The organism is Scytonema sp. NUACC21, from assembly GCF_054684315.1.
Genome location: NZ_BAAFZH010000102.1, coordinates 115,344 through 173,014 on the forward strand (window position 1 = coordinate 115,344; position 57,671 = coordinate 173,014).

41 protein-coding genes and 1 pseudogene (2 of these 42 cut by a window edge) are annotated in these 57,671 nt (G+C 41.1%); 22 read left to right on the top strand and 20 right to left on the bottom strand.

Going from position 1 to position 57,671, the window contains the following annotated elements; all coding sequences use genetic code 11:
• From ACYRY3_RS33930 to ACYRY3_RS33950, 5 genes are all read right to left on the bottom strand, one after another.
• Positions 1-1,788: the 5' portion of a TOMM precursor leader peptide-binding protein gene (locus ACYRY3_RS33930; protein ID WP_460206065.1), read on the bottom strand. The gene continues 498 nt to the left of window position 1, outside the view; the window shows 1,788 of its 2,286 coding nt (coding positions 1-1,788); it begins with the start codon at positions 1,786-1,788; its stop codon lies beyond the left edge, outside the window.
• 108 nt (positions 1,789-1,896) lie between these two features.
• The gene (locus ACYRY3_RS33935) at positions 1,897-2,277 is read right to left on the bottom strand and encodes a hypothetical protein (protein ID WP_460206066.1); all 381 of its coding nucleotides are present in this window, start codon (positions 2,275-2,277) and stop codon (positions 1,897-1,899) included.
• Positions 2,278-2,663: 386 nt separating this feature from the next.
• Positions 2,664-3,146, bottom strand: coding sequence for a hypothetical protein (locus ACYRY3_RS33940; RefSeq protein WP_460206067.1), 483 nt, complete (start codon positions 3,144-3,146; stop codon positions 2,664-2,666).
• Positions 3,147-3,764: 618 nt separating this feature from the next.
• The gene (locus ACYRY3_RS33945) at positions 3,765-6,038 is read right to left on the bottom strand and encodes an AAA-like domain-containing protein (protein WP_460206068.1); all 2,274 of its coding nucleotides are present in this window, start codon (positions 6,036-6,038) and stop codon (positions 3,765-3,767) included.
• Between the two features lie 502 nt (positions 6,039-6,540).
• Positions 6,541-7,917, bottom strand: a complete 1,377-nt coding sequence (locus ACYRY3_RS33950; RefSeq protein WP_460206069.1) for an AAA-like domain-containing protein — start codon at positions 7,915-7,917, stop codon at positions 6,541-6,543.
• Between the two features lie 1,269 nt (positions 7,918-9,186).
• Between ACYRY3_RS33950 and ACYRY3_RS33955 the strand changes: the two genes are divergently transcribed.
• The gene (locus ACYRY3_RS33955; RefSeq protein ID WP_460206070.1) at positions 9,187-10,347 is read left to right on the top strand and encodes a malic enzyme-like NAD(P)-binding protein; all 1,161 of its coding nucleotides are present in this window, start codon (positions 9,187-9,189) and stop codon (positions 10,345-10,347) included.
• 50 nt (positions 10,348-10,397) lie between these two features.
• On the opposite strand, the pseudogene ACYRY3_RS33960 reads toward ACYRY3_RS33955, so the two are convergent.
• Positions 10,398-11,096: pseudogene (locus ACYRY3_RS33960) on the bottom strand (basic amino acid ABC transporter substrate-binding protein); the annotation flags it as partial.
• Between the two features lie 331 nt (positions 11,097-11,427).
• Here ACYRY3_RS33960 and ACYRY3_RS33965 point away from each other — a divergent pair.
• Complete coding sequence (locus ACYRY3_RS33965; RefSeq protein WP_460206071.1) at positions 11,428-12,201, top strand: amino acid ABC transporter ATP-binding protein; 774 nt, start codon at positions 11,428-11,430, stop codon at positions 12,199-12,201.
• Between the two features lie 140 nt (positions 12,202-12,341).
• Here ACYRY3_RS33965 and lipB read toward each other — a convergent pair whose 3' ends face one another.
• A complete protein-coding gene (gene lipB / locus ACYRY3_RS33970; protein WP_460206072.1) occupies positions 12,342-13,001 on the bottom strand; it encodes a lipoyl(octanoyl) transferase LipB in 660 nt (219 codons plus the stop codon).
• 567 nt (positions 13,002-13,568) lie between these two features.
• Between lipB and hpf the strand changes: the two genes are divergently transcribed.
• Positions 13,569-14,225, top strand: a complete 657-nt coding sequence (gene hpf / locus ACYRY3_RS33975; RefSeq protein WP_460206073.1) for a ribosome hibernation-promoting factor, HPF/YfiA family — start codon at positions 13,569-13,571, stop codon at positions 14,223-14,225.
• A gap of 80 nt (positions 14,226-14,305) precedes the next feature.
• Here hpf and ACYRY3_RS33980 read toward each other — a convergent pair whose 3' ends face one another.
• Positions 14,306-14,764: a peroxiredoxin gene (locus ACYRY3_RS33980; protein WP_460206074.1), complete on the bottom strand. Its 459-nt coding sequence runs from the start codon at positions 14,762-14,764 to the stop codon at positions 14,306-14,308.
• A 123-nt stretch (positions 14,765-14,887) separates the two neighbouring features.
• On the opposite strand from ACYRY3_RS33980, the gene ACYRY3_RS33985 reads away from it, so the two are divergent.
• The gene (locus ACYRY3_RS33985; RefSeq protein ID WP_460206075.1) at positions 14,888-16,024 is read left to right on the top strand and encodes an acyltransferase family protein; all 1,137 of its coding nucleotides are present in this window, start codon (positions 14,888-14,890) and stop codon (positions 16,022-16,024) included.
• Between the two features lie 193 nt (positions 16,025-16,217).
• The gene (locus ACYRY3_RS33990) at positions 16,218-17,033 is read left to right on the top strand and encodes a DUF1838 domain-containing protein (protein WP_460206076.1); all 816 of its coding nucleotides are present in this window, start codon (positions 16,218-16,220) and stop codon (positions 17,031-17,033) included.
• On the opposite strand, the gene ACYRY3_RS33995 is transcribed toward ACYRY3_RS33990, so the two are convergent.
• Together ACYRY3_RS33995 and ACYRY3_RS34000 are read right to left on the bottom strand one after the other, a co-directional pair.
• Entirely contained in the window at positions 17,030-17,635 is a 606-nt protein-coding gene (locus ACYRY3_RS33995; protein ID WP_460206077.1) for a YdcF family protein, read from the bottom strand. The two genes, ACYRY3_RS33990 and ACYRY3_RS33995, sit on opposite strands and share 4 nt — an antisense overlap.
• 53 nt (positions 17,636-17,688) lie before the next feature.
• Positions 17,689-18,717: a VOC family protein gene (locus ACYRY3_RS34000; protein ID WP_460206157.1), complete on the bottom strand. Its 1,029-nt coding sequence runs from the start codon at positions 18,715-18,717 to the stop codon at positions 17,689-17,691.
• A 671-nt stretch (positions 18,718-19,388) separates the two neighbouring features.
• Between ACYRY3_RS34000 and ACYRY3_RS34005 the strand changes: the two genes are divergently transcribed.
• The 5 genes from ACYRY3_RS34005 (at position 19,389) to ACYRY3_RS34025 (ending at position 30,521) form a co-directional block, all read left to right on the top strand.
• The gene (locus tag ACYRY3_RS34005; RefSeq protein ID WP_460206078.1) at positions 19,389-21,776 is read left to right on the top strand and encodes a response regulator; all 2,388 of its coding nucleotides are present in this window, start codon (positions 19,389-19,391) and stop codon (positions 21,774-21,776) included.
• A gap of 117 nt (positions 21,777-21,893) precedes the next feature.
• Positions 21,894-24,365 carry a PAS domain S-box protein gene (locus ACYRY3_RS34010; protein WP_460206079.1) on the top strand — a complete coding sequence of 824 codons (2,472 nt, stop codon included), beginning with the start codon at positions 21,894-21,896 and terminating at the stop codon, positions 24,363-24,365.
• 129 nt (positions 24,366-24,494) lie between these two features.
• Positions 24,495-24,872, top strand: a complete 378-nt coding sequence (locus tag ACYRY3_RS34015; protein ID WP_460206080.1) for a response regulator — start codon at positions 24,495-24,497, stop codon at positions 24,870-24,872.
• 306 nt (positions 24,873-25,178) lie between these two features.
• Positions 25,179-28,487 carry a GAF domain-containing protein gene (locus ACYRY3_RS34020; RefSeq protein ID WP_460206081.1) on the top strand — a complete coding sequence of 1,103 codons (3,309 nt, stop codon included), beginning with the start codon at positions 25,179-25,181 and terminating at the stop codon, positions 28,485-28,487.
• Positions 28,488-29,324: 837 nt separating this feature from the next.
• A complete protein-coding gene (locus tag ACYRY3_RS34025) occupies positions 29,325-30,521 on the top strand; it encodes an acyl-CoA dehydrogenase family protein (RefSeq protein ID WP_460206082.1) in 1,197 nt (398 codons plus the stop codon).
• Positions 30,522-30,548: 27 nt separating this feature from the next.
• Here the strand turns inward: ACYRY3_RS34025 and ACYRY3_RS34030 are convergent, their stop codons facing one another.
• Entirely contained in the window at positions 30,549-30,749 is a 201-nt protein-coding gene (locus tag ACYRY3_RS34030; RefSeq protein WP_460206083.1) for a hypothetical protein, read from the bottom strand.
• 205 nt (positions 30,750-30,954) lie between these two features.
• Between ACYRY3_RS34030 and ACYRY3_RS34035 the strand changes: the two genes are divergently transcribed.
• On the top strand, positions 30,955-31,839 hold the full coding sequence (locus ACYRY3_RS34035; protein WP_460206084.1) for an alpha/beta fold hydrolase: 885 nt from the start codon (positions 30,955-30,957) through the stop codon (positions 31,837-31,839).
• A 63-nt stretch (positions 31,840-31,902) separates the two neighbouring features.
• Here the strand turns inward: ACYRY3_RS34035 and ACYRY3_RS34040 are convergent, their stop codons facing one another.
• A complete protein-coding gene (locus tag ACYRY3_RS34040; protein WP_460206085.1) occupies positions 31,903-32,163 on the bottom strand; it encodes a hypothetical protein in 261 nt (86 codons plus the stop codon).
• 225 nt (positions 32,164-32,388) lie between these two features.
• On the opposite strand from ACYRY3_RS34040, the gene ACYRY3_RS34045 reads away from it, so the two are divergent.
• Positions 32,389-32,904: a DUF411 domain-containing protein gene (locus ACYRY3_RS34045; protein WP_460206086.1), complete on the top strand. Its 516-nt coding sequence runs from the start codon at positions 32,389-32,391 to the stop codon at positions 32,902-32,904.
• A gap of 8 nt (positions 32,905-32,912) precedes the next feature.
• On the opposite strand, the gene ACYRY3_RS34050 is transcribed toward ACYRY3_RS34045, so the two are convergent.
• Positions 32,913-33,317: a hypothetical protein gene (locus ACYRY3_RS34050; protein WP_460206087.1), complete on the bottom strand. Its 405-nt coding sequence runs from the start codon at positions 33,315-33,317 to the stop codon at positions 32,913-32,915.
• Between the two features lie 442 nt (positions 33,318-33,759).
• Here ACYRY3_RS34050 and ACYRY3_RS34055 point away from each other — a divergent pair, with 442 nt between their 5' ends.
• Positions 33,760-34,911 carry a precorrin-8X methylmutase gene (locus tag ACYRY3_RS34055; protein WP_460206088.1) on the top strand — a complete coding sequence of 384 codons (1,152 nt, stop codon included), beginning with the start codon at positions 33,760-33,762 and terminating at the stop codon, positions 34,909-34,911.
• A gap of 3 nt (positions 34,912-34,914) precedes the next feature.
• Here the strand turns inward: ACYRY3_RS34055 and ACYRY3_RS34060 are convergent, their stop codons facing one another.
• The 3 genes from ACYRY3_RS34060 to ACYRY3_RS34070 all read right to left on the bottom strand — a co-directional run bounded on the left by ACYRY3_RS34060 (position 34,915) and on the right by ACYRY3_RS34070 (position 37,507).
• Complete coding sequence (locus tag ACYRY3_RS34060) at positions 34,915-35,346, bottom strand: hypothetical protein (protein WP_460206089.1); 432 nt, start codon at positions 35,344-35,346, stop codon at positions 34,915-34,917.
• 276 nt (positions 35,347-35,622) lie between these two features.
• Complete coding sequence (locus tag ACYRY3_RS34065) at positions 35,623-35,844, bottom strand: DUF4327 family protein (RefSeq protein WP_460206090.1); 222 nt, start codon at positions 35,842-35,844, stop codon at positions 35,623-35,625.
• Positions 35,845-36,007: 163 nt separating this feature from the next.
• The gene (locus ACYRY3_RS34070) at positions 36,008-37,507 is read right to left on the bottom strand and encodes a diguanylate cyclase domain-containing protein (RefSeq protein WP_460206091.1); all 1,500 of its coding nucleotides are present in this window, start codon (positions 37,505-37,507) and stop codon (positions 36,008-36,010) included.
• A gap of 1,094 nt (positions 37,508-38,601) precedes the next feature.
• Here ACYRY3_RS34070 and ACYRY3_RS34075 point away from each other — a divergent pair.
• From ACYRY3_RS34075 to ACYRY3_RS34100, 6 genes are all read left to right on the top strand, one after another.
• Positions 38,602-42,063, top strand: a complete 3,462-nt coding sequence (locus ACYRY3_RS34075; RefSeq protein ID WP_460206092.1) for an ATP-binding protein — start codon at positions 38,602-38,604, stop codon at positions 42,061-42,063.
• A gap of 73 nt (positions 42,064-42,136) precedes the next feature.
• Complete coding sequence (locus ACYRY3_RS34080) at positions 42,137-44,389, top strand: PAS domain S-box protein (protein WP_460206093.1); 2,253 nt, start codon at positions 42,137-42,139, stop codon at positions 44,387-44,389.
• Positions 44,389-46,017, top strand: coding sequence for a hybrid sensor histidine kinase/response regulator (locus ACYRY3_RS34085; protein ID WP_460206094.1), 1,629 nt, complete (start codon positions 44,389-44,391; stop codon positions 46,015-46,017). Before ACYRY3_RS34080 ends, ACYRY3_RS34085 begins: the two co-directional genes overlap by 1 nt.
• A 38-nt stretch (positions 46,018-46,055) precedes the next feature.
• Positions 46,056-46,256, top strand: a complete 201-nt coding sequence (locus ACYRY3_RS34090; protein WP_460206095.1) for a hypothetical protein — start codon at positions 46,056-46,058, stop codon at positions 46,254-46,256.
• A 45-nt stretch (positions 46,257-46,301) separates the two neighbouring features.
• Positions 46,302-46,460, top strand: coding sequence for a hypothetical protein (locus ACYRY3_RS34095; RefSeq protein ID WP_460206096.1), 159 nt, complete (start codon positions 46,302-46,304; stop codon positions 46,458-46,460).
• A 247-nt stretch (positions 46,461-46,707) separates the two neighbouring features.
• Entirely contained in the window at positions 46,708-49,761 is a 3,054-nt protein-coding gene (locus ACYRY3_RS34100; protein ID WP_460206097.1) for a PAS domain-containing hybrid sensor histidine kinase/response regulator, read from the top strand.
• A gap of 45 nt (positions 49,762-49,806) precedes the next feature.
• On the opposite strand, the gene ACYRY3_RS34105 is transcribed toward ACYRY3_RS34100, so the two are convergent.
• Both ACYRY3_RS34105 and ACYRY3_RS34110 read right to left on the bottom strand, forming a co-directional pair.
• Complete coding sequence (locus tag ACYRY3_RS34105; protein WP_460206098.1) at positions 49,807-50,754, bottom strand: glycosyltransferase family 2 protein; 948 nt, start codon at positions 50,752-50,754, stop codon at positions 49,807-49,809.
• Between the two features lie 17 nt (positions 50,755-50,771).
• Positions 50,772-51,791 carry an Npun_R2821/Npun_R2822 family protein gene (locus tag ACYRY3_RS34110; protein ID WP_460206099.1) on the bottom strand — a complete coding sequence of 340 codons (1,020 nt, stop codon included), beginning with the start codon at positions 51,789-51,791 and terminating at the stop codon, positions 50,772-50,774.
• A gap of 194 nt (positions 51,792-51,985) precedes the next feature.
• On the opposite strand from ACYRY3_RS34110, the gene ACYRY3_RS34115 reads away from it, so the two are divergent.
• Positions 51,986-53,200, top strand: a complete 1,215-nt coding sequence (locus ACYRY3_RS34115) for a glycosyltransferase family 4 protein (RefSeq protein WP_460206100.1) — start codon at positions 51,986-51,988, stop codon at positions 53,198-53,200.
• A 260-nt stretch (positions 53,201-53,460) separates the two neighbouring features.
• On the opposite strand, the gene ACYRY3_RS34120 is transcribed toward ACYRY3_RS34115, so the two are convergent.
• A complete protein-coding gene (locus ACYRY3_RS34120; protein WP_460206101.1) occupies positions 53,461-53,601 on the bottom strand; it encodes a hypothetical protein in 141 nt (46 codons plus the stop codon).
• 798 nt (positions 53,602-54,399) lie between these two features.
• Here ACYRY3_RS34120 and ACYRY3_RS34125 point away from each other — a divergent pair.
• The gene (locus tag ACYRY3_RS34125) at positions 54,400-56,838 is read left to right on the top strand and encodes a hypothetical protein (RefSeq protein WP_460206102.1); all 2,439 of its coding nucleotides are present in this window, start codon (positions 54,400-54,402) and stop codon (positions 56,836-56,838) included.
• A gap of 62 nt (positions 56,839-56,900) precedes the next feature.
• On the opposite strand, the gene ACYRY3_RS34130 is transcribed toward ACYRY3_RS34125, so the two are convergent.
• Positions 56,901-57,089: a hypothetical protein gene (locus tag ACYRY3_RS34130; RefSeq protein ID WP_460206103.1), complete on the bottom strand. Its 189-nt coding sequence runs from the start codon at positions 57,087-57,089 to the stop codon at positions 56,901-56,903.
• A 261-nt stretch (positions 57,090-57,350) separates the two neighbouring features.
• Between ACYRY3_RS34130 and thrC the strand changes: the two genes are divergently transcribed.
• Positions 57,351-57,671, top strand: the beginning of a protein-coding gene (gene thrC, locus ACYRY3_RS34135; protein WP_460206104.1) for a threonine synthase. The gene runs 771 nt beyond the window's last position; 321 of the gene's 1,092 nt are visible here — the first part of the coding sequence; its start codon is at positions 57,351-57,353; its stop codon lies beyond the right edge, outside the window.

Here is a 57,671-nt window from a genome sequence, read left to right on the forward strand (position 1 = left end):
TACCTCTCGATCTATTCGCCTGCTTATGGCGGCAAAAGCTGGTATGTTTAAATCGCTAGTAATATCCAGAACCCAAAGTTCGCGATGGAGAGTTTTGTAGTGATTCTCCAAAGCTTGAATATATGGATCGTCAAAACTATTTAAATCTACTCTTGGTCGCCTAACACGGTTATACCACCACAAAGCTACACAATCGCGCTCCACCAACTCCATAAAACCTTGCAGGATTGCCTCTTCTAATGTATTTCCAGCAGCACAGCCATTAGTGTCAGCCCAACAATCAGGTTTTGGAGGTCGGGGATAACCGTAATAGCAGTAAGCTGTTGGTAAATATTTGAATTCTCGATAGCTCAAAGACCAAACAGGCGTCCACTCAATTTCCCTTTCTTCATCAAAAGGTTCTGGAACTCTAAAAAAAAGGCTGGGGTACTGAGCATTCCATTCCTGACGATTTTTGTACTGCTCTTGGCTGAAATTCATACAAGCATTAGGATGAATTGCTGCATCTCCCATTTTTTGGTAACTGCCTTTGTAACGAATTTCGTTCCCTTGAAAAACTCCAGAGGATCTCTCAATTGCTTCGCAAAAAGCACTTGCCCTTGCTTGCTGTTCTGTCTTTCCTTTACCCGCACTTCTGCCCCCAATATTTTGACGTAAAGAGTCTAATGAGTAAAACATGGTGGCAAAATGATGTGTAGCAGCATAGGTATAGATTAAATTATTTGAGCTTTGAGATAAATGCCGTAAATCTCGAACAACTCCTGTAATCGGGCTAATGTGGTATTGATATTTGTTCAGTGTCTCTTCAGGAGAAACAAAACGATGTCCTCCGTCTGTCATGAAAGTTTTCTTTCGGTTTCCTAAAACAATGGGTAAAGGCTTTTGATACAGATCTGGCTCTCCACAACAAGGGCACTGGGGTCGTTTAACCATAAGATGATTTTGAGTTTGCAGCGATATCATATCGTGGGTTACTAAAACCCCTTCTAGCTGTTTGTTGTGTCCTTGAATAATCCATTTTGCAACTTCAGTGGCTGCCATACCTAGTGCCGTTTGCAATCCAGAGGAAATGATACAGGAAGATGGTACTAAAGGCGTTGAAATACCCTTGAGTTTTTGAATAAATGCTTCCACCGGTCGATTTGCACGCAAACGCTGAGCTAAGCACTCCCAACAACCCGTTTTTTCAGGATGAAATATTGGACCAATCCAAGCTATGGTTCCCACTGGTTTGACTAGCATCCAAGGGCGTCGTTCCTGTAAGGCTTGTTTATTAAATGTGTCCAAACCATCTTGAAGATAGTCATCGGTTAAGACTACTACTATGTCTCCCTCATCAGAGACTTGGATATTGAGCGATTCAAGAATAAAAATGAATTCTGTGGGAGCAATAGAACCGAAGGTTTTGATTGCAACTTTGGTGGTTTGTAATCGTTGGTTAGCCTCTTTTGGACTAACGTTCAAAGTTTCACAAAAGACGGCTAACGTAGATGACAAGGAGTTATCGCTTTCAACTATATAGCCCTGCTGTTCCATCTGCATAAGAGCGTAATAAACATTAGCACTAGTAGCGATAATCTCTTGAGTAGATGCTTGTTCTGGCAGCAAATGTGGGAGAATTTTGTCCACAATATCGTCAACACTGTGTTGACCATTTAGCAAAGGTATTAACAATTGATATAGACGACCTCTTAGCAAAAAAGAATTTCTCTCTGATATAAGAAATATGGTTTCTTGTTCAACAATTTCAACTTTAAAATTGTTCTTCAACTGCGGTTTATTGAGCATATTAATTTGCTTTTTATGTTATAACCCCCCGCTAAATAAAGTATTATAGCGGAGAATTTTTACATCAATGTAGATGTTTTTGCCAATCAATATAAGACGGAGAAAATTTCAGCACACACTGAGAGGAATATAAGGGGTAGTAGGGTACAAGGTATCGGGATCATTATTGTTAACCCATTCTTCTAACTGCTCATCTGTAACTTCAGTTGGTCGTGGAGGATAGGGTAAGATATATACTGCCTCACCCACATCTTCTGTAAGAATCCCTTTGTAGGAACTCCAGTCTACAACAACCTTTGTTGGACCGAAAAATCCTTCAAGATCGATACCGTACTTTTTCAAAAGCTCTTTTATCTCATCTGAGTTACGTCTAAAAATGACTCTCTTGATTTCCATCCCTTCTGGATCGTTTGACAACCATGATTTGGCAATAATTTGGGAGACTTTTTTCGATTGACTCTTGAATCCACCAATAATTTCATTGCTCATAACTTGATACCCTGATAAGCATTATGATAATAATGTCACCACAGAATAGATGTATTCACTACAGGTACATCTAATTAAAAATAAAGTTAAGGAATGCCACACATCGATAGAAAAATTTACTTCTTTAACATATTTCCTTTGTTAAGTAAGTTAAACCAAATAAATTTAATATACTCCAGAAACCCAGGGTTTCAAAGAACCGGGTTTTTGGAGTATATTCTAAGTTAAATTGTGTTTTCCTACTTACAAATAAAGATTCACTTTATAAAACAGTGAATTTTTATAAGAGAGATGATTCAGCATCAGTTCAATCATAGAAGCATAAATCATTGCCTCACTGAACATTAGGCAATGATTCATCACCTGCAAATCATCTTAAAAAGACTTTAGCATGCAGTTAAAGGAATATAGGGGTCATCGGGAAATTGTTTGTTGGGATCTGTATCGTTTACCCACCTTTCTAGTTGCTCATCTGTCACTTCAGCAGGTCGTGGAGGATAAGGGAATATATACCTGTTAGATCTATCAGATATTGCTCCTGGAGTTGTTGATTCTTTTAAAGTCCCAATAAAGGTATCCCAACTGACTTCAATATGTATCGAAACGCGGAAAAAACCTTCAAGATCGACACCATGGTTTTTCAACCAATTTTTTATTTCCTCAGAGTCGCCTCTCAAGACAACTCTTCTAAAATCTGCTCCTTCTGGATCGTTAGGTAGCCATGATTTAGCAATAAATTGGGAGAGCTTTTTATTTAGTATGACGATATCCTGTCTGTCAATGCTTTCTGCCCCTCGAGTGTTACCGAACTCTTCTGTTATTTGATTCACAAATTCATCGAACTTATCTTGGTAGATTCTTGCACTCATATTTTGATAACTCTATAAAAAGCTGTGCTAATTATCTCATATCACAAAAGAGAAAATAAAACTACGAAAGAATGATTGATTTGTTTTTGTCAATTTTCCTATCTAAATCTCTCTTTTAATTTTGGGCGATCGCCATGAATTAACTAACGGCGAAAACCATATAATTTGCCGAACGATTAAAACCTTAATAAAGCTATTCAGCCGTAGAATCTGTTAGACAAGCGGATATCTATAATTTTTACTCATACACTCACCCCATGCGCTGGAACGCACTATCTCCCAGTAGTCTAATTGGATATTGATTTAATTGAAAAGCTACTCATTAACAATACCATTTTTTACTGTATTACAGATATAAATTCCATGAAGTAATCACATTTTTTCATATTTTGTTAAATATAGTTTTTTTATGAGTATTCAAGATAGTTGCTCTAAAATTTTTTGCGTTCATTATGAGATTTTATATAGTAAGTCTAAGGAAAATATATAAGATTTATATGTTGACTCACTATTAAAATGCTGCAAGCATTCAGCGATTAGCAGATTGGCAATCCAACCCAGACGCGACATCTGATGTCTGGACATAGGAATTTGTATTTGATTTAAATGAGAACTGCGTTATTTACCTCTAGACTGAAAATACTCACGATATAACTGACAACTGGGAGTTGCTTTATTGTTATCCAACCTAATCAACCCCATACTATTGAGCTTATAAGCAACAACGGATTCTAACTGTACGGGTTCAGTAGCATTTATAACCGTATAAAGAGCGGATGCTAATTCCGGTTGTACTTCCAAAGTTGACCAATGACGCTGCAAGTGATGGTAATAGATGTTAGTAGGGGCGGACGCATTCTGTAGCAGTTCTGTCAAAGTTATATTTTGCTGACTGAGGTGATAAAGCGCTAAGTGTACAAGTGCTGGATGACCCCCAACTATGTCCATCAAAAGTTTTGCTTCCTCTCCATCTCTCCAACCCAGTCCATAGCGCTGCGCTAACTGCTGTACTTGGTCAAAACTAAAGCTTTTCAAGTGAATCGGTAGTCCAACATTAAACGGGGATTGATGAAGTTGCAGTGGAACGTACACTTCAGTAGAATGAACCACAATCAGACGCAGCTTTTGCCAAGTGGGTCGTCTTTTAGCTTCTTCGTGCCACGATCGCAACAGGGGTAAAAATTCTTTCGCCACTTGGGGATGCTCAAAAATTTGGTTGACTTCATCCAAAGCCAAAACAATGGGACGATCTATTTGTTCGAGCACATAATTTTGCAAGTAAGACGAACAACTCACTTTACTGCCAATGTCTTCATCCCAATAATCGTCTAATCTTGGCTCCAGGTGGAGTTGACGAGAAATATTGGCACACAGCCAGCGCAAGAACCGATTCAAATCACTCAAAATTGCAGAGTCAATTTGCTCTTCCAAGTTCAGGCTCACTGTACGGCAGTCCATGCAGTTGGCGTATTCTAAAATCCTTGAGAGCAGAGAGGTTTTACCCATTTCCATAGGAGCTTTAATCCGAATTAAGGCTCCTGGTTTAGCGATTTCTCTGCAAGCTTGTACCTCAACAACCGGGTTTTCAATATAGTAAGGAGAGTCTAAGGGGACGGAACCACTGGGATATGGAGGTGCTATCCCTGGGTTAAGAGTTATAGATTGGGCGAGAGCATGGTTTGCTGATAGCGATCGCATTTCTTCTTGCATCCCTCTAAAGTTAGAATTAGGAGGCATTTTTTGAGAACCTACCATGTCTTCCCACTCAATACGGATACTCTCCTGCAACCAAACTATTGACGGTTCGGCTGGATTTTGGCAAATAACGGGTAGCCAAGTGGCACAAGGGAAATCTTTCTCTAAAGCTTGCAATCTTTCTCGTGCGGAACGTACTGCTGTGTATAGGGATTTGCCACTGGAAAACTCCGCTATAAAATATCTTAAAAATTCTTGAGCGATCGCATCCGGCACAGGTTCCCGCATAACAATCACTTGCGGGATATTCAAATCTTCCAGCTGCTGCGCCAACCCCAAACCATCGCAAGAGTTAAAAATTGCTAGCTTCAACCCACGACTGATAGCTTGTTTGAGAGCATATTTCAGTTGTTCAAGAGAAACCTTATCTGTTTGATTTAATTGCAGAACCCCTTTTTCTTTACTCGAACTATGACCTGCAAAAAAAAGAATGTCCCAACCTTGTTGCCAAAGATGGTCATTCAAATCCCGTAGATTTGGCTCAAGTAAAAATTTAATTTCTGCTCGATGGGTTAATTTTTCTAAAAATGCCCGATCCTGACTAATATCAATTCCTTGCCCGTTCCCAAAAATTGCCAAAATTTTAATTTGGAATTTTCGGGTATTAACGGGTAACTTGTTTGAGTTTTTATACTCTACTGCACTTAATGCCAATTCCGCATGGGGGTAATCCTCAAAAAATTCCCACATATGCCAGGGAAGACGGCGCAGTATATTATCATTAGTTTCAATAATAAAGCGTATTTCCTCAGACGGTTTTAACTGCGTGCGGAGTTGTCGGTCGATTTTGCGAAACTCGCTTGAATCCAACCAGGCATTGATTTTTTGTGATAATTTCTGGGATAAATTGATGATGTCTACATCAGAAACATTCGTGATCCCCGCCTCTTCAATTTCAAAATTGTCGTCTGTTTCAACTGTTTCAACACCGAGACGCCACCCGCTCAGACGTTGATAGAAAGCGTAATAATGTAATTGCCAATTTCGATAGAGTTCAAAAATTTTTGGTGCAGCTGGTAAACTAGCAGTAATTTTCATCCTGTAGGAGTTGTTTGCTTCTCCAAGCTCTGCTGTGACAGCCGCAAAACCGTCATTTAGGTTTCCCTGACCCAAGCTTAAAACAACTAACCTACTCATAAGTCTTTAATAACGTAATGGTCAATTGTGAACCCAAGGAATCTCCTAATAATTTGCAACAAAGGGCTCTCCGTTTGCAAATGTCTTAACTGAATCGGTAAAAATCAAATTTACTTATGGGGACTGTGCTTTGTCATTTGTCCTTTCTCGTTTGATAGAGAAAAAGACTAATGACGGTCAACATAGTTATGTTTCATTTTGTCCGCCTACTTAACTGTTAAGAAATGCTGCTTCTAGCTTAGGAATGATATACAAACTAAAACTTCTTTTTCCATTTCACTCTTTTTCAAATATTATAACGAAGTTTCTTAACATTTTCTCCTAATTACTTAACATAAGAGATTGGAATAGCAATATAATCTCTTCTAAGGCTGTATTTAAAGAGGTCTTATCATTCTCTGAATTTTTGGTACTGATTTTACTCAAGCTAGAAGCACCTTATATTATACTAAATTTTTTCAGAATCAATAACAAGTCAACTATTATTTATCCCTGTTTTCCATCAATATTGGTCTATGTGAAAGGGAAACTTCGGCTGAAAATACTGCCGATACAACTCGCAACTGGGGATAGCCTGATTGTTATCTAACTTAATCAATCCCATACTACTGAGCTTATATGCTAATACGGGTTCTAATAATACGGGTTCGCTGGAATAAATGACCCTTTGAAAAGCAGATGTAAGTTCTGGTTGTACCTGCAAAGCTGCCCAATGGCGCTGCAAGTGGTTATAGTAAATTCCTCCGGAGATCGGAGCCTCTTTCAGTAGTCGTGTTAGAGTTATCTCCCCACGGCTAAGGTAATACAATGCTAAATGGATGAGTGCTGGATGTCCCCCAACCATGTCTATTAAGAGTTTTACTTCAAACTCATCCGCCCAATCAATTCCATAATGTTGAGCTAACTGCTGCACTTGATCGAGAGTAAAGTTCTTCAACTGAATGGGTAATCCCACGTTGAATGGGGACTGATAAAGCTGTAAGGGAACATACACTTCTGTGGAATGTACGACAATCAGACGCAGCTTTTGCCAGATAGGCTGTCTTTTAGCTTCCTCAAACCACGATCGCAACAGTGGCAAAAATTCTTTTGCCACTTGTGAATACTCAAAAATCTGATTCACCTCGTCTAGAGCTAAAATTATGGGAGAGTCGATTTGCTTGAGAACATGATTTCGCAAGTAGAGGGAGCAACTGATTTTACTGCCAATGTCGCAATCCCAGTAATCATCTAGTTTTGGTTCTATTTGCAGCTGTTGGGAGATATTAGCACACAGCCAGCGTAAAAATCGATTAAAATCGCTTAAAATTGCACAGTCAACTTGCTCCCCCAAGTTAAGGCTAACCGTGCGATAGCCAATATAATTGCCATGTTCGAGAATTCTCAGCAGCAGAGAAGTTTTACCCATTTCTCTTGGTGCTTTTATGCGAATTAAAGCTCCTGGTTTAGTGATTTCTGCAAAAACTTGCTCCTCAAGTGCAGAGTTTTTAATGTAATACGGGGAACCTAGGGGAACTGAGCCACTAGGAAAACAAGGGAATATTTCCTGCTTATTCTTAAAAGAAGACTCTGTAGAAATCTTTCTTGGTGCTGTTGTTATTGTTGGAAAAACGTGTTCAGTTGCATAGGACTCAAGCAGTGCCCGACAATTTTTTTTTGTAACACGTCTGCCAATGATATGAGATAGTTTTTGGCACAATCCCGGTGCTACAACATTAGTTAAGTACCCAGGACTATAGCCCCCTGCTTGAGCAATTTGGCTGTAAGTTTGATACTGCCAAATACCCCGCAGTATTAAAATTTCTGTGTAGTTCAGGGGGCGTTTTTCGGTTTCCAACAGCTTGCGATTCACAATTTGAAGTAGAGAATCGAGACTCATGGAGACTTAAGGGCTTTTTTCCTTCCTATAAGTTAATTTATGGTTCCTCTGGTTTTACGTGTCAAAGAATACCTATTATTCTCAAAAACTGCCTAGTTCAGTGAATCTCCCTAATTCTAAACTTTAGAAAATCCACTATCTGTATGGTAGAGCAACCACAAGCCATGATACCGCTTTCTCTGTTTGACCCAATTAAGTAGATAATTTTTTTCACATTGTCTATTACTACAGCTATAGATGTATGAGTTTTTTATGAGATTGACGATGTTTGTAAAGAATAGGGATTCTCGATTGACAAAATGAGATAAATATGCGCCAAATGTGGACGGGAAGAAACGGCTTTTCAAGAGGCAATCGCTAATTACCTAAGAACTTGAAAATTTTATGTTCAAATAATATTCTTCAGCAGTAGATAGGTCTTCCATGATTGTGTTTCGATGAGAACTTTATTGTTGAGAATATCTATAAAAGGTGAGGAATTCGTGAGAACCTAATAAATTTTTGAAACACAAACCCCTTGAAGTCACCGTTCAGTTAATGCACTTCATTTCCTGGTTCTACAGTAGGTAATACCGTTTCTATATGAAGATACATAGAAAGAACCCCTCCGCCTGTGGTACTTCCCCTTAATAAGGGGAGGTTAGGAGGGGTACAAATCGCGTGCTACTTTATAAAAAACTGGTATAAGTTCTAAAGAAAACCTACAAGCAGAGATAATTCTCTCAGGGAAGATGACAAAAGTTTTAGCTATTTTACAAGAAGGATTGAATTCTACAGAACACGCAGAATTGGTTCAACATTTGTCACAAAAGCGTTAATCGAATTGTTGGGTTGAGGAACGAAACCCAACCTACTATAAATCATCTTTAAAAGACAAAAATATCATAATGAAACTCGATTGCGGAGTGATGTACGGTCGGGCGATCGCTTCTAAAACGGAGTAAAATGCCTCTAGATCTCGCTTAATACACCATTTAGAGTGACGGTAAGGCAGGCAGATATGGTGATGAAGCGAAAAAATAATGAATATGACTAAAAATATCTTGTATACTTAGTAGTTGCTAAATTTTGACTTTTATACTAGGGTGGAACGGATTAATTTTGATAGGGTTGTGTATCATCAAACCCTTGTAGCGACGTTGGATGCAACATCTCTACAACCCACCAGAATTAATGCGACAAAGCACTAGATAATCTTCAATTTTGAGGTTTAACTAAATTTAACACCTCCCATTCAATCTGAAATTCAAACTTCCAAATCAACAAAGCATGGCAGAACTGACCCCCAATTCTAGTTTTAGTGTAACAATTCGTGTAGAAATTCCCAACCGCATCGGAATGTTAGCAACTGTAACCAAGGCGATCGCCACGAGTGGCGGGAACTTTGGTCAAATTGATTTAATCGAGCAAACAAGAGCTGTTTCGATTCGCGATATTACCGTTGATGCCGCCAGCACCGACCATGCCGAGACCATTGTGCAAGCGGTTAAAGCCTTACCAGATATCAAAGTGCTCAACGTCTACGACCGCACTTTTAATTTGCATCGTGGTGGAAAAATTCACATAGCCAGTAGAATTCCTCTCAAAAGCGTATCGGACTTGGCAATGGCTTACACCCCAGGAGTAGGGCGTATATGTACTGCTATTGCTCAAAATCCAGAAGAAGTTTACAACTTAACGATTAAAAAAAATACTGTAGCTATCGTTACCGATGGCAGTGCAGTTTTGGGATTGGGAAACCTAGGTCCTGCAGCTGCCTTACCAGTCATGGAAGGTAAAGCGATGCTATTTAAGGAATTTGCTGGGATTGACGCTTTCCCTATCTGCCTTGCGACTCAAGATACTGACAAAATTATTGAAGCTGTCAAAAACATTGCTCCAGTGTTTGGAGGTGTCAACTTAGAGGATATTGCAGCTCCTCGTTGTTTTGAAATTGAAGCAAAACTGAGACAGGAACTCGATATTCCTGTTTTCCATGACGATCAGCACGGTACAGCAATCGTCACTTTAGCAGCATTGTTTAATGCTTTAAAACTTGTCCATAAGTCACTCGCTGACGTTCACATCGTGATTAACGGTGCGGGAGCCGCCGGAGTAGCCTGTGCGCGGTTACTCCGCAAAGCAGGAGCAGAAAAAATCTGGATGTGCGACTCAAAAGGTATTCTTTCTAGCAATCGCACGGATCTGACAGAGGAAAAGCGTGAATTTGCTGTAAAAGCTCAAGGAACTTTGGCAGGTGCTTTGCAGGGCGCAGATGTTTTCATCGGTGTGAGTGCGCCAGGGATTTTGACACCAGAAATGGTGCGTTCAATGGCAAAAGACCCAATTGTGTTTGCAATGGCATTTGTCATTGGTCATTGGTCATTGGTCATTTGTCATTTGTTATTTGTTAGTGGTAAGGGTTTGGGTTATTTTTACCTTATGGGTTGAGCCTGAAACCCACGGATTGAAGCCGTGGGAGTGGCTTATGACTTAACATTAGGGGCGGTTTCTGGGAGTTGTGGAGGTTCTGCACCAAACCATTTTTTGTAGATTTGAGCGTAGGTGCCATCAGCAATGAGTTTTGCCAATGCAGTGTTGATAGCGTTAAGATTGGGAGAGTTTTTTGGCATGGCAATACCGTAAAATTCTTCAGTGAGAAGTTGCCCAACTACTTTAATACCTTTGATGTTGCCAGTCTTTATAGCTTCTAATGTAACAGGAGCATCGTTGACAACAGCATCGACATTTCCATTTGCCAGCTCTTGCAAGGCTAAAGGAGCAGAGTCAAATTCCCGCACTTGACTGCCAGAGATACTTTTGGCTTGTTTTGCTCCGGTTGTACCGATTTGGGCGGCAATTTTTTTGTTTTTTAGACTATCAAGGTTTGTTATTGTTGTGTTATCTTGACGAACTGCGATCGCTAAACCAGCTTTGAAGTAAGGTCGGGAGAAAGATACTGCTTGAGAGCGTTCTGGTGTGATGGTCATAGCACTGATAGCAGCATCAACAGTACTTGCCTGAAGTGCTGGAACGATGCCATCAAAGGGTAAACTTTGAAATTCTACGTTGAACCCACCGGCTTGTCCTACTGCTTTCATCAGGTCAATGTCAAAACCCACAAGGTTTCCTCCCGCGCCTTTCGATTCAAAGGGAGGAAAGCTGGGTTCTGTGGCTACTTTGATGGTTTTGCCTGCTGTAGTTGTTTGTCCTGTTTGTGATGCTGGGCTTGCTGTAGATTGAGAACTATTCTCTGAGGTTGTACTGCTCGTGTTGCTGCTGGAATTACCGCAAGCAGACACAATCAACGCTGTTCCAAAACCAGTTAAGAAATGCTTAATAAAACGCGAGCGTGTAAGTTTTGGCTCGAACATTGTTTTTTTCCAGGTCACTATATTGCAAACACAGATAATTTTTTTCAAACTTATGTTTTAAGGTACTACAAAAATGACCGCGCAATGGGCTGATTTTTGTCTTTTCTAAATACAGATTGTTCAGCTAGAATGAGTCATCGTGTAATATATATGGGAAATGGATAACCCCACCCCTGCAATTATTTTTGAAAATATAGAAAAGAGCTATGGTTCTCTAAAAGTGCTTAAGGGAATCACGGGTGAAGTTAATCGAGGAGAAGTTGTTGCAGTTATTGGTGCCTCTGGATGTGGTAAAAGCACTCTGTTACGGTGCTTCAATAAGTTGGAAAGCATTGATAGCGGACGTTTAATAGTTAACGGTATCGATGTATCACAACCTAGTTTCAACAACAAACAGCTACGACAATTACGGACACAAGTTGGCATGGTTTTTCAGCAGTTTAATCTGTTTCCACATTTAAGCGTGCTGGAAAACCTAACTCTCTCACCTCGTAAGGTATTGGGTAAATCTGCAAAAGAAAGTGCCCAACTTGCGGGGTTTTATCTAGAGAAGGTTGGACTTTTTGACAAAGCATCTGCTTATCCAGAACAGCTTTCAGGTGGACAGAAGCAACGGGTAGCCATTGCTCGCAGTTTATGCATGAATCCACAGATTATGCTATTTGATGAGCCAACGAGTGCCCTAGATCCAGAACTGGTGGGTGAGGTTTTGCAAGTCATGCAACAGCTAGCAACAGAGGGTATGACGATGGTGGTAGTCACTCATGAGATGCAATTCGCTCGTGAAGTGGCACATCGGGTGATGTTTCTGGATAAGGGTGTTGTCGTGGAAGAAGGTGCTGCTAACAAGATTCTCTCAAATCCTGAAAGCGATCGCTTGCGTACTTTTCTGAGTCGCTTAAGAGTTAGTGAGTCGGGAATCCGAACTTGACAGTTATCACTGGTTAGTAAGTAAGTGGGCGGGAATCAACAGAACTATGTTACAAAATGTTAATTTATCTAAAACCCTTACGAATGACCAATGACAAATGACTAAGGACGACCTTTACCAGTTACGTTTTTCTTACCGACCTACTTACTCATATTTATGATTTCAATATTAAAGACGTCTGCAAAGCTCTGAGTTATGTGAGTTCGTACTTCAGAACAAGTAATTTTGGGGAGCCATTGAGCTAAACTGCCCACAGGCTTATCGCCAATTCCACAGGGGACAATACGCTCAAATCCTGACAAATCGGGGCAAACATTTAATGCGAAACCGTGCATGGTAATCCAGCGGCTGACTTTAATGCCAATGGCAGCTATTTTGTGCCCTTCTAACCAGACTCCAGTTAAACCTGGGCTGCGTTCTCCTGGTAACCCGTAGACTCTTAGGGTGCGTATTAGCACTTCTTCTAGTTGCCGCAGGTACCAGTGAAGGTCTTTGTAATAATAGTGCAAATTTAAAATGGGATACCCAACGAGTTGACCGGGACAATGATATGTGACTTCACCACCTCTTTCAACTTTATGGATCTCATATTGGCTTTTGCTAGGGTCAAATTTCAGGAATTCTGGGTTGGCTCCTTGCCCCAAAGTATAAACGGGTGGATGTTCTAGCAATATTAGCACATCCTCCAGATTTTGGTCGTTAATGCGTTCTCTTTGAAGTGCATGCTGCCACCTAAGTGCATCTGTGTAACCCATCACTTTTTGGTTATATAACAAACATCGGCGGCGGTGCGAAGACATACTATGGATCACTTAAAAAATCAAGTACTACAAAGATAAGATGTATTTCATGTTACCAAGTCGGTAACAGAAATTGTCAAGCTATGCAAAGGATTTTAAAGGAACGTCACGGGAATTGGTTTTGCAAAATACAAAGTGCTAGTTTTGATATATTAACCTCAATGGTGTTGGGAGGAATTCTCTGCAGTAACCGTCACGCCAATAAAAAAAATTGTAACGAATGAACTGGCTGATGACGCCTAAGCAACAGACAGCATAAAATGGAAAAAATCTCCAACAACGTGTTTTTTCTAAAAAAGCGAACAAGCCTACTGAAGAAGCTCAACCTATGATATCTGCGCTAATTCCAATTGCCTTTCAATCAGTTGGACTGATGACAAAGATTAGTAGGTGGTTTCGAGCTATCCAGATTCAGCAAACTTCGGCTTGAGTCGGCTCGGGGTAGGTGTCATACCAGCAGTAAGTCAAATTTCGTTTACGATTTGTTCTGGCGGCAGTGTTAGACCTTACCGCAATTCCGTTTTATCCAAACCAAATTTACATGCAGCATTGAGCGGGAGAGTTTACATGAAGCTTCTCATCCACGGTAAAAATATTGAAATCACCGATGCGATCAGGGATTATGTGCATCAAAAAATTGAAAAGGCGGTAAATCATTTTCAAAACATCACCAATGAAGTGGATGTGCATCTAAGCGTGGCTCGCAATCCCCGAATTAATCCAAAGCAGTCAGCGGAAGTCACCATTTACGCGAATGGCAATGTCATCCGTGCAGAGGAAAATAGCGAGAACTTGTACGCGAGTATTGATTTGGTAGCTGATAAAATCGCTCGTCAACTCCGTAAATATAAAGAACGACGTCACGAAAAGAAAACTCATGCCCAAACGACTATTGATGGAGTCGTCCAGGAGACTGTCGTTACAGATTTAATAGGCGATCGCACTCCCGAACTCCCCACGGAAGTCGTGCGCTGTAAGTATTTTGCAATGCCCCCAATGACAGTGGAAGAGGCATTGGAACAACTCCAATTAGTGGGACACGATTTTTATATGTTCCGTAATGCGGACACTGGCGAGATAAACGTTGTTTACGAACGCAACCACGGTGGTTACGGCGTCATTCAACCGCGTAATAATAATGGTCACAATAATCATACCAACGGCAAGAACGGTAAAGCATCTCATGCCAATATCATCATGCCAGAGAAACATTATCAGAAGTAAATAGGAGTTAGTGGTTAGTAGATAGTAGGTAGTAGATAGTAGATAGTAGTTAGTAGGAACAACTAACTACTATCTATTAATTAGATAGCAAGCTGTTGCAATGTTTTCAGTGCTTCTTCGACGTGCCCTTTAAAGTTAAACATGGAGTCGAAGACGTATCGTACTACCCCTTGTTGGTCAATAACGTAAGTTACGCGACCAGGGAACAACCCAAAGGCAGCTGTTGCACCGTATAATTTGCGAACTTGGTCACCTAGATCGCTTAAGAGGGTAAACGGTAGCTGGTACTTGGTGGCAAAATTTTGGTGAGATTCAGGTGAGTCCCCACTCACACCAATGACCTCCGCACCAGCACTTTGAAAAACTTCATATTGGTCGCGGAAAGCACAGGATTGGGCTGTACATCCTGGTGTGTCGTCTTTGGGGTAAAAGTACAAAACAACAGCTTTCTTACCGCGAAAATCATTGAGGCTGACAGGTATACCCTTTTGAGAAGGTAATGTAAAGTCGGGAGCGATGTCCCCTGCTTTAATTGTCATAGTGACTGGAAAATTCAGAATTAAGAAATTAAACATTTTTAGGATAGAACTTTAAAGCTACTTTCGTCTTGATGAGCTGCATAAGGCAGAGTAACTTAGAGTATTCACTGCCACATTCCCCGTATGCGTCTTACCTCTCTTGATGTTTTTCGCGGCATTACTGTTGCTGCTATGATTCTGGTCAATATGGCGAGTATTGCCGAACCCAATGTCTATGCCCCGTTACTCCATGCCCAGTGGCATGGTTGGACAGTAACCGATCTGGTGTTTCCTTTCTTTCTGTTTATTGTGGGTGTGGCAATGGCTTTCTCGCTGTCAAAGTATACCGACAACAGTAAACCTGCAGCACCTGTTTACTGGCGTATTCTACGTCGTGCCGCCATTTTATTTGCTTTAGGATTGCTACTCAATGGCTTTTGGAATAAAGGTCTGTGGACTTTCGATTTGAGCACGATCCGGATGATGGGAGTGTTACAACGTATCAGTCTGACCTACCTACTTGCCTCCCTTGCAGTCCTCAGTCTACCGCGCAAGGGTCAGTGGATACTGGCAGGAGTTTTACTTGTTGGCTACTGGTTGGTCATGATGTACGTTCCAGTTCCCGGTTATGGTGCTGGGGTACTGACACGAGAGGGAAATTTCGGTGCTTACATAGATCGTTTGATTATTCCCAAAGCACATCTTTATAAGGGTGATGGTTTCAATAATTTGGGAGATCCAGAGGGGCTGTTCAGCACTATTCCCGCTGTTGTAAGTGTCCTTGCTGGTTACTTTACCGGACAGTGGATACGAAACAAAAAAGATATAAACTCCTCCGAAACAAGTATGGATTTAGTCCTGTTTGGACTCAGTTGCTTGACCATCGGTGGAATCTGGGATTTGGCATTTCCTATTAATAAGAAACTGTGGACAAGTTCCTATGTAGTTTTTACTAGTGGTTGGGCATTATTATTACTTGCAGCTTGTTACGAGTTGATTGAAGTGCGACGGGTACGGCGTTGGAGCAAACCTTTTGAAGTGATGGGATTAAATGCTATTTTTATCTTTGTCGCGTCCATATTGTTAATCAAAATCTTGGTAAGAACTAAAATTGGTATTGGGGAAAATGCTGTCAGTACCTACGAGTGGATTTATCAAAATCTTTTTGCATCTTGGACAGGTGCAGTGAACGGTTCCTTGTTTTTTGCCGTTGTGACTGTTCTGTTATGGTTGGCAGTTGCTTACGGTATGTACCGACAGCGCTGGTTTGTGAAGGTATAGATGAAAAACACCGGATGTAAGAGTGTAAAGCAAGCCCACCCTTACGATAAGCCGACTCGTAGAAAGAGGAAACCCAAACAGTGATGTTTGGAATCCCCTCGGCTGTCTTCCAGGGGAGGATGTCAATAAATACCTCCTTGAATCGCAAATCGCTATAAAGCTATAATCAGCTTGCATTTTAAGGGGTTTTTCAATGGTTGCTGAAATCAAAGAATTTGATGCCCTACACTGGGTTAAGACTCGTTCGTCTCTCAATCCCAATGAATCCACCTTTCTCGCGTGGAAGGGGAATATTTATGCTTTTGTTCCAGGAGAGAAGAAAAAACTTTTATTTAAGATGTTAGGCATGAGTGCCAGCCGATGCATTCCTACGGGAGAAGGCAGCTGGGATTTTACCTCTCGGGAACTTACGTATTACCTTAACCCAGAAACAGGTGAGATTTTGCATCAGTGGCATAACCCTTGGACAGATGAAACGGTTTCGGTAATGCATGTTGCTAACAATCCAGTGCAGGGTTATTTTAAAGGTAAGTTTCCAGCACCAGTTGAGGGAGAAAGTACAACCTTTGTGTTTGATATCTTTCCCACCTACCCCAATCCACTGGGAGGAAATCCTAAGTTTGCAGCTTATAGCCCCTATACGACTTATCAAGCGGCTGAGTTGTTTAAATTAACTGTTCCAACAGCAGATTTATTGAACCCCGAACTCGCATCCGTAACTCAACTTAGGCTAAGTTGGGACAGGATTGGTCAATGGCTTCCTTGGATGAAAATGGGTGCTAGCCCGGGTCATCTGATCTACAGTGCTTATGGAAGCAAAGTTGATGGCTTTAGAGGGTTGCCACAATTGCTTCAAGATGAAATTAATAACCGCGTCCCTCTGTATAAAAACGCGCCAAAAGCCTTTCTGGATGGAGAAGATATGACTTCTTGGCTTTACTTCCAAAAGCACTTTGATGCTTACCTGGCAGGGGAAAGGTTTCCATTGCCAGAAGCGGAGGAAAGTTAGAATTTTAACACGAGGTAGACAAAGTAGAAATATGTCTCTCTCATTAAAAACTCAAACTGGCTTTTGAAACTGCGATAGCGGGTGGTGGGTGTAGGGGATGGGTAGGCGTTCATTCCCATGTCTTGCGCCATTAACACGGCTCGTTTAAGATGCAAGGGATCGCTCACGATGAGAAATTTGGAGAGTTGTTTTTTAGAAGCAACTTCTCGAGCGTTCTTCAGATTTTGGTGAGTTGTGCGAGATTCGGTTTCAATGAGAATGTCGGATTCTTTGACTCCCCGTGCTATGGCATAGCGTTTGCCCACGATCGCTTCAGCGAGTGCTTTTTCTACGCCAACACCACCAGTAAAAATGACGTTACGAACCACCCCTTTTTTATAAAGATGAATTGCGTGGTTAATTCTTTCTCGGAAAACTGGAGAGGGTTGGTTTCCCCAAACCGCTGCTCCGAGGACTATAGCAGCATCAGCCTTGATAGCGTTGTTGCGGTTGCCGTAAGAGTAAATACTCAATGCTGTCGTTACAAATATGAGTAGGAGCGCAGATGCAGCACCAAGCAACACCAAAATCAGCCAGTGTCTTTTAGTTTGATAACTGGGCATGGATTTCCCCAATTTGAAATGAACAAACTTCATTAAGTTTTGTAAAAATTTCATCAAGCTTCTAACAAGGTCCAAAAGTAGCCATCTGGTGCTACAAAGGAAAAACTCATCTCCCCGAATTCATTGGGAACGATTGTTGTGTACTTTTGGATGGGGCTTGCTTTGATGCGATCGCAATACAGGTTAAGCCCTGTAACCCGATAGGTATACAAACACATCCCCAAACATCCTGGTTGTGCAAATTCAAAACGGGAATCTAATTTGATGGAACCGGGGAAGCGAATAATGTAAAGCCTACCGGAACGAGCGGCGGATAAGTCGGTTTTGGAGGAACGGGGGTCGTCAAAGGCTGTCACATAAAACTTTTCTGTTGGTTGAAGGTTAAAAATCTCTCGACCTGCTAAAGAAGATTCATAACTTGTTTCTACATCATCACGAACCCGTAGCAAACCTAAAATTTCATCATAGAATTTTAGGGTTTCTTTGGTGTCATCTTGAATAACCATACCCATATGAGTAAACTGGCTAGTTCTTAGGGCAGAACTTTCGTTAATCATTCCATAATGTGGTACCGTATAACCAAACCTCTCAAACAAAACCTGTCGTGTTAGAGGTTGTAACAAAAGCATTTCTCGGACTCCCACTACGGGTTCAATAAAAGGACGGCTTTTCCTTTCTTTGTTGTAAATAACTTCCCAACGGGGGTATGTGTACCAGATAGCCCCACCTGCTGCTTTTGCTTCCTCCACATGGTTTAAAATATTCAGCACATCAGCAGTGAGAGTTGTTGCCCAGCGATTTCCCTTCACTTTCATCGAGCTCATCTTTAAACCCTCATTTGTGGGCTGTTGCCATGTCATAAGACGGATCAACCCATGATCTGCATTTTGGTGATAGAGGCGAATTGAACGCAAGGATGAATTGACGCCGTAGAGTTGGTAAGCGGTAGCGGCTGATAATTCCCCTAACTGACCAACGCGATAGCCAAATTGTTCCCAATATTGAATTGCAGAAATTGGCTCTTGGACACCAATACATACCTCGTAAATACCTTCAATAGCAGTTTGTTGCTCCTGAGCTATATTTGGTGAAAACATAGAAGTTTTGTAGAGTTGACAAACGTTATTTTTAACCGTATATTCACTCTCTTACAATATTTTTAATATTTTGTTTTAAGCATTTTGCCGAAATCTTAGACAAGCTCTGTAGAAATAACCTGAAAATTCGTAGTATCCTAGATATAGTGTTTAGTACCTAGCTCTAGCTTACATTCTGTCTTCTTCTCCGTCAGAGAGAAAACTTCGCATCTACTGTTATCCAGGGTGACTATACAGAACAGCGCAGTGGAAATTGATGAACAATATGAACGGATTGCCTTTTTCAAGGAAGCAAACCCTGATTCTTAGCATACATTTTCAGAAAATAAGATTGAAAATCCTTCTTTTGGGCAATTTGATATTAACGCTTCCAAGACTCAATTGCCAAATACGGAAGTGCAAGCGCAAAGCCAGCGTAATTTGTCACCGATTGTCTATCTTAACATCAGTATTAGACAATAGAAAGAACCCCTCCACCTCCTACCCTCCCCGAAGTTTGGGGAGGTTAGAAGGGGTAATAATCGGGTGCAGCTTCATAAAGAATTGGTATTAAGTCCGATCGCTCCAATAAAAATCATACTGCGCGAAGGAGGGGATGTAACCTGTATTCTTCCTCTTCGTATTTTGCTGAAGAAAGGGTATTCCACGGAGTTTCCATGAAAATTCTTTTGGTAGAAGACAACGAACACAGTGCCTTGTTCCTGGGAAAAGCTCTCAAAGCTCATGGCTACCAAATCGAGATGGCCTGGGATGGTCAGACAGCGCTTGAATTGGCACGAGCTTTTGACTATGACTTGATTCTGCTGGATGTGATGCTTCCTCTGCTGGATGGAATTAGCGTTTGTCTCCAACTGCGCTTAGAAGGCTGTCAGATACCCATTATGCTACTAACTGCAAAAGATAGCACAAGCGATCGCGTTAAGGGTTTAGAGGCAGGTGCAGATGAATATGTCGTCAAAACTTGTGAATTATCAGAGTTAGTTGCTAGAATGCGAGCGTTGCTGCGCCGGGGGAGAGAAATCTTACCCGTAGTGCTTGTTTGGCAAAATTTACAGTTAGATGTACACACAAAAGAAGTTTCCTATGAAAAAAAGCGCTTGCACCTCACCCCCAAAGAATATGGTTTATTAGAGCTTTTTTTACGAAATCCAGGCAGAATCTTCAGCCGCAACGAGTTACTAAATCGCATTTGGTCATCCTCAGAATCACCCGGAGAGGAGGCTGTGACCACCCAAATCAAAGGTTTGCGACAAAAACTCAAAGTAGCAGGAATGACCCAAGATTTGATTGAGACAGTTTACGGTGCAGGATATCGGCTGAGGGAAGAGGATAAGGAAAAAGAAGAGGACACGGGTAAACAAAAACACTCAGACGCGGGAAATGTTTCAGTAGAACTTTCCACCTTTTCTTATGTGTCCCTCAGCACGGCTGAAGCAGAGGTCATGGCAGCTACAATTAAGGCTTGGGAAGAGTTTAGAGAAAATTTTCTCAGAGAACGGTTTGGGTTATTCGATTTGGCATTAACTCATTTATCCACCGGAAATCAGGACACTAACTTGCTTAAAGAAGCACAAGCAGAAGCCCACCGCTTAGCTGGTTCTTTGGGAAGTTATGGTTTCCCAATGGGTTCAAAAGTGGCGGCAGAAATCGAATTTCTGTTGCAAACCCTAATCATATGGCAGGAAAATGCAGACCTAGTATTGACTAGACTTGAAAACCTAACAACATGGTTGACAAAAAATTTATATGAACATTTATATAATAAAGAATTTCAAAATCATCCCCCAGGCAAATGGTTGTTTTCTGAAAGCAAATTTCCTTTAATTGCACAAAAGGAAGTAGATAAAGGTCAGCTCAACCATTCAATAATTCCTAGAGAACAGTTTTCAGAAAAAAGTCTAGAAATGGAGACAGAGACCATAGCTGTTTTAGCAAAGGCTTGCTCAGAGTGTCAATTGAATTTGAAAGAACGGTTGGAGTTCTTTGACCAAGTACTTATAGACTTATCCACTGGAAATCCAAATGGTCAATTGCTCCAACAAGCGCAGGCAGAAGCGCACCACTTAGCTAGTTTTCTGGGAAGTTATGGTTTCGCAATGGGTTCAAAAGTAGCACGGGAAATTGATTTTTTGCTGCAAACATTGGCAAATTGGCGGCAACATACTGCTTTGTTATTGAATAGGTTTGAAAAATTAACAACATGGCTTAAAGAGACATTACAGCAGCAGCCGTCTATACCTACTACCCCTGTTATCCCTCGATTACCCACAGCACGATTGCTTATCGTTGATTATGATACGGTGCTTACCGAACGTATTAAACAGGAAGCAGCGACACACGGCTTGCAAGTAGAAGTGACAACAAATCTGGCAATGGCAAAAACCATAGTTGCCTTGCGCCCTCCGAGTGCAATTTTGCTAGACGTTACCCTTGGCAATACTTATGAGAATGGTCTAACCCTTTTAGCTCAAATTATTGAGGAGAAGCCTGAGCTTCCCATTATAGTTTTTACTACAACCAATCAACTTCACCATCGAGTAGAAGCTGCACGTCTGGGAGCGCAAATATTTTTACAGAAAAACACACCTGTGGATGAAGTCCTTTCTATTGTCATGGAGCTTGTTAACCAGTCTTCCGCCAATCAAGCTAAAGTCATGGTTGTGGATGACGACCCCTTAATACTAAATCGCATCAAAACATTACTGTTACCTTGGGAACTTCAAGTCACTACGCTGCAATATCCTCACCAATTTTGGAAAATGCTAGAAGTGACAAACCCCAATTTACTTATTTTAGATATTGAAATGCCAGAATTTAACGGTATTGAATTATGCCAAGCGGTACGCAATGACAGCCGTTGGAATTGGTTACCAATACTGTTTCTTTCCGTTCATTCAGACGTAAAAATTGTGCGTCATCTGTATGCGTTAGGAGCTGATGATTACGTACAAAAACCGATTGTAGAAAACGAGTTTATTACCCGTGTTATTAATAGATTGGAGCGGACGCAACACAGACAAAAACTCAATTTAAATTATAAATAGATTCCCATAAGTAGGTCGTCCTTAGTCATTTGTCATTTGTCAAATTTTTCTCAAGATTTACATTTTGTAATAAAGTTTTGTTTATTCCCATCCACCTACTTAAAAAGCGTAAATTTTATGTGTGATTTTAAGGAATTAATCAAGGTTAATCAGCAACTGACCTTAGCTCTAGAAGCAGGAAATATGGGAATTTGGGATTGGGATTTGCTGAGCGATCGCGTTGTTTGGTCAACTGGTCATGAACGATTGTTCGGGTTATCACCTGGAACTTTTCCAGGAACTTATGAAGCTGTTATTGATTGTATCCACCCAGATGACAGAGAAACTGTGATTTTAGCTTTAAAGTATGCCTGTACTCAGGGGCATGATTTTCATGAGGAATTCCGGGTCGTTTGGTCGGATAGCAGCATCCACTGGATTGAATCGAAGGGAAAATGTGTCTATAACAATGAAAACCAAGCAGTGCGGATGCTGGGAACTGTAGTAGAAATTAGCCCTCGCATTGCCAAAGAAGAGCAATTACATTTGTTGGAATCTGTTGTTGTCCACACCAATAATGCAGTGTTGCTCGTCAAGCCGAAAAGCATTGCTCCACTAGAAACTCAGATTGTTTATACTAATCCCGCGTTTAGCCAAATGACAGGTTATACCCAACAAGAGGTTTTCGGCAAGGCACTGTGTATTCTTATAGGTGAAGACCAGCTGACTAAAGATAAACTTCGCACAGCCATGCAAACTCGGCAATCATTGCGAGTTGATTTAATTATCTACACTAAAGAAAACAGAGAAATTTGGGTAGAAGTTAGTATTTTTCCTGTAGCAGATAAAACAGGCTCTTTTAGTCACTGGGTGGTAATGTTACGGGATATTACCGAGCGAAAGCAGGCAGAAGCTAGCCTCCAGCAATTGAATCAGGAGTTAGAAAACCGAGTTCAACAGCGAACGATGGAACTAGAACGCTCTCAAGCAACGCTGCAACAGCAGCTGAAACGACAGGAGTTAATGATGAGGCTTGTCGAACAAATACGCCAGTCTCTGGACTTGAAAGCAATTCTCAATATTGCGATCGCAGAAGTGCAAAAGTTGCTAACAACTGACCGAGTTTTCATCTATCAAGTTCATCATAACAATACGGGCACCGTTGTTGCCGAAGTTGTTAAGTGCGGATGCACTCAGATTTTAGACAAAACAATTTCCCTAGAGGCTTTCCCTAAAAAAGCCCAAGAAGACTTTCTTAAAGGACAAATTTATACTCTGACTGACTGTGACAAAGAAGAAATGTTGTCCTGTGAGGCGGATTTTTTAGCAGAGATTCAAGTCAGGGCAATGATGGGGATTCCCATTATCCAACAAGACACCCTTTGGGGACTACTGATCGTTCATCAATGCAGTCAACCGCGAGAGTGGCAAACTTGGGAAATAAATTTGCTCAAGCAGTTAACTAATCAAATGGCGATGGTCATTAAACAATTAGAACTCTACCAGCAACTGCAGGAAGAACTGCGCGATCGCCAGCAAGCAGAAGTCGCATTGCGGCAAAGTGAAGCTCTGTTTCGTTCTGTGTGCCAGTCTTTGCCTGTAGGAATTTTCAGAACTGATGCTTGGGGAAAAAATATCTACACTAACCCATGCTATCAGGCAATTGGTGGCTTTACTTTTGAGGAAGCTTTGGGGGACGGCTGGATGCAGTTTATTCATCCAGAGGATTTACAAGCTATTTTGCCTGAGTTGACAGCATCAGTAGCAGCAAAGCGGGAGTACTGCGGTAAAGGTCGCTCTGTCCGTCGGGACGGAACTGTCCGGTACTGTAAATTCAGGGCAGTTCCCATCTTTTCCGAGTCAGGTGGACTAGTGGGTTATGTTGGCATCGTAGAAGATATCACCGAAAGTCGGGCAATTGAGAAAATAAAGAACGAGTTTATCTCCGTTGTCAGTCACGAACTACGAACACCCCTTGCTTCAATTCGCGGCTCTTTAGGGTTACTTGCTTCTGGAATACTCAAAGACGAACCAGAAACTGCCCAACAGATGTTACAAATTGCTGCCAACGACACGGAAAGGCTGGTACGCTTGGTGAATGAGATTCTCGACCTAGAACGACTGGCAGCGAACAAGGTCGCTTTGAGGAAACAGTGGTGTGATGTTAGCACGCTCATGCAGCAGTCTGTGGAGACTTTGCAACCTCTAGCAGCAGAAAGCAACATCAATCTATCTATTTTTCCCATTTCCGTACAAGTATGGGCAGATGCAGACCGAATTATTCAAACTCTTGTAAACCTGGTAGGCAACGCCATTAAATTCTCGCCTCCAGAAACTACGGTAACGCTGAGTGCCGAAACACTATCAGATCGAGTTTTATTTAAAGTTCAAGACCAAGGACGAGGTATCCCTAAAGATAAGCTAGAAATTATTTTTGGACGGTTTCAACAAGTCGATGCTAGTGACTCCCGTCAAAAAGGAGGAACGGGTTTAGGGTTAGCTATTTGTCGCAGCATTGTGGAACAGCATGGCGGTAGAATTTGGGCGGAAAGTGTGTTGGGAAAAGGAAGTATTTTCTATTTCACTCTTCCCAAAGCATCTACAAACTAAGTAGGTCGGTATGAAACTATGTAACTAAGAATGGTCGTCCTTCGTCATTGGTAAGGCTTTTTAATGTATTTACATTTTGTAATATAGTTCTGTTGATTCTCGCCTACTTACTTAAGGTTTAGGATGGCTATGCCAACGAAGCGTATCTTGGTGATTGATGATGAAAAGAACCTGTGTACTGTGATTGCGGTTAGTTTGGAAAAGATAGCGCGTTGGCAAGTGCTGATAGCTCAATCTGGGAGCGAAGGATTGAAAAGAGCGGAAACTGAACGACCTGATGCTATCCTATTGGATGTGATGATGCCAGACATGGATGGACTGGAACTGTTTGCGCTATTGCAAAGTCGTCCAGTGACTGCAAAAGTTCCAGTTATTGTACTGAGTGCTAAAGTGCAGAAGGTTGACTTAAGTCAGTTTGCCCAGTTAGGTTTTGCAGGGATGATTGCTAAACCCTTCGACCCTTTAAAGCTACCATATCAGGTGGCTGAGTTACTGAAATGGAATTAAGCTGTACAGATGCTCTAGATTTTTATCTACATAGAAAATTTCAGATTTTTCTAGTCCTCAGAATTTCCTCATTTTGTTTGTATATCTTTAGATATAGATAATACGTTTTTACGTAATTAGGTAGTTGCTAAATTTTATTGATTGTGATAACCATCGCAAAAAATATTTTTTATTAAAAAATTTCACAATCAAAAAAATGTAAAAAGCTATTAGCAAAAATAATCGATGGGTAAACAGAGAACAGCATCTACTAATAGAAACTCTTAAATTAATTTCCTCCCTCTCACTACTTAAAAGGATTGCCACATGGTTAAGATAATTGATTCCACTCAAAATGACACCGCTAGGATTGCTGATTATCAAAAACCAAAATTGCTCATGTCACCGGAAAATAATGACAAAAACAATGAAATACAGCTTAATGTTCGTCATTTTCGTATAAGTCATGTTATTCCATTGTTCAGACGTGCAAGTTTACGTACAAAAGCAATTGCTTTCGCCTTTACTATTGGTACTCTACCAGTACTGGCTATGGGGATGCTAACTTACCAATTAGTAAATCAATCAACGACAAGGGAGATTTCTAATAACAAACAAGATAAGGCTAGGTTGTTAGCAGACAATATAAATCGTTTCATGTTCAAACGTTATGAAGATCTTCAAATTATATCTAGGCTAACATCTCTAGAAAATGGCAGATCGCAGGGAAAAATCACCCGTACTGAGTTAGAAACGAAGCTAAATGACTATTTAGAACTTGAAAAAACCTATGATAGTATTGCCATATTAGATCTTAATGGTAATGTGGTAGCTGCATCAAATGGAAAACGTATTTCCAATCAAAAGAATGAGGATTATTTTCAATCAGTACTCAAAACTAACGCCCCCTATATTAGTCAGTCTTTAGATACTAAAAATATAGGTACAGCAAAAATATATTTAGCTGCACCTATCAAAGATCGCGATACAAGAGAAATCATCAATATTATCCGAGCAACTATACCTGTAAAATCCTTAGAAAATGTTGTTTTTACACCACAAGTTAGCCAGGATGATTACCATCTGATAGATGCTTCAGGAAACATTTTCTTGTGTAGGATAGGAGACCATTCAGGTAAAAATGCACAAGAAAAAATTCCTAACTGGAACCAACTAGTTGCCAAAGAGCAAGTTAAGACAGAAATAGTTTTTAATCAGAATGAGAATGTTGAGCAACTCCTGACTTATGTACCCTGGCAAAAGGTAGAAGGTCTACCAGATTTGAAATGGAAACTCGTTTTGAGTACAAATACAGCAATAGCCTTTGCCGCACAGAAAGAGTTATTGCTGGTCTTACAGGTTGGAACGCTTTTAACAGCATTGCTTGTTGGTGGAATTGCAGCAGTTTTTGCCAAGCGTCTCATGTACCCAATTGTGGCTGCTACTACAGCTGTGAAAAAGTTAGGTCAGGGCAATCTCGATACGCGAATTGCTATTGAAGGCGAAGACGAACTTGCAATCTTGGGTTCTAACATTAACCAAATGGCAGACCAATTGCAAAGTTTGCTGCGAGAACAAACTGCTGAAGCCGAGCACTTAAAGGTATTGACGAATATCTTGCTTTCGATTCGTCAGTCTTTGAATTCTGAAGAATTGTTCAACACAACAGTTAAAGAAGCAAGAGTGGCTCTTAGAGCAGATCGAGTTGTCATCTATCAATTCAATGCTGCGGGCGGTGGAAAAATTATAGCTGAGTCCGTCGCTTTAGGGTTTCCCGTTGCTCTTCAGGAGACAGTTGAAGATGGTTGTATCGATCGCGAAATCATAGAAGCCTACAGCAAGGGTCGCGTAATAGCTACCGATAACGTTTTGGAAGCTGGCTTTTCTCCCGAACACCTCCAGTTACTGAAACGATTGCAAATTAAGGCAAATTTAGTCACACCAATTATCAAAGATAATCAAATCTTCGGTTTCTTAATTGCTCATCACTGTAAAGAACCTCATGTTTGGCAACCTTATGAAATTAATGTCTTAAGGCAATTGGCAATTAAAGTAGGATTTACTTTAGAACGGGTAACCCTGTTGGAGGTGACACAAACACTCAAAGACCTTGCTATTCATTTGTCTAGAAGTCATAACTCAGAAGAAATATATAATTTAGCAGTTCAAAGTATCCGAAAAGCTTTGAAGGCGGATCGAGCAGTCATATATAGAATTGATGACAATTGCCAAGGCAGCATAATAGCAGAATCAGTAGTTGCTGCTTGGCCTTCCACCCTGGATGCAGAAATCCAAGACCCTTGTTTAAAAAATTATATTGAAAAATATCGACAAGGGCGTGTGGTTGCCATTAGCAATATTCACCAGGCAAATCTATCTGAGTGTTACCTTGGACAACTTGAACCATTTTCTGTCAAAGCCAATTTGGTAGCTCCAATTTTGCTAGGTGAAGAAAAATTACTTGGTTTGTTAATTGCCCATCAGTGTTCCCAACCGCGTCAATGGCAGCAGTCTGAAGTTGATTTGTTTGAGCAGTTTGCCAGAATTGTGGGTTTAGCGTTAGAGAGAACTAATCTTTTAGAGCAAGCAGAAAAAGGGCGTATTGCAGCAGAAAAAGTTTCCGCACAGCAACGCCAACAGAAAGAACAGCTGCAACTGCAATTACTGAAACTGATAGATGATGTGGAAGCAGCATCAAGAGGGGATTTAACAGTACGTGCTGAAGTGACTTCCGGAGAAATTGGCACTGTCGCCGACTTTTTCAACTCCATCTTGGAAAATTTACGGGAGATCGTGACTCAAGTTAAATTAGCTGCCACTGAAGTTAATAGTGCGATCGCAGATAATTCTGGAGCAATGGGTCAACTGGCAATTGAATCCCTCAAACAAACACAACAAATTAGTCACACCATAGACGCAGTTGACCAAATGAGGCTTTCGATTAAAGCCGTGTCAAAAAGTGCCAAGCAAGCTGCAGAAGTTGCCCGTACCGCATATAACGCAGCTGAAACAGGCGGTGCCGCAATGGATTTGACCGTTGAAAACATTATATCCTTGAGAGAAACAATCGGGGAAACTGCCAAAAAAGTCAAAAGACTTGGCGAATCTTCACAACAAATTTCCCGAGTGGTGGGGTTGATCGATCAAATAGCTATGCAAACTAACTTGTTAGCCATTAACACTGGGATTGAAGCGGCACGTGCTGGTGAAGATGCTCACGGTTTTGCCGTGATTGCTGAAGAAGTTGCTGTACTGGCAGCTCAAAGTAGTGCAGCAACTTCTGAAATTGAACAAATCGTGGCTACCATCCAACGTGAAACCAGCCAAGTTGTGAAAGCTATGGAGTTAGGTACCACACAGGTTGTTGATGGAACTCGTCTCGTTCAAAATACCAAACAAAGTTTGAACCATATCCTGGATGTGTGCCGCCAAATCGATCGATTAGTACATTCAATTTCTGATGCGACAGTATCCCAGGTGCAAACCTCGAAAGAAGTCTCAAATCTGATGCAAGAAATTGCCAAAGTCTCAGAAATGACTAACAATTCTTCCCGTCAAGTTTCTGTATCTTTGCAGAAAACAGTAGAGATTTCACAGCAATTGCAAGCGAGTGTCCGCACATTTAAATTGAATTAAGCCCTTCATTCCCTTGCTGTTTCTATTCCTGAGATAGATGTTCTACCTGAGCCTCTATCATCAGGATCGCTTGTCTTTCTCATCTTCAACCACAACAGCTTTTTAACTTGTGCCATGCTCTTTACCAACCCTTGTGTTTAAAGTCGATAAGCAGATCGGCATAAATAAAATTAACTGGTTAAGGTCTTCCTTAGTCTTTGTCCTTTGTCAAGTGTAAGGGCTGAGGTCGTTTTTACATTCCTTAACATACGTGCTTTTATTCCTACCCACCTACTTAAGCAGTAGAAATTGCAACAATTTTCCACTCTAAGTCAGAACTTTAGGAAATAGTTGTGAGGAACTTGTGAGGATTTCAACATTTCGATCCTTACTTTTTAAAAAGTTAATATTTCTTAAATAAGTAAGCAACATTCTACCTGTAAAACTCTAACAGTCACAGCTGACGGATTGGCTCTCACTGTTCTCAATATACACAAACGAAGTGCGGAAGGCGGGATACAAATGTTAACGCAATTATACTTCAGCCTTTTTCTACTAGCCCGCCATAATAGATTTAAATCCCCTAAAGGGGATTTAAACCCTTGATTTTTTTATATGTAATTTTGACATCTTTTTTCTCATTGCTATTGATACACTTTCCCTGTATTTAAGCTGAAACCCTTATCCAATAAGACTTTTTTATTTTGAAAAAATAAGAAATCAAAATCTTTTCTCAAGATAAGTAATTAATTATACTTGATTCAAGAGAATCGGATAATCAACAAGATTGTATATTTTTCGGTAAGGCTGCAGTACTGCTCCCATCTAAAAACATCCAACCGAAATATAGAGATCGTTATGATTGACTTTAGCCTGACCCAAGAACAGGGGATGTTGGTTTCCAGAGCGCGTGACTTTGCTCAGAACGAGGTAAAGCCTATAGTTCAGATTATAGAAGAATCTGGCGATCGCGAAATTGAACCTTGGGATTTCTGCAAACGCGTGTTCCATAAGGGATGCGAACTTGGATTTACATCCCTATTGCTACCAAAAAAGCATGGTGGTGTAGGTGGAAATTGCGTAGATTTGGTATTAGTTTTAGAAGAAATAGGTGCTGTAGATGTCAGTATTGCGTCTAGCTACTTTAATTTAACTGCAGCTATGTCGCTTTTCGTCACAAGGGCGGCAACTGAGGAACAACAAAAGCGGATATTATCTTTCATCAACTCCGGACAACCTCATTTATTTAGCGCTGCAGAAAGTGAACCAAACGTAGCAACTTCGGATTTGTTTTGTCCCATACCAGATGCCACAATCGGGATGAAAACTTTTGCCCAACGAGATGGCAATGACTACATTCTCAACGGGAAAAAATCTTCATTAGTCACCAACGCTGGTATTGCTGATGCCTACTTCATCATTGCTCGTACAGCTTTGGATCGGCCATTGCACCAGAGTATGTCCATATTCTACGTTCCAGCAGAAACGCCCGGTTTGAAGTTTGGCAAAAGAACAGAAATGATTGGCTGGAAACCTTCCCATCATGCGGAAATTCTGTTGGACAATGTACGAGTTCCTGCGTCCAATCTTATCGGACAAGAGGGGGAAGCAGCAAAACTTTTGATGTTGCTTCCTGAAGTAGCTATCGGACTAGCTGCTTCTTATGTAGGTTTAGCTCGTGCTGCCTATGAATACGCTTTGGATTATGCCAAACATCGAGTCAGTTGGGGACGCCCAATTATTCAGCATCAGGCAGTTGCTTTGAAACTTGCTGATATGATGGTGAACACCCAAGCTGCGAGATTGATGGTATGGGATGCAGCTCGTACAGCGGACACCAATCCCCAACTTGCGGCGACAGTTAAGGCACCAGCTGCTAAAACTTTTGCAGTGGATACAGCCATTAAAAACGCACAAACAGCAGTTGAAATTCTTGGCGGCTATGGAGTTACAAAAGAGGCTCTGACAGGAAAGTTTCTTGCGGACGCTAGTATTGGCTATTCATGTGACTTCACGCGAGAGGTACTGCGCCTTGGTTTGGTAAATTTTTTGTAACATTGTAGTCTGTTAAGAGTTGGAGTTTCAACACTCCTGAGATTGTGCTGGTGCTTCTTTAATCACCACCCGACCATTTTCAACAATAGTACAGTGTTTTGACTGATATTTACTGTTATTGATACTGTTGTGGTCTGAAGCATCAGCATATTGCATATGATGGTGAATATTTTGCTCCTGTTGTTGATGCAAAGTAACCACGCAACAGGCAGAGGCTGCTAACGACATAATTAGTATTTTTAACTCTATATATTCATTATCTCTTAATGCAAGCTATATTGGGTTTTACCTAAAAAAAAGACTCTTTGAGTCTTTATTGTTTGGTACTCTATTCTGGCTGTCCCCATCCTCAACACAGTAGGGGCAAGTAGTTCATTATTTTGCCGTGTGTAATGATAATAGTTAAGAGTTACGAATTATTCGGTAGTAACCTATGCTTGAATTTCAACCCCCTGGTTTTGGGCAGAAAGTCATTAGTACATCCTTGGGGTCTATGGTTTACTATACTCAATCGGCTCTACCTTGGATAAGGGCTGAGATTGAAGATTTACCTCCCCTCGTCTTTCTGCATAACTTTGTTGGTGGGGCTTCTGCTTATGAATGGTCTAAGGTTTACCCTGCTTTTGCGACTACACGCCGCATATTAGCGCCTGACTTGATTGGTTGGGGTGAATCTGCTCATCCAGTCCGCGATTACCAAGTTAAAGATTACGTAGAAATTATAGCTGAGTTTATCAGGCAAACTTGTTCCACACCTGTAACAGTGGTTGCGTCTTCACTAACAGCTGCTTTCACTATCCGCCTTGCTATTGCCCAGCCATCTCTATTCCAAAGACTGTTTTTGATATGCCCCTCTGGATTTGATGACTTTGGTGAAGGTGCAGGGCGCAGGCTTCCTCTACAACTCATCAATACGCCACTGTTAGACCATCTGATTTATATTTTGGGCGCAGAAAATGAGTTGGCTGTACGCAACTTTTTGCAAAGTTTTCTTTTTGCCAATCCACAACGTGTTTCTCAAGAAATGGTGCAAGCTTATTTAGCTTCTGCACAACAACCTAATGCAAAGTTTGCAGCCTTGTCATTTTTAAGGGGTGACCTTTATTTTGACTTGAGTTTGTATCTTCAACAACTCACAATTCCTACAGTTATATTTTGGGGAGAAAAAGCGCAATTTACCAGTGTCGGGCTGGGACAGCGTTTGGCTAAGCTTAATTCTAATGCAATTCGCGGTTTTCATGCGATCGCAGATGCAGGAGTTCTACCCCATTTAGAAGTCCCTGGGGTCTTTATTGGGTTGTTGCAACACTATTTGTAGTTAGTTGTTACACACTGAATTTGATGACTGACTTCGCTCCAGAGTTAACTAACCTACGTGCCGTTAAGGTAAACGTGCTAAAGCTATATCCCGAATTAATGGAACTCTGGAACTTAAGTATGCGTCTATGTTGCTGAGTTCCTCTCCACTCAGCAATTTTTGATTTTGAAGTTGCTTGAGCAACTGCTGGATAAGGTCTGTGTCGTCAAAATTGAGGAGAATGCTGGTTTGAGTTTCCTCAACCACAGACCAAAGCTGACGTAGTGTAGAAGAGTTCATGGACTGTACCCCCATTGCAACTGCTTGTTTTCTGACCATCAGCATAATCGTGCTGTTGGGTGCATAAAAGTAATAATAATCTTAGAAATTTAAGAATATCTTAAGATTCACAAAGGTTTGTACCCATTTACCAATGGAAATAAAATCTTAATATAACTTAAACAAACCAAGTCGCCTTGGTTCGGGCAGATAGAATCCAGGCTGTTGGAGCAGTAGTAAAGTGTTACTTTGGAATCATCAGTTGCAAAAAACTACCGTGAGGCTTTGATAATGCACAAACGTTTATCTTCGTGGATTCGTAACTGGGTGCGTCCCATACTTATAAGTATTATTACTGGGTTTGCAGTCATGTCTTGTGCAACGGCGGCTGTAGCAGGGGAAGGAAACACTGCTTCCTTTTCAGGAACGCAGGAAATTACGGTTTATCGCAGCCCGTACTGTAGCTGTTGTGGGGGATGGGTCGAACATATGCAAAAGCACGGGTTTAAAATCAAAGATATAAAAACTGACGAAATAGAGGCAATTAAACAAAAGTACAATTTACCCCCACAGTTAGCATCTTGTCATACGGCAATTGTTGATGGTTATGTTATGGAAGGACATATACCAGCTGATAACATTAAGCGTTTGCTCAAACAGAAGCCCAATGTAGCAGGTTTAGCTGTGCCGGGAATGCCCGTGGGAACCCCAGGGATGGAAATGGGAAGCAAAAAACAGCCATTTGCAGTTATGGCGTTTGATAGCAATGGTGACGTTACAGTCTTTCAAGAATACCGCTCGTACTGACTCTAATTCTACTGCTCGGGTTTTCGAGTTCGCTTTTCGATATCCTCCAGTGTTTCTAAGACCAAACGTTTGGCTTGCAGCCTCCAACCCCATTTTTGCACACCGATCGCGATCGCTCCGCCAACAATGGTAGCAATAAAGTCCAATGGTTGAATAAAGGAAATTCCCAATAGTAGCCCTAACCCAGCAATACCCCAGAAAGGCAGCGCCACCGACTGACGCTGCTTTTCCACAAGTTGACTGATTGGATCGGAAGGCATCTCGGCAAGCAGTGTTTTTTTGACCTCTTGTTGTTCTTTTAAAGAAACTGACAGACCAATTTTCTGCCGAAGTTTTTCGATTTTACGGGCATCGGTGCTGTACTGAGTCAGTTCATCCTCTGCCATGAGAATTAAGCGTTCATATTGTCCCATTGATAGATATTAAGTTTTTCTTAAATATGTAGTTAAATTTTTCTCACAAAAGATTGTACAAGAAAATGACTGCGGTATTGGTGTACAAGTTGAAATTTCCCACCCTTTATATCATGTCCGGGTAAAGACTTATCATTAAGGCAGATGGGGAGAGGGGGAGATGGGGGGAGGGGGAGCGGGTTTTCCGGTTTTTGCGATTATTGTTTAATAATAACTAATTAACCAGACTTAATATAAGACCAAAATGTTAAAGTCAAAATTTACAGGGAGAAAGTGTTGACGAAGAAACAGAATATTCAAAATTCTCTAAGGAATCGGCTTGCAAACCTTATATTGAAAACTGGGTAGACAAATCTTATCCGAATTTAGATGAAAATTCATCGCTATCACTACAAGCAGCGTATCAAGAATTACAAAGAATTCTGCCGTTGTTGAGGTAAATATGAACACAGGTTGCTTAACTATTAAAGAACTTACTCGTGCAGTTGGCGGCGGGATTACTCCTCGCATGGTTCGTCATTACCATCAATTAGGATTGCTGCCACAGCCAAAGCGTTCATCTAGCAACTACCGTCTTTATACGGAAAAAGATATTGTTAGGCTGCAACGGATTGTGGCACTCAAGCAGCAAGGGTTTCAACTCAACCACATCCGCCAAATTTTGGAAGTGGAACCAGAAGCAGAGACGACGGCTAGTTTTATGGCGCAACTTCAGCAGCAATATCGCTCAGTTATGCAGCAAATTTCTCAACTGCGGCAAACTGCATCTGCATTGGAAGGTTTATTGGGACGCGATCGCGATTGTCAAATCGTGCAAGCTGAAGTTTTGGCACAACTAAAGTTACTGGAGGTAGACACAAAGGCAAGTTTGGGGGGGCTAGAAAAACTTTGGGGTGGTTTAGATGCCCAAGTCCACGCTCATCCAGAGGCTTTTCAAGAGTCGTTGCAGCATTTGCTTCCCGATTTATCTCAGTGTTCTGAAATCGAACAACACTTAATTTCCAAGTTGGTTTTGGCTTGTGGAGATGTTAGCTTAGTATCCTTTGTCAGGTTGAGCCAACAAGCAATTGCTTCTAGCCGTGAAGCCCTAAAGTCAAGCTGTCAGGTTTTTGTAGATGTTCCCACAGTGGCTGCGGCTTTGGATATGGCACGGCTAGCTCATTTGGGTTGTCAGGTTGAAACGTTGATTGACAATCCCCACGTTAACTCTGCAACGGAGGCAGAAAAAGAATTTTGGCAGCATCAGGAGTTGCGAGAAAAACTACTGCGAGTTTCTGAGGGTTGTATCATCGTAGTTGGCTATGCACCCAGTGTGCTGTTATCTGTTTGCGAAGCGATTCAGAAGCAAATAATTAATCCCGCGTTAGTTATTGGTATGCCTATTGGTTTTAGCCATGCCCCTGCTGCTAAAAGGCTCCTAATGCAGTTAAGCGTGAGTGCGATCGCCATTGAAGGGACATTGGGAGGTGGTTTATTGGCGGCTACTGCCTTAAATGCCCTGGTTGAGTCACTCATTGAGAAACCAAATTGTCATTGTTATTTGAAAAATGACCTTTCATCTTGGTTGGCTTGCAAAACCGATGAATCCCACTAATCTTTACTTTTGAAGAAGTTGGGCAATGTCTGCATACTCGATTTCTGCAATGGGTTTGTGAATTTTGTACTGTTGAATTGGATTTGTCATGACGGCAATGACTGTTTCAATAGGTGGGCAACCAGGCTCAGTACAACTGAGTTGGCTTAAAGAAATAGGAATTTCTTCATTAAGTTGAAAAGCTTGATAAATCCATTCCTTCACTTGTCTGGTTTGTTGCGTACTGGTTTTTGATGTTTGTTTGCCAAATGAAAAATTCATGGTTTTGGTGTTTGGAGGGTTGCTAATAAGACGTTTGACTTTTTTCCAAGTTCCGCTAAAACCGCGAACAAGGATAAAGGATGAATAATAAGTTGATAGAAATAAGATTTTTTTAAGGGCGTAGGTACTGCGGACAGGCGTTGTCAACTTGTAGCGTGCTGCCGAAGGACGCATACAAACGTTCGCCTCTACAGATGTACTTCATTTACGGGAAGAAACAGAATTATATTACTAAGGGGCTTCCAGATAAAAAAATTTACACAAGACGGGCGAGGATGCCCGTACCACAAGATGGAGAATTTAGCCCTACCTACGAAACAATAAGCTTTTTGGGCTTTGATTTTTGCAATAAGACGATGATGCAAGATATGAGATAGGGCGATCGCCGAAATACATGCAAAATGGGATGTGTTGTAAAGTTTTGTAAAAATAATGTTTAAAACCCCAACCTCAATCTTCAAACCAGTCTTCACGACCCAATAAGTCGGAAATCTTATCTCTAAGCAAAAAGTCGTTTTTTTCTAACTCAAGCTCAACACAAACCCACTCACGACCGGGAATGTAGTTACACAATGCATAAATTGGCTGATTACGCCTCAAAGCCCCTTTATTCAAAAGTTGACGCACTTCGTCTTTAATAACTTCTATGTCATATTTGACAGCAGTACTCATGAAGTTTCCCCAAGGTATCTAGGTTATGCCAAGTCACAGCAATTGATTTGTGGCTTGGCTCTACTTTAGAGTATGAGAAGATTTTGAGGAAATTGTGAAGATGATGCTCCTTCGCTGAGGGTAAACACGATTGCAGCCTTCATATTAAATTGGTATAAGATAACTAAGCATGAAGGTAAAGCTGATTATACAAGCAGTAGCGATTTCGACCTGCAGCTTTTGAAGTGTACAACGCTCGGTCTGCTAGTGTAATAAGATTTTCTGGAGAGAATTCAGGTGCAGGAATTAAACTAGCAAGACCCATACTTAAGGTAACACGATCGCTGACTTGGGAGCGAGCATGAAGAATTTTTAAATTTGCCAGTGCCAGTTGAATTTGTGTTGCAACATGAACTGCCCCTTCATTTGTTGTATTCGGAAGGATAACAGCAAACTCTTCTCCACCATAACGAGCAGCTAAGCCCGCAGGACGACGAATGCTGCAATCAATAACTTGAGCCACTTGCTTGAGACAATCATCCCCAGCTTGGTGACCATAGTGGTCATTGTAGAGTTTGAAAAAGTCAATGTCACACAGAATGAGTGATAGGGAAGCCTTTTCTCGCTTCAATCGCTTCCATTGCCGATCGAGAAATTCATCAAAACACCGGCGATTGGCAATCTGAGTTAATCCATCAAGGTTAGCTAAACGTTGTAATTCTCGATTTGCCTGTTTCAGGGCTTCCTCCATCCGATTGCGCCGCATAAATCCAATGACTTGCAGGGCAACTGTACTGACTAGTTGAACTAAGCTTGCATCAAACTCACTCCGACTCCGTTTATAAAACGTTAAAACCGCCAAGACTTGCCCATCCAGGGTTACAGGCACTGCAAAAGCTGTTTTCAGTTCTGTTGTAAGGACATCTTGTCTAAAAAATGTGGGAGTGGTGGTTTGAGACACATCAGCAATCCACTCTGGTTGCTGAGATGCCCAAACTCTACCCGGTAAACCCGCTTTATAAGCAAAGGTATGAGCTTGACTTTCTCCAGCAAAGCGTTGTAATTCTATATCTTGAGGATCGTAGGAAGTTTGATTGAGGTATAACGCTGTCCCATTAGAGTTTGGAATCCAGGCTTCACAATAGTCCCAGTTAATTCCACGGTACACTTTGCACAACATTGCACCCAAAGCTGACTCAAAATCTAATGCCTCGTTTATCGCCCCGATAGTAGCCAGTAATAATTGAGTTTGTGCCTGTGCCTGTTTTCGCTCCTGGATCTCTTGTTGGAGTTGCTTTCTTTGCAATTGGAGCATAAGTTGTTGCCGAACTCGCACTAACACCTCTTCATTCTCAAAGGGTTTTGTAATGTAATCTGCACCCCCAACAGCAAATGCTTTTACTTTATCAAGTGTATTATTTATGGCGCTAAGGAAAATCACGGGAATATCACAGGTTTGGGGCGAAGATTTCAACGCCGAACAAACTTCATATCCATCCATTTGCGGCATTTTAACATCCAGTAAAATCAAGTCAGGGGGTTGAACTCGAGCCGACTCCAGTGCAGTAGCTCCGTTTAATGCCTTCCTAACTTTGTATCCTTGCTCGCTCAAAATGGATGCCAGTAACCGCAAATTGTCTGGTCGATCGTCTACAATTAGCAAACTCCCAGTTACTTGCGCCATCGTTTACCTTCTCTACAAGTTTTGAAATTTGGTTATAAAAAGTTAGGTAATCTAACTAATCAAATAACCTTTACTTTCTTACAATTAGTGCTCTGAACTCTGCCTATCACACACTTAATAAGCTCTCACATGGGAAGAGCTAAATGAAGATGCCACAAAACTTACCCTGCTACAGCACCTATCGTTGCTAAAAATGCAAAGCTTTTCTTGCGGTTGCAGTCTTGTGTAAAGTTCAAAACCTTACACAAAACAGCTATCTTTTTAATAGAGATTTTATGTAGTTCTACTATATTAGTAGTAACAAGCTTTTGTCATCACACAGCATTTTTAAAATCAATCAACTACATTGTTAAGGTTCGGCAATTTTACTAGCGTACAATAATCTACAATCTATACTTCATCTTAGTGAAAGCCATAATACTTTATATAACCTTTTGATACTATCTATAAAGTAAATTTTGAATTTACCCGAGCTACTATGCAAATTTAGTTGAGGAACAACACCAAACATACAGGATTTAAATGCTTACTATATAAATCATCTTTAACTAAATGTTATTAAAATTTAATAAATCATTGCTTTTCGCCTCAAACTACACAAGCTTTTTACAAACTATATCAATAAAAATTGATATTTTTTAATAATTCAATGTTAAACTATAAATCCCGATTTAGCAACAAACATCAAGAATTTAAGTACAATTACAGTATTTAGTTTTGCTTTTACAATCTCTTTATACGGATAACGCGAAATATAAGTACCTTTACAGTTGATCCAACTAAGTTAGTCGAGCTGTTAGTCTAATAAATAGTATTTTTCTAAATCAGTTGCTTAAATTCCACTATTTAAAAGTATATTCCCTGTAATAAACGGTATGAAACTAGTACATATTGGCGAAAATAAGGCTACTATCGCGAATCGTTGTAAAGCTTGCAGTATCAGCTTGTTACTGTCACCCTTTATACTGCCGCCTTTGCGTTATTCCTGTCAGTTCACTGAACTTCACTCAATACAGCTTTCATACCAATTTAAAGATGAATGCCAGTCATGCTTATGAGTGCGATCGCAGTTATTCATTGAACAGTTAAATATCATGCTAAAATATGCGCTTTCAACAAAACAAGGTCGTAAACGGCAAAGTTCAAATATGCAGGAAAGATTATTTGCAGGCGATGGGGAGATGTGTGCCTTAATGCGATCGCATGACTGGTCGCAAACACCACTTGGTTCCGTAGAAAAGTGGCCGCAAAGTTTGCGTACAACAGTAAGCATTTTATTAAACTCTCGTTACCCCATGTTCACCTTTTGGGGTCCCCATTTGGTCAAACTTTATAATGATGCTTACCGTCCGATTTTAGGATTAACAAAACATCCGCAAGCGTTAGGACGCCCTGCACCAGAAGTATGGCCCGATATTTGGGATGCCATTGGACCAATGGTGGATCGAGTGATTGCCAACGGGGAATCAACCTGGTCGGATAATTTACAGTTATTCATGCATCGTAGTGGTTATGTAGAAGAAACCTATTTCACCTTCTCCTACAGCCCAATCCGAGATGAGACGGGGGGAATCGGTGGCTTGTTTTGTGCCTGTACGGAAACAACAAAACAAGTTTTAAGCGAACGACGACTTCGCACTTTGCGCGATTTAGCAGCACAAACGGGTAAAGCGAAAACCACTGAAGCAGCGTGTGAAATTGCAATCAAAACTCTAGCAAACAATGCAGCAGACATTCCATTTGCACTACTTTATTTACTTGACACTGAAAGAAAGGGTGCTTATTTAGCAGGAACCATCGGCTTGGAACCAAATACGCTAGCAAGTCCAAATTTCATTGAATTTTCGGATGTCACAGCGTTAACTTGGCCTTTAGCAAAAGTAGCTCATAGCTCCAAGGTAGAGCAAATTAACGATGTTATCGAGCGCTTTGGTGAGTTAAAAGTTGGTATTTGGTATGAATCTCCCCACACTGCCCTCGTTCTACCTGTGGCATCTCCGGGACAAGAACGACCGGCAGGATTGCTCGTAGCAGGTATTAATTCTCGTCGTGCTCTTGACGATGATTATCAAGGATTTTTGGAATTGGTGGCAGGACAAGTGGCATCAGCAATTGTGGATGCCCGTGCCTACGAAACCGAATGCCAGCGGGCAGAGGCTCTAGCAGAAATCGATCGCGCCAAAACAGTTTTCTTCAGCAATGTTTCCCACGAGTTCCGCACACCCCTGACTCTCATGTTAGCTCCCTTAGAGGATGCTTTAACAGATACAGCAGAACCATTACTACCCGCTCAACGCGATCGCATAGAAATTGTACAGCGTAACAGCCTGCGCTTGCTCAAACTCGTCAACACACTTCTTGATTTTTCTCGCATAGAAGCAGGAAGAATACAAGCAGTTTATGAACCTACGGATTTAACAAAATTGACTGCTGACCTTGCCAGTAGCTTTCGGTCATTAATTGAACGTGCTGGAATGTCTTTGGTAGTAAATTGTCCCCCTTTGCCTGAAGCTATTTATGTCGATCGGGAAATGTGGGAAAAGATTGTGTTGAATCTGTTATCAAACGCATTTAAATTTACATTTACCGGCACAATTACTGTTCGCTTGCAGAGCTTTCGCGATCGCGTTGAACTAGAGGTAGAAGATACAGGAATTGGCATTCCACCTGATGATACTGCTCATCTGTTTGAACGCTTTCACCGTGTTAAAGGTGCTCAAGGGCGAAGTTTTGAAGGATCGGGTATTGGCTTGTCACTAGTACAGGAGTTAGTTAAACTACACGGAGGAAGCGTTAGTATAACCAGTCAATTGGGGCAGGGCAGTTGCTTTACAGTCTCAATTCCCACAGGATTTGCTCATTTGCCTTTTGAAAGGATTAGCGCCTCTCGCACATTGGCATCAACAGCAATAGGAGCTACGCCTTATGTTGAAGAAGCTCTGCGGTGGCTGCCCCAAGAGGGTGGGAGATTGGGAGAGTGGGAGAGTGGGGGAGAAACAAAATTCACCCCCTCAACCTCACGAGCTCGCATTCTAGTAGCAGATGATAATACCGATATGCGGGAGTACCTGAAGCGGTTGCTGCAACAATGGTATGAAGTAGAAGTTGTAGAAGATGGCATAGCAGCACTCACAGTTATTCGGCGAGAACCACCCGATTTACTTTTGACAGACGTGATGATGCCTCACATCAATGGTTTTGAGTTGCTCTCAGAACTACGGACAAATCCCCAAACCAGAGAGATGCCAATTATTCTCCTGTCTGCCCGTGCAGGTGAGGAATCCCGGATTGAAGGGCTGCAAGCAGGAGCGGATGATTTCTTAACGAAGCCCTTTTCCAGGCGAGAACTGCTAGCACGGGTAGAAACCAATTTAAAAATGGCACAAATTCGTCAAGAAGCTGCCTTACGGGAACAGGGGCTTCGTATTTTAGCTGAAAAAGCACAACAGAAAGCAGAAGCAACTGCTCGAAAACTATCCCACATCCTAGAAAGTATGAGTGATGCCTTTGTCGCCTTAAACAGAGATTGGCAAATTATTTACCAAAATGCTGCTGCAGAAAGAATTAACAATCACAAACCCCGCAGTCAAGTTTTGGGAAAAACCCTTTGGGAAGAATGGCCCGCATCAGCAAACAGCAACTTGATGGTTCAATACGAATATGCAATATCTCATCAAGTACCCGTTCACTTTGAGCATCATTACTACTCTCCTCCCGATTTTAACGTGTGGCTGGAAATTCACGCATATCCATCAACGGAAGGGCTGGGGATTTTCTTTCGTGATATTAGCGATCGCAAACTTGCCGAAGCAGAGTTGAAACAGTCCAAACAAGAGCTAGAAATCCGAGTCGCCGAACGTACAGCTGAGTTAAGACAACTCAATGCCGATTTACAACAAAATGAATTAACTCTCCGCCATTTCTCGGAACACATTGAAGATTCACTTCGAGAAAAAGAAGTTTTACTAAAAGAAATACACCATCGTGTCAAGAACAATTTAGGTATTGTCAGCAGTTTATTGCAAATGCAGTGCAGGCGTACTCAAGACCAGCAAGCCACTGCCATTCTACTTGATAGTCAGAATCGCATTGCCTCTATTGCCTTGGTACATGAAAAACTTTACCGATCTGGAAATTTGGCAAATATCAATTTTGCTCAGTACATTCCTGACTTAATCAGTCACTTATTTGAATCATATAACGTAAATTCCAGACAGATAAAAATCAATTTTCAAGTTGAAGATGTGAGTTTGGATATTGACAGCGCTATTCCTTGTGGTTTGATTGTGAATGAACTCGTTTCTAATGCCTTAAAATACGCTTTTCCTAACAAGCAAGAGGGAGAGATTCTAGTAAAGTTATCTCAGAACGAGGAAAATTTATCACTGATTGTTAAAGATAATGGAGTTGGTTTACCTGTAAATTTTGATGAAAAACAAACAAAAACATTAGGAATCAATCTCATCCGGGGCTTGGTGCAACAATTAAGGGGAAATATTGAAATTAACTCTCATCAAGGTACAAAATTTCAAATTAATTTGATAAAAAATTGGTAAGTATATGAATGATAAACATAACAGTAAAAGCTATCTTTAGTTAGTTCCTATTATTTATTAATAAGGGTTTCAGATGAACGTCTCTAAACTGGGTCTATTTAATGAAAACCTTCAACAGTCATTACTAACAGTGACGGAAAATATGCCAATCGTTGATGTTATATTACAAATGAATCATAATCAGAGTAGCTATGCATTAGTTTTAAAAAAGCAAGAATTAATTGGCATTTTTACCGAACGAGATGTAGTGAAAGCAGTTGCAAATCAAACTTTATTTACAAATATAACTGTAGCTGAAGCTATGAGTCAACCTGTAATAACTATAAGTAAAGCAGATGCTGAAGATATTGCTATAATTCTCCAAAAATTTTACCAGCATAGTATTCGTCACTTACCAGTTATGGAGAACGGAGAATTAATTGGAATTATTACCCAAACTATTATATTGCAAAAATTGGATTTAATTGGAGTAAATTCTACCGTCAAGTCTTTACAACAAACAGTCGCTAACACAAGAGTAGAGCTAGAAAATGAAATCGCTCAGCGACAGCATATCATTAATAGTGAAGAAAGATGGCAATTAGCCATTGCGGGAACCAACGAAGCTATTTGGGATTGGGACTTATCTACAAATCAAATCTTTTGGTCTCCACATTGGTTTGAAATGTTGGGGTATGAACCTTACGAACTTAACAACAGTTATGATGAATGGTACAAACGAGTGCATCCCGACGACTTGGAGCAATTAAGCGCTGCTCAAAACGCCTATCTCTCGCGGCAAGCTTCTAAGTATATTGTGGAATATCGTCTGCGCCACAAAGATGGCAACTATAAATGGTTTCAATCGCGAGCAAAAGCTATTTGGTACGCGGAAGGACATCCAGTCCGATTGGTTGGTTCTCTAGCAGATATTACAGAACGCAAACGAACAGAGTTAGAAATTATCAGGAGTCGTGATTTGTTAGAAGCAGTGTATAACGAGTCTGCTGATGCAATCTTTCTCGTGGATGCGGAGACATTAATCACTATCGATTGCAATCAGCGTGCAGTGGAGCTCTTTGAAGCTTCCAGTAAGGCTGAAATCATCAATATCGAAGGTCAAACGCTACAAAAACGCCAGTTTACGCCTGAGGAGTTAACTGCTATCGTGACAGAGATTAATCACCGTAGGGTTTGGAGCCAGGAAGTTCAATATGTTACAAAGAAGAACAATGAATTTTGGGGAAATTTAGCAGTCAAGCAAATTTTAGTTGCCGAGCGAGCGATGAATTTAGTACAAGTCACAGATATCAGCGATCGCAAACGTGCTCAACAGATGTTGGAACTACAAGCTGTAATTACTCGCAGCATGGCAGAGGGAATTTGCCTAATTCGCGCCAGTGATGGCATCATTGTCTACGCCAACCCTAAATTTGAGAAGATGTTTGGCTATAATACTAATGAACTCATAGGTGAGCATGTATCTATTGTTAATTATGAAGATGAAAATATGACGGCTAAAGAGGTTAACCGAGCGATTTCTGCTGCCGTTTTACAACAGGGGGAAGCAACCTATGAAATCCATAGTGTTAAGAAAGATGGTACACCATTCTGGTCTCGCGCAACTACATCTATTTTTGAACATCCCGAGTATGGAATTGTCCTTGTTACTGTTCAACAAGACATTACCGAACACAAAGAAGCTGAGGAAAAAATTCAAACATCTCTCAAAGAAAAGGAGGTTTTACTCAAAGAAATACACCATCGTGTTAAAAACAATTTAGGCATTGTCAGCAGTTTGTTGCAGATGCAGTGCAGGCGTATTCAAAATCCTAAATTAACATCAGCTTTACTTGATAGCCAAAACCGCATTAGCTCTATTGCCTTAGTACATGAAAAACTTTACCGCTCTGAAGATTTAGCCAATATCAATTTCGCTCAGTACATTCCTGACTTAGTCACTCACTTATATGATTCATATAATATGAGTTACAGTCAAATCAAACTCCATTTTCAAGTTGAAGATACAGGTTTGGATATTGAAAGTGCTATTCCTTGTGGTTTGATTGTAAATGAACTCGTTTCCAATGCCTTAAAGTATGCTTTTCCTAATGGACAAGTAGGCGATATCTTCGTGAAGTTATATCAACACGAGGATAAATTGGCATTGATTGTTCAAGACAATGGAGTTGGTTTACCTGTAGACTTTGATAAGAACAAAGCAAAAACCCTAGGTATAAATCTTATTCAGGGTTTAGTAAAGCAATTAAGGGGAAGCATTGAGATTAGCTCTCATCAAGGAACAGAATTTAAAATTACTTTGACAAAAGGTAAAGATTTATCATAATGACTATATTATCAAATACTGCTAAAACAAACAATATTCAAATTTTAATTGTAGAAGATGAATATATATTAGCTCTCAACTTGCAAGAAAGCTTGGAGTCTTTGGGCTACACAGTTATCGATGCTGTAGATACTGGAGAAGAAGCAATTGAGAAAGCAAGGGAGTTACGTCCAAACTTGATTCTTATGGATATCCGATTGCGAGGAGCAATGGATGGTATTGAAGCAGCAGAGGAAATCTGGAATAGTTTACAAATCCCTATCATTTATCTGACAGGGCACTCTGACCAAAGTACTGTAGAACGAGCAACACTGACATTTCCCTTTGGTTACATCCTCAAACCAGTGAGAGAACAAGAACTTTATGTAGCAATTCAAACAGCGCTTAGCCGTTATGAACGGGAGCAATTCTTAAGTTCCGTATTACGGAAAATGGGAGATGGAGTGATTGTAGTTGATAAGGAATTACGTATAAAGTACATGAATCAAGTAGCAGAAACACTGACAGGGTGGCAATTGAATACAGCAAAAGAACAAATGTTAGATAAAATCTTCCAGGTTTTAGACGAAAAAACTCAGCAGAGAGTCACTAATCCAATTGTTCTCGCTTTGAAACAGGACAAAACGACTTATTTGGGCGATCGCAACTTACTTATTACCACAGATGGCAAAAAAATTCCTATAGCAGATAGCGCTACTCCACTTAAAGACAATAACGGTACAATCACTGGAGCGGTCTTGGTTTTTCGGGATGATACCCAACGCAGGTTAACCGAAGAACGCAATTTAGCAGCAGAACGAGCCCAACAATTACAAATACAAATGGCAGAACTCCAACGCTTGAGCAAGTTAAAAGAGGAATTTTTGACTGTCACTTCCCATGAAATGCGAACTCCCCTATCAAATATTGTAACAGCAATTTCATTACTAGAATATATATTAGATCAGCAAGGTATTGTAACATCAGAAGTTCCTTCAATACAGCGTTGTTTAAATATTTTACGTTCTGAGTCCGAACGCGAATTAGATTTGGTGGATGATTTGCTAACTATTCGATTTCTTGATGCTGATATATATCGTTACGAATTAACTTCAGTTCAACTGCAATACTGGCTACCTCATTGTGTGGAAGCTTTTCAAAATTTAGCTCAATCTCAACAGAAGGCTTTGACAGTCGAAGTTCCCGCAGATTTACCACCTATTCTTACCGATCTACCCAGTTTGACTCGAATTGTATCAGAATTACTTAACAATGCTTGTAAATATACTCCTATTGGAGAGCGTATTGCAGTCACAGCCCGACTTGCTGATAATACCAACACTGAATTGCAAATTATTATTAGCAATTCAGGAGTGGAAATTCCAGAACAAGAACGCGATCGCATTTTTGAGCCATTCTATAAGATTTCCGATGGTCAAACAACAGAACAAAGTAATATTTTTGACGTATCCTTTCAAATTCCATCAACTCACATTAAAGCGTATAGCGGTACGGGATTGGGTTTGACATTGGTGAAAAAGCTGGTGACATTTTTTCAAGGTTCAATTGAAGTGACAAACAATCGAGGTTGGACAGTCTTTACAGTTCAACTACCTTTAACATTGTCTAAAGAATTGCTACAGCTATAATATGTTTGCATGTTGGCGAATTCTTTAAAGTCAAATTTATGCGGCTATTGGATGCTGTTAGCAAAATATTTCGTTACATTTCAACCCAAAATGACCGCGATTTCATCGATACCGTGTACGACCAAAACTGGGAACTAGCTCGTGCTGTCAAACCTGGTGTGATGAAATATTATTACCCCTCGATAAAGTCTACTCAGATCTACTCACAAGTGAGCGAGTCTATTCAACCGGAAAGATAGCGGTCAATATTTCCTCCCTTGAAGGATTCACACCTTCACAGACGGATGGAGAGTTGGATTCTCGTGCTTGTGCCGATAGCGAAGCTTGGCGTCAGCCATAGCTTTGAAGACCCAAGATTCCCAGTGTTCGCCAAGCCGTCACCCGTAGACCCTGTGAGAGTAGGTAAACCGAACCAAGCATTACGAGAACCAGCGCTCTTGTAATACTTATCGAACCTCTACCAGTGTGCAAAGACGTGCAGACCGTGGTTCGGGACGAATCGAACTCTGCAAGGCGTATCTCGCCGGCATTTTTTCATAATAAATTCCCATACCGCGACGCGCTAAAACCAAAGCCCCTAATCCCCACTTCGTTGTAACTCCGAGTTCCCTATAGGGCACCAGCCCAACGCAATTTGAAACAGTTAACCGTAAATTACGGCGTGAGATTGGTGAACGCGAGCGAATTGAGGTGGCTTTACGAAATAGTGAAGAGCAGTTTCGCCATGCATTTGAAGATGCGTCGATTGGGATGGCGATCGTGTCACTCGACGGACACTGGATGAAAGCCAATCCTGCATTGTGTCGGATTCTTGGCTACCGCGAAGAAGAGTTGTTATCACTAACCTTCCAAGACATTACCCATCCTGATGATTTAGAAACAGATCTCGATTACGTGCATCAGCTCTTAGCAGGTGAGATTGTCACCTACCAGATAGAGAAACGGTACTTTCACAAACAGGGGCATAATATTTGGATTCTTCTCAATGCATCGCTGGTACGAGATGAGCAAGACAAACCCCGACACTTTATTTCTCAAATTCAAGACATCACAGACTTAAAACGAGCGGAAGAATCTTTGAGAATCAGCGAAGAACGCTGGCGATATGTTTTGGAAGGAAACGGGGATGGTTTGTGGGATTGGAATGCTCAAACAAAGGAAGTTTTTTTCTCCCATCGCTGGAAGGAAATGTTGGGGTTTTCGGATTTGGAAATCTCAAATGATTTGAGCGAATGGGATAAGCGAGTCCATCCAGATGATAAAAAGCGGGTGTACGGCGAAATTGAACAACATTTCCGGGGTGAAGTGCCGCAATACATTAGCGAACATCGCGTCCTCTGCAAAGATGGCACCTATAAGTGGATTTTAGATCGGGGCTTAGTTATGAGTCGCGATGAACAGGGTCGCCCATTACGGGTGATTGGAACTCACACCGATATCAGCAAGCGCAAACACATTGAAGAACAACTCCGCCGCTCTGAAGCCGCCTTGATTGAAGCACAGCAAGTCGCTCACGTAGGCAATTGGGAATTGAATCCCATGACCGAGCAAATTACTTGGTCAGAAGAAATGTTTCGGATGTTTGGCTTTGACCCAGCCAATGCATTGCCGGTATACGCCGAACACTTTAACTATATTCATCCCGGCGATCGCGATTTACTCCAACAATGTCTTAAGGAAGCCACTGGAAACGGAACATCTTATAAAATTGACCTGCGCTTCTTCCGTGCTGACGGTACACTTGGGTATATGGAAGCCAGAGGCAAAGCCAGTCGAGATGAACAAGGACGGGTGAACCGCTTATTTGGAACTGTATTAGATATTACCGAGCGCCAGCGCACGGAAGAAGCATTGGCAAAAGAACTTCTCCGCAGCAAAGCGCTGTTTGAAGCATCCTTTGATGGAATTGTTGTCCTCGACCGACAGGGAAATGTCGTAGAAGCTAACCAAAGTTTTGCCCAGATGCTTGGCTATACTCCAGAAGAAGTGGCAACAATGCACGTTGCTGATTGGGACGCTCAATGGGGAAAAGAAGAACTCATCCAATTTATTCAAACATCTCAATTTATCAATGCACCGTTTGAAACAGTACATCGTCGTAAAGATGGTTCACTCTATGAAGTAGAAATTAGTGTGAACAATGTGGAATTGGAAGATGAAGTGATAGAAATCTGTATCTGCCGCGATATTAGCGATCGCAAGCAGGCGGAAGCGGCTCTCAAACAAGCCAAAGAAGTGGCTGAGGCGGCGAACCTGTCAAAAAGCACCTTTTTAGCTTCCATGAGTCACGAGCTGCGAACACCCCTGAACCTCATCCTGGGCTTTACCCAACTGCTGGGGCGCGACCCGTGCTTATCGGCAATCCAAAAAGACACAGTTCAAACCATTCATCGCAGTGGAGAGCACCTGCTGAGCCTGATTGAAGATATTCTTGACTTTTCCAAAATTGAAGCCAACCGCATGAGTGTAGAGGAAAGCAGTTTCGATCTCTTCGAGATCCTGCGCTCTCTGGAAGATATGCTGCGCCACAAAGCGGCATCCAAAAACTTACAGTTTCGCTTCCAGACGGCTCCAAAAGTTCCTCAGTTCATTACCACCGATGTCAAGAAACTGCGTCAAATCTTAATTAACTTGGTAGGCAATGCCATCAAGTTTACCGAGAAAGGGGGCGTAACACTGCGGGTGAAAGCTGTTTCCAGCGTTGAAAGCAGTGTAGAATTTTCTGAATCTTCAATGCTTGGGGCTGATTGTGCAACTCTTTTAATTTTTGAAATCGAAGATACAGGTGTAGGGATTGCGGAGGATGAGACTGAGGCTGTCTTCGACGCATTTGTACAAAGCCCTTCTGGAAAAATGACCTCCGGTGGAACAGGGCTGGGGTTAACCATCAGTCGTCGATTGGCTCGTTTGATGAACGGTGACATTTCAGTCAGCAGTATACTGGGACAGGGCAGCACCTTCTTTGTTCATTTTCCCGTTCGGATTGCTGAAGCAACAAGTGTCCCTTGTTCTAAATCTCAGCGACAACTGATTGGGCTGGTGCCCGGTCAACCCACGTACCGCATTCTGATTGTGGACGATCGCGCCGAAAACCGCTTGCTCTTGACGCGGCTGATGACTCAGTTAGGAATGGAGATCCGAGAGGCGACCAACGGACAGGAAGCTATTGCCCTCTGGCAACAGTGGCAACCCCATCTCATCTGGATGGATATCCGAATGCCCGTACTGAACGGGTATGAAGCGACTCAACAGATTCGTAACCTTTGTGCAGAACAATCCCCGGTCGTCATTGCACTCACGGCTCAGGCATCAATGAGCGATCGCACTCTAGCTCTTGCTTCTGGCTGCAACGATTTTGTTATCAAACCCTTCGATGAAAACCTTCTGTACAGCAAAATGGCAGAGTATCTAAACTTACAATTTGTCTATGCAGAAAGTCAAGAGCGATCGGATGCCCATCCCGCAACAACCACTCAAAACACTCCTACTGTGCTGACCTCCCAGAGCCTTTGTGCTATGAGTGCCGATTGGCTCGCCGCATTGTATACTGCCGCCCAAATTTGCGATGAAGAAGAAATTGAGCAGCTTCTTGAGCAGATTCCAGGCTCTCAAGCTCCTTTAGCAAATCAACTGAGGCAACTTGCTCATGATTACCAGTTTGGACAAATTAAACTCCTGCTACAAGAAAACTCCAAACAATTCATCACGAAGATAAAGCAATACGGTTCAGTTCAGGATTTTTGATAAGATTCTGTAAGGTGGGCACTGGCCACTACTGAAAGGTATTTCTTATCCCTTTACCTGTCGCAATAAACCAAATGCCCAAGAACGCAACCCGGTTGGTAAAACCGATAATGCCAGTCCAATCCATGCTTTAGCAGTCGAAAAAGATTTACCTGCCAAAACTAACTCTCGCCCTTTTTGCGTTTCACCCTTTTCTATTAACCGCAATCCTAACAACAACCGTGTTTCTGCAAGACGCTGTTGCCTAATTTTTTCTAATTTCTCAGACTCAAATTTATAACTTTCCAAATAGCGTGTTTTATCCCTAAGATAGGGAATCGCCCGATCTATACCTTGCTGTTGTGCGTGAAAACGGTACTCCATCAATAATTCTGGTAAGTAATACCCCTTCTTAAGAGCCAAAGCTAGTCTGACAAACAAATCGTTATCCTCGCAATTTTGCCAATTGGGTTGCATAAATCCCAACTCTTGCAAGGTTGCACGTCGAAATAAAGTGGCACCTATTTGAAAGCTTTGGTTAACAAATACGACTGCTAATAAATTCTCAACAACACCCTCTGGCAAACTCGCCCTACCCCAACGGCGAGAATTTTCCTGAGTTTTCACCTCATCGCGCACGTTGTTGATATCAATAACCCAATGGTCGGTACCTACAAAATCTATACTTGGATCTTTATCAAGGATGGCAACAGTATGTGATAGAAATTCTGGGGTTAACTTATCATCATCATCAAATTTAATAAAATACTCCCCGGTTGCAGCATCAAAGCCAGAACGCATATTATTACTTTTACCAATATTCTGCGAATGACGGATATATTTGATGCGGCTGTCTGTGTATTTTGACATGAGTTCGGGGGTGCCATCTTGAGAACCGTCATCGCACACAATTAATTCAAAGTCTTGATAAGTTTGCCGCAGTACACTTTCAATAGCATGGGGCAGGAGGTTAATACGATTGAAGGTTGGGATGCAAACACTAATCTTAGGCATATGTATTTTAGTATAATTTAAGCGAGGGTTCTTTTAACTTTATTGACAGCCTTTTTAAGTAACCGACTCGTTTTTGATGCCACACTAGGTTGTTTTAGCTGCTTTGGTTTTTGTTCTGGCTGCTTGAGAAAACGGTAATATAAAAATTCATTCTTGTAACGTACATCAGCATCTTCACCTTTACACAATCGAGCAAAGTCACTAGAAGAATAACTCATATAATGAAGGCGATAAATTGGTTTTAATCCCTCCTTATTGTAAAGAATATTGTTAATATTGACAAAAGAATCAGCATTAGCACAGTTACCAGTTTTATCTTTCCCATTAGGGCTTAGAGTATAGTTAAACATTGAATAATTACCATCTATGGTCATATAATTAAACAAAGCTGAACTAGACCACCAAAATTTATTTTTAATCCATTCAATTTCCTGTTTTTCAATTAGACGCTCTTTTAAAGCATTTAACTCTGCAATACTAAAGAGATTTTGATGAGAACCAAAGAAGCTATTGCAATGAATTCTGGAGCGTAGTTGTTCTTCCGTAAGATGAGTTACACTGGTAACGCGATCTAATTGGAGATCCATAGCTTCGTTTGGCTTAGCATGCTCCCAGTCGTCAAACACTAGGTCGTAACTGTTTAATTTAGCAAACACATCATTAAGTTGCTTCATTGCTAAACTATCTGCATCATAAAAGACAAACTTTTCAAAATTGCCGTTAAAAGCTGCTAGTTTTCTATGAACAAAGCCTTTGTACCACCCAGGACGATTTAATTTAGGTTCTCTAGCTCTTGGATGAGCATCCCATACTTGATTGACAAAATCGTCCCACTGCTGAAGTACTTCCCAGTTATCAAAAAGGGACACATTTTTTCTAGAACTTATTTCTTCTTTAATCAGGTCTACCTTGTCGTCATAGGGAATAATACTGATAGGAATATTTGGGCTAACATTTACCTCAATACTGTTCAGTAATGCTACTAGCTGGTCATAAACTTTATCATTGGCGAGGGTATAGATACCGATATTATTCATAATAAAATTTTCTAGAGTAGAACGGTAGTGTGACACGATGGAATACTAGAATGAAAAAGCGAATTTTGTGAATTTTCTATGTAATAAGAGTCTTAAGTTTTTCGATAGGTGACTTGTCAATGTTAACAAAGTTGATTAAAAAGTATTGTGTGTATTATTCCTTGAGTTACCATTTTTCTACTACCTAAGACTCTATGAAAATTTTAATGCTATCTTCTACGTTTCCGTATCCACCTACACGAGGGGGAACTCAGGTAAGAACATACAATTTGCTTAAATATCTTGGCCAGCACCATACTATCACCCTAGTCACGCAACGAGAACCTGATGTTACAGACGCAGAAGTAGAAGAATTGCGGGATTGTGTTGCTCATCTTGTTCTTTTTAATCGTCCAACAGACTCCGGTACATCCGGAGGAATACTGAAGAAAGCACATCGCTTTGCTACCTTTCTGTATCAGGGTACGCCCCCAAGTGTTTTAAACCGTTACTCCCCAGAGATGCGAAACTGGGTTGAGAATTTTGCACAGGCAGGAAAATGCGATGTCATTACTTGCGAACATAGTGTTAACGAAATTTATGTACGCCCATACTTCCAAAACCAGATAAAAACTGTTGTCAACGTTCACAGTTCTGTCTACGGGACTTGTCGCAACCAATTAGAAACTGGTATTTCAGAAAATAAATTCAGAGACAAACTCTATCTACCTCTTCTACGCCGCTATGAGCAACGCTACTGCTCTAAATTCTCAGCAATTGTGGTCACGACAGAAGAAGATAGGGTTCAAATGCAAGAATTTAATTCTAAAAGTGAGATCGCAGTGATTCCCAACGGAGTCGATTTGGATTCATTCCCCAACCGTACAATCGATCCGGGTGGGTATCGCCTAATTTTCATAGGCGCGATGGATAACCTGGCAAATATCGATGCTGTGTGTTTTTTTAGCAATGAAGTCTTGCCAGAAATTCAAAAGATTTATCCAGATACGACTTTCGATATTGTTGGATCTCGCCCTGCACCAGAAGTTTTGGCACTCCAAGAAAAACGGGGCATTACCGTTACCGGGCGTGTGCCTTCAATGGTCGAATACCTACACAAAGCAACTGTCTGCGTTGTACCAATGCGAACGGGTTTTGGTATCAAGAATAAAACTTTGGAAGCGATGGCTGCTGGCGTACCTGTTGTAGCTAGCGATCGCGGTTTAGAAGGGCTGGTTGTTGATGAGGTTGGTGTACCGTTAAGGGCATTACGAGCCAATCTACCAGTAGAGTACATCAATGCCATCTGTCAATTATTTGAAGATCCGCAATTACGAGGAGATTTGTCTAATAATGGCAGACAATTGGTAGAAATGGAGTTTACTTGGGATAGCGCTGGTAAAAGATATGAGCAAGCTCTTATGGGGTAAGCTGAGCTCTCAAGGATGCCTGCCATTTAACCCGTAGGTTGGGTTGAGCAACAGCGGAACCCAACAAAGCTTTGACAAATTTGGGTAGAGTTGTTCAACCCAACCTACCAATTACAAATGACCAATGACAAATGACCGATGACAAATAACCGATTATGTTGGGTAGAGTTGTTCAACCCAACCTACCAATCACAAATGACCAATGACAAATGACCGATGACAAATGACCGATTATGTTGGGTAGAGTTGTTCAACCCAACCTACTGAATGGTTATGGTGAGAGGGTGTCGATCGCTGTCTTCACTGGGTTCTATAACAGCACCAGATGGAGACTCAGTCATATTTGCAGCAGTACAAAGCGCTAAAAAGAGTGCTAGCAGATTGCGAATATAAGGATGCATTTTAGTTAATTTTTTGTAACAAAAAACATAGAAAATAAATTTTAGAAAAAGTTAAAAAAATGTTGCGCTGCAAGAATGAATTCAACAGCATAGTCTTTGCCTATTCAGCCATATAGATGCACTAGCTGATGCACCTGAAGCTCTTTTTTTGTATTTCTATTTTGAGAATTGCAACGCAACACTATCCCCAATTTAGTTTGATTTGAATGAGGAGAACAGGGGAATATCACTGAAATTATAAATTTATTTCATGCCATGCTAGAAGTATTTATTAATTCATGTTTTTAGCAACATTTGCTTGGAATATATAAACTTTTTATTAAAGAAGATTTGTAAAAACTATACATTATTGATGAAAAAGAAGACACAAGAAGATGGATAACCAGATAAATTTACCTCTGTATATCCATATTCTTATGTCTTTCGTCCACGAATCCTTTGAGGTTTGTTCCTACTTCTCCTTAAAAATTGGCATCGCTTTGTTTGGTAGTCGATCAACTCTCTATTATATAAGAGTTATGTCAGTACCATAACTGTTGCGAATGCCTCTACCTTTTCACTTTCTACACTCAGTTCACACTCACACTTATGCTCAAAGTGTATTTAAGAAGTTCTTGTTATGCCATGAGTGATTTCACGGATTTTCTGATTGTTAATGGTTAGGAGTTAGGAGTTAGTAGTTAGTAGCCGTAAGGTTTATTGTCTGTTTTGTGAAGTTTCCGGGCAAGGTTGAAAAAACCCGAGTATAAAGGAAAATACTTTAGCCAAGATTATTGATGGAACTGATTGAGAAGTAGCATGGCAAACCCTTCGTCAAACTCTGCACCAAAACCGTATAAACAGAATCAAGCCAAAGTGGGTGCAGTCAGGCGCGTCTATAAAAAACACAAGCAGAAACCCAAGGGGGGAAGTTGGCTGACATCATTGCTAGCAATGGCTGCTTTGTTAGGCAGCGCAGGGTTAGTTGTGACTTTTGCCTGGGTTAGCATTCAATTTATACTCAATCCGTATCAAGTCGGATGGGTAAACAAACTTTTACCAGGATGGGCGCAAATTTCCCTAGATGGTGAAGAACGTCCCCAAACTCTCAAACAAATTCAAGATGGTGTGAAAAACCAGGGGTTTGAAGCGGGCAACATCTTGCCTTTAGAGGCTGACACGGCAGTTTCTTTCTTGCTACCAGTGTTCAAGCAACGCTCTAATTGTCAGTCAAATTGTAAATCTATAGTTGAACTTAGAGTTTATCAGCGTTCCAAAGATTTGGAATCACAATCCGCATCAGAAAAATACTATTATTTGGCAACTCAGGTACCTGTCACAGGACCAGAAGAGTCTTTTGTTGTTGCCCCCTTTGTTAAAACTACAGATGAAAACCAAGGTTCCAGTCTTCCTCTACCTTTGGATGAAGTGGGGCGATTTGGACGCGAAGCACCATCACCAGGTGCTTGGTTTTATTTACAGGGTCACCGCCAGCAAGGGACAAATGTAATTGCTTACGGTCATATCTTTTATTACAATCCCGAGCGCACTAACTTACAATTCATGTTGCCTTGGACAAGTCCAAATGGGTATTTACCTCAATGGCGACAAGTCACGGGTGGTGGGAAAAAAGAGCTAGTTGTGGATCAAACAGTCGGTTTAGAACCTCAGTTAAAAATTTATCAAGTCAAATCTGTTAAATCTTTTCTCAACCCCATTGAGTTAGAAGTGATTTCACTGACACCACCTGCTTTAAAGAACTCAGCATATCAAGATGCTCTATCTTTAGCCCGTAGTGGATTGTGGACTTCAGCCTTTGAACGGTTGCAATCTCTTAACAAACGACAGAAAGGGCTTTTTTCAGTAGGGGCGCAAGCACAAATGGATTTCATTCGCTTGCATTCCCAGTTAACGAAGACACAAGCCAACACAAGTTGGGCAAGTCCCAGCCAACAAGTTCTGGCAGATATTATGGATGGTCGTTGGGAAAAAGCTTTACAGGTGTTTGAGGCTTCACCGCAAAATGCCCAGGAAATTTCTACTCTACTTAAAGCAGATGGGGAAAGGTTATCGAATCGCGTAGCAGCAGAATTGCGGGTCAACCCAAAACGACAGTCAGTGCAAGCCTGGGGCGCTTTAATTGTAGCAGCTAGGCACGGGCAAGCACGAGCAAATACCTGGTTAAGTGAGCGCGTGCCAATTGAAAAAGACACTGTTGTTTACATTCAAAGCTTGATAGAACTTTTGAATGGTAATGTTTCTCAGTCTAAAGTCTTTTCCTCCGAGCATACCAGCCGGATTGTTGGCTCGGTACAGCCAATTGCTGAAGTTAACCCTAAAGATTGGTTAAAACTAGATAATGTAGAAAAGTTAAGTGCAACCAATCTACAGGGTATAACACCCTTAGAAAAAGCAGATAACCAAGTTTGGTATCAGGTACAAGTTTCTGCATTTCATAATGGCCAAAATTGGCTGTCTGCCCCGTTTGCGAATTTGAAACAACCCGAATCTTCCCCAGAAAAATTTTTCCAGAAAATTTTAGGTGTTAATTCCAATCTAGAAATTCAAATTGTTGTCTGGCTGGCATCCGGAGAACAGATGACAACGACAGCCACTATCAAAGCTGTACAATTGCGAGATGGGGTGTTGCGACTCTTGGTCAGTGGTGATGCTTCACAACAAACCTTACTTGCAACATCTCCACAACAACCGCCTCCACTTGCTTTAACAGACTCTGCTTTAGAATGGGTGCAACCATCTCCCATCACTCTTGGTGAACTGTATAAACAAGACTCATCACGAGTAAAGGCAATGCTGTCCACTATCTGGAAGACCTTACAAGAATCTGGCGAACTACCAGATGGCAATCTTCCTGAGACTCAACAACTTCTGCAACACCTGGAATATTGGCCTGTTCAAGAAATTGATTTGACAGGTAACGGTAAACCAGAAACAGTGGTGACTCTTTCACCAGAAGCGATCGCATCCTTATATAGCTCGGCAGATGCTAACGAAGACCGAGGTAGAAGTTCGAGTTTGCCCAAATCCAAACCTGCCAGTAAAAATCCAGTCCGTCCTCGTACACTTATCTTGTCCGATGGCGGTCAAGTGGTCTATACTGATTTCAAAGGGAATTCTCAGCAAGCCTTGACTGCGATTGCCAGACTGTTAACAAGGGAATCTTTGGCTTTGCTTGTCGAAAATTCTCGGGAATATAGTTTGAAAGTTTGGTCGGAAAAAAATAAACGCTTTGAGTAACACTGATTCTACTGCTACTTAAAGTGGCAGTAATATAAGCAGCAGTAAGTGTGATGATTAACTTAATCCTCCACACTACTCGTAGAAGATAGGCGTTGTATTTTCATATCCTCCAATTGCCTTAACAGGCAATCCACCTCAGCTTGCAGGTTCATAAACTTGGCTTGCTGTTCGGCTTGATAAAAGCATTTATTCAGTTTAGTTGCCCAGAGAGTCTGAGACCCGTTGTTTGAAACGCTAGATGTAGTCATAGCCATACGAACCAAAAATTCAACTCACACCATTAGAGATATTATAATAGCGAAGTTTTAAGAATCATTAAATAATTGTATACTCTTCATAAATAGCTGTAACGTGTCTAATGTCATACACTAAAGGACTACAAGTCTAGTATTTTTGTTCCAAAAAAGACAAGATCGCAGTAATATTGCATATCAGAGACATTTGGTGTGCAAAATAAATATAAACTTAGTTTTTACCATCTCAGCCGAAAATAGAAGTTTTTAAATACCGTGACTCTAAGCCTGACTGCTGCTAAATTACATCGCCAACCCTGGCCGGGGCTAATACAAGCCTACCGTCAATACTTGCCTGTCACTGAAGAAACACCAGTTGTGACTTTGCTAGAGGGCAACACTCCGCTTATCCCAGTTCCCTCAATTGCAGAACGTATAGGCAGGCAAGTACGCGTATTTGTTAAATATGACGGGCTCAATCCCACAGGTAGCTTTAAAGACCGGGGAATGACAATGGCAATTTCCAAAGCAAAGGAAGCTGGGGCAAAGGCTGTTATTTGTGCAAGTACAGGCAATACCTCAGCTGCGGCAGCTGCC

Bases quoted from the DNA above. Each gene is read 5' to 3' on its own strand.
- ACYRY3_RS34045 (WP_460206086.1), top strand. From the start codon at position 32,389: ATGCACAAACGTTTATCTTCGTGGATTCGTAACTGGGTGCGTCCCATA.
- hpf (WP_460206073.1), top strand. From the start codon at position 13,569: ATGAAGCTTCTCATCCACGGTAAAAATATTGAAATCACCGATGCGATC.
- ACYRY3_RS33965 (WP_460206071.1), top strand. From the start codon at position 11,428: ATGGATAACCCCACCCCTGCAATTATTTTTGAAAATATAGAAAAGAGC.
- ACYRY3_RS34030 (WP_460206083.1), bottom strand. From the start codon at position 30,749: ATGTCGTTAGCAGCCTCTGCCTGTTGCGTGGTTACTTTGCATCAACAA.
- ACYRY3_RS33940 (WP_460206067.1), bottom strand. From the start codon at position 3,146: ATGAGTGCAAGAATCTACCAAGATAAGTTCGATGAATTTGTGAATCAA.
- ACYRY3_RS34130 (WP_460206103.1), bottom strand. From the start codon at position 57,089: ATGACTACATCTAGCGTTTCAAACAACGGGTCTCAGACTCTCTGGGCA.
- ACYRY3_RS34035 (WP_460206084.1), top strand. From the start codon at position 30,955: ATGCTTGAATTTCAACCCCCTGGTTTTGGGCAGAAAGTCATTAGTACA.
- ACYRY3_RS34115 (WP_460206100.1), top strand. From the start codon at position 51,986: ATGAAAATTTTAATGCTATCTTCTACGTTTCCGTATCCACCTACACGA.
- ACYRY3_RS33985 (WP_460206075.1), top strand. From the start codon at position 14,888: ATGCGTCTTACCTCTCTTGATGTTTTTCGCGGCATTACTGTTGCTGCT.
- ACYRY3_RS34095 (WP_460206096.1), top strand. From the start codon at position 46,302: ATGGAGAGTTGGATTCTCGTGCTTGTGCCGATAGCGAAGCTTGGCGTC.
- ACYRY3_RS34090 (WP_460206095.1), top strand. From the start codon at position 46,056: ATGCGGCTATTGGATGCTGTTAGCAAAATATTTCGTTACATTTCAACC.
- lipB (WP_460206072.1), bottom strand. From the start codon at position 13,001: ATGTCTTCGCACCGCCGCCGATGTTTGTTATATAACCAAAAAGTGATG.
- ACYRY3_RS33945 (WP_460206068.1), bottom strand. From the start codon at position 6,038: ATGAGTAGGTTAGTTGTTTTAAGCTTGGGTCAGGGAAACCTAAATGAC.
- ACYRY3_RS34020 (WP_460206081.1), top strand. From the start codon at position 25,179: ATGGTTAAGATAATTGATTCCACTCAAAATGACACCGCTAGGATTGCT.
- ACYRY3_RS34080 (WP_460206093.1), top strand. From the start codon at position 42,137: ATGAACGTCTCTAAACTGGGTCTATTTAATGAAAACCTTCAACAGTCA.
- ACYRY3_RS34065 (WP_460206090.1), bottom strand. From the start codon at position 35,844: ATGAGTACTGCTGTCAAATATGACATAGAAGTTATTAAAGACGAAGTG.
- ACYRY3_RS33990 (WP_460206076.1), top strand. From the start codon at position 16,218: ATGGTTGCTGAAATCAAAGAATTTGATGCCCTACACTGGGTTAAGACT.
- ACYRY3_RS33995 (WP_460206077.1), bottom strand. From the start codon at position 17,635: ATGCCCAGTTATCAAACTAAAAGACACTGGCTGATTTTGGTGTTGCTT.
- ACYRY3_RS34120 (WP_460206101.1), bottom strand. From the start codon at position 53,601: ATGCATCCTTATATTCGCAATCTGCTAGCACTCTTTTTAGCGCTTTGT.
- ACYRY3_RS34025 (WP_460206082.1), top strand. From the start codon at position 29,325: ATGATTGACTTTAGCCTGACCCAAGAACAGGGGATGTTGGTTTCCAGA.
- ACYRY3_RS34085 (WP_460206094.1), top strand. From the start codon at position 44,389: ATGACTATATTATCAAATACTGCTAAAACAAACAATATTCAAATTTTA.
- ACYRY3_RS34010 (WP_460206079.1), top strand. From the start codon at position 21,894: ATGTGTGATTTTAAGGAATTAATCAAGGTTAATCAGCAACTGACCTTA.
- ACYRY3_RS34110 (WP_460206099.1), bottom strand. From the start codon at position 51,791: ATGAATAATATCGGTATCTATACCCTCGCCAATGATAAAGTTTATGAC.
- ACYRY3_RS34040 (WP_460206085.1), bottom strand. From the start codon at position 32,163: ATGCTGATGGTCAGAAAACAAGCAGTTGCAATGGGGGTACAGTCCATG.
- ACYRY3_RS33935 (WP_460206066.1), bottom strand. From the start codon at position 2,277: ATGAGCAATGAAATTATTGGTGGATTCAAGAGTCAATCGAAAAAAGTC.
- ACYRY3_RS34075 (WP_460206092.1), top strand. From the start codon at position 38,602: ATGCTAAAATATGCGCTTTCAACAAAACAAGGTCGTAAACGGCAAAGT.
- ACYRY3_RS34105 (WP_460206098.1), bottom strand. From the start codon at position 50,754: ATGCCTAAGATTAGTGTTTGCATCCCAACCTTCAATCGTATTAACCTC.
- ACYRY3_RS34005 (WP_460206078.1), top strand. From the start codon at position 19,389: ATGAAAATTCTTTTGGTAGAAGACAACGAACACAGTGCCTTGTTCCTG.
- ACYRY3_RS34060 (WP_460206089.1), bottom strand. From the start codon at position 35,346: ATGCGTCCTTCGGCAGCACGCTACAAGTTGACAACGCCTGTCCGCAGT.
- ACYRY3_RS33955 (WP_460206070.1), top strand. From the start codon at position 9,187: ATGGCAGAACTGACCCCCAATTCTAGTTTTAGTGTAACAATTCGTGTA.
- ACYRY3_RS33950 (WP_460206069.1), bottom strand. From the start codon at position 7,917: ATGAGTCTCGATTCTCTACTTCAAATTGTGAATCGCAAGCTGTTGGAA.
- ACYRY3_RS34125 (WP_460206102.1), top strand. From the start codon at position 54,400: ATGGCAAACCCTTCGTCAAACTCTGCACCAAAACCGTATAAACAGAAT.
- ACYRY3_RS34070 (WP_460206091.1), bottom strand. From the start codon at position 37,507: ATGGCGCAAGTAACTGGGAGTTTGCTAATTGTAGACGATCGACCAGAC.
- ACYRY3_RS34050 (WP_460206087.1), bottom strand. From the start codon at position 33,317: ATGGGACAATATGAACGCTTAATTCTCATGGCAGAGGATGAACTGACT.
- ACYRY3_RS33980 (WP_460206074.1), bottom strand. From the start codon at position 14,764: ATGACAATTAAAGCAGGGGACATCGCTCCCGACTTTACATTACCTTCT.
- ACYRY3_RS34055 (WP_460206088.1), top strand. From the start codon at position 33,760: ATGAACACAGGTTGCTTAACTATTAAAGAACTTACTCGTGCAGTTGGC.
- ACYRY3_RS34015 (WP_460206080.1), top strand. From the start codon at position 24,495: ATGCCAACGAAGCGTATCTTGGTGATTGATGATGAAAAGAACCTGTGT.